52 protein-coding genes (2 of these 52 cut by a window edge) are annotated in these 57333 nt (G+C 57.8%); 13 read left to right on the top strand and 39 right to left on the bottom strand.

Translation table 11 applies throughout. The features are described 5' to 3' along the window. The 10 genes from bioB to rplU form a co-directional block, all read right to left on the bottom strand. Positions 1-710, bottom strand: partial view of a biotin synthase BioB gene (gene bioB / locus J5W70_RS02680; RefSeq protein WP_022396452.1) — the 5' portion only. The gene continues 256 nt to the left of window position 1, outside the view; only the first 710 of its 966 coding nucleotides appear in the window; it begins with the start codon at positions 708-710; its stop codon lies beyond the left edge, outside the window. Positions 711-794: 84 nt separating this feature from the next. Beyond that, positions 795-1061 (bottom strand): hypothetical protein, encoded by a 267-nt coding sequence (locus J5W70_RS02675; RefSeq protein WP_022396453.1) that lies wholly within the window; start codon positions 1059-1061, stop codon positions 795-797. A 58-nt stretch (positions 1062-1119) separates the two neighbouring features. Beyond that, entirely contained in the window at positions 1120-3375 is a 2256-nt protein-coding gene (locus tag J5W70_RS02670; protein ID WP_022396454.1) for a glycosyltransferase family protein, read from the bottom strand. Further along, positions 3362-4324, bottom strand: a complete 963-nt coding sequence (locus tag J5W70_RS02665; protein WP_022396455.1) for a glycosyltransferase family 2 protein — start codon at positions 4322-4324, stop codon at positions 3362-3364. Before J5W70_RS02665 ends, J5W70_RS02670 begins: the two co-directional genes overlap by 14 nt. A 435-nt stretch (positions 4325-4759) precedes the next feature. Beyond that, entirely contained in the window at positions 4760-6016 is a 1257-nt protein-coding gene (locus J5W70_RS02660; RefSeq protein WP_022396456.1) for a SufB/SufD family protein, read from the bottom strand. Between the two features lie 8 nt (positions 6017-6024). After that, positions 6025-7461 (bottom strand): Fe-S cluster assembly protein SufB, encoded by a 1437-nt coding sequence (gene sufB / locus J5W70_RS02655; RefSeq protein WP_022396457.1) that lies wholly within the window; start codon positions 7459-7461, stop codon positions 6025-6027. A 23-nt stretch (positions 7462-7484) separates the two neighbouring features. After that, complete coding sequence (gene sufC, locus J5W70_RS02650; protein ID WP_022396458.1) at positions 7485-8243, bottom strand: Fe-S cluster assembly ATPase SufC; 759 nt, start codon at positions 8241-8243, stop codon at positions 7485-7487. A gap of 15 nt (positions 8244-8258) precedes the next feature. Then, complete coding sequence (locus tag J5W70_RS02645) at positions 8259-8699, bottom strand: Fur family transcriptional regulator (RefSeq protein WP_022396459.1); 441 nt, start codon at positions 8697-8699, stop codon at positions 8259-8261. Positions 8700-8853: 154 nt separating this feature from the next. Further along, entirely contained in the window at positions 8854-9117 is a 264-nt protein-coding gene (rpmA, locus tag J5W70_RS02640; protein WP_022396460.1) for a 50S ribosomal protein L27, read from the bottom strand. Positions 9118-9145: 28 nt separating this feature from the next. Continuing rightward, the gene (rplU, locus tag J5W70_RS02635) at positions 9146-9463 is read right to left on the bottom strand and encodes a 50S ribosomal protein L21 (RefSeq protein ID WP_022396461.1); all 318 of its coding nucleotides are present in this window, start codon (positions 9461-9463) and stop codon (positions 9146-9148) included. 88 nt (positions 9464-9551) lie between these two features. Here rplU and tsaE point away from each other — a divergent pair, with 88 nt between their 5' ends. After that, positions 9552-10001, top strand: coding sequence for a tRNA (adenosine(37)-N6)-threonylcarbamoyltransferase complex ATPase subunit type 1 TsaE (gene tsaE / locus J5W70_RS02630; protein WP_022396462.1), 450 nt, complete (start codon positions 9552-9554; stop codon positions 9999-10001). Between the two features lie 6 nt (positions 10002-10007). Here the strand turns inward: tsaE and J5W70_RS02625 are convergent, their stop codons facing one another. Next, a complete protein-coding gene (locus J5W70_RS02625; protein WP_022396463.1) occupies positions 10008-10823 on the bottom strand; it encodes an alpha/beta hydrolase in 816 nt (271 codons plus the stop codon). Continuing rightward, a complete protein-coding gene (locus J5W70_RS02620) occupies positions 10820-11287 on the bottom strand; it encodes a hypothetical protein (protein WP_180972888.1) in 468 nt (155 codons plus the stop codon). The genes J5W70_RS02625 and J5W70_RS02620 overlap by 4 nt, the downstream gene beginning before the upstream one ends. A 232-nt stretch (positions 11288-11519) precedes the next feature. Here J5W70_RS02620 and J5W70_RS02615 point away from each other — a divergent pair, with 232 nt between their 5' ends. Together J5W70_RS02615 and J5W70_RS02610 are read left to right on the top strand one after the other, a co-directional pair. Further along, entirely contained in the window at positions 11520-13706 is a 2187-nt protein-coding gene (locus J5W70_RS02615; RefSeq protein WP_215832908.1) for an NPCBM/NEW2 domain-containing protein, read from the top strand. Between the two features lie 147 nt (positions 13707-13853). Continuing rightward, positions 13854-14780 (top strand): polyphosphate kinase 2 family protein, encoded by a 927-nt coding sequence (locus tag J5W70_RS02610; RefSeq protein WP_022396466.1) that lies wholly within the window; start codon positions 13854-13856, stop codon positions 14778-14780. A 139-nt stretch (positions 14781-14919) separates the two neighbouring features. Here the strand turns inward: J5W70_RS02610 and J5W70_RS02605 are convergent, their stop codons facing one another. Continuing rightward, a complete protein-coding gene (locus J5W70_RS02605) occupies positions 14920-15363 on the bottom strand; it encodes a hypothetical protein (protein WP_146017859.1) in 444 nt (147 codons plus the stop codon). A 73-nt stretch (positions 15364-15436) separates the two neighbouring features. Between J5W70_RS02605 and J5W70_RS02600 the strand changes: the two genes are divergently transcribed. Genes J5W70_RS02600 through J5W70_RS02590 form a run of 3 tightly spaced genes read left to right on the top strand, consistent with a single transcriptional unit; the run spans position 15437 to position 18097 of the window. Beyond that, positions 15437-16198 (top strand): hypothetical protein, encoded by a 762-nt coding sequence (locus tag J5W70_RS02600; protein ID WP_146017860.1) that lies wholly within the window; start codon positions 15437-15439, stop codon positions 16196-16198. A 35-nt stretch (positions 16199-16233) separates the two neighbouring features. After that, positions 16234-16809, top strand: a complete 576-nt coding sequence (gene rsmD, locus J5W70_RS02595; protein WP_022396469.1) for a 16S rRNA (guanine(966)-N(2))-methyltransferase RsmD — start codon at positions 16234-16236, stop codon at positions 16807-16809. Position 16810: 1 nt separating this feature from the next. Next, entirely contained in the window at positions 16811-18097 is a 1287-nt protein-coding gene (locus tag J5W70_RS02590) for a 3-deoxy-D-manno-octulosonic acid transferase (RefSeq protein ID WP_022396470.1), read from the top strand. Here J5W70_RS02590 and J5W70_RS02585 read toward each other — a convergent pair. The 3 genes from J5W70_RS02585 to J5W70_RS02575 all read right to left on the bottom strand — a co-directional run bounded on the left by J5W70_RS02585 (position 18081) and on the right by J5W70_RS02575 (position 20982). After that, positions 18081-19052, bottom strand: coding sequence for a retropepsin-like aspartic protease (locus J5W70_RS02585; RefSeq protein ID WP_022396471.1), 972 nt, complete (start codon positions 19050-19052; stop codon positions 18081-18083). The genes J5W70_RS02590 and J5W70_RS02585 overlap by 17 nt on opposite strands. Before the next feature lie 52 nt (positions 19053-19104). Then, positions 19105-20226 (bottom strand): ribosome small subunit-dependent GTPase A, encoded by a 1122-nt coding sequence (rsgA, locus tag J5W70_RS02580; RefSeq protein ID WP_022396472.1) that lies wholly within the window; start codon positions 20224-20226, stop codon positions 19105-19107. 81 nt (positions 20227-20307) lie between these two features. Beyond that, positions 20308-20982, bottom strand: a complete 675-nt coding sequence (locus J5W70_RS02575; RefSeq protein WP_022396473.1) for a phosphopantothenoylcysteine decarboxylase domain-containing protein — start codon at positions 20980-20982, stop codon at positions 20308-20310. A gap of 106 nt (positions 20983-21088) precedes the next feature. On the opposite strand from J5W70_RS02575, the gene J5W70_RS02570 reads away from it, so the two are divergent. Then, positions 21089-22255 carry a cysteine desulfurase family protein gene (locus J5W70_RS02570; RefSeq protein WP_022396474.1) on the top strand — a complete coding sequence of 389 codons (1167 nt, stop codon included), beginning with the start codon at positions 21089-21091 and terminating at the stop codon, positions 22253-22255. A 157-nt stretch (positions 22256-22412) separates the two neighbouring features. Here the strand turns inward: J5W70_RS02570 and J5W70_RS02565 are convergent, their stop codons facing one another. Next, on the bottom strand, positions 22413-25904 hold the full coding sequence (locus tag J5W70_RS02565) for an autotransporter family protein (protein ID WP_215841934.1): 3492 nt from the start codon (positions 25902-25904) through the stop codon (positions 22413-22415). A 212-nt stretch (positions 25905-26116) separates the two neighbouring features. Here J5W70_RS02565 and J5W70_RS02560 point away from each other — a divergent pair, with 212 nt between their 5' ends. Then, positions 26117-26404 (top strand): GNAT family N-acetyltransferase, encoded by a 288-nt coding sequence (locus J5W70_RS02560; RefSeq protein ID WP_022396476.1) that lies wholly within the window; start codon positions 26117-26119, stop codon positions 26402-26404. Between the two features lie 59 nt (positions 26405-26463). Here the strand turns inward: J5W70_RS02560 and J5W70_RS02555 are convergent, their stop codons facing one another. The 16 genes from J5W70_RS02555 to J5W70_RS02480 all read right to left on the bottom strand — a co-directional run bounded on the left by J5W70_RS02555 (position 26464) and on the right by J5W70_RS02480 (position 43490). After that, the gene (locus J5W70_RS02555) at positions 26464-27213 is read right to left on the bottom strand and encodes a DeoR/GlpR family DNA-binding transcription regulator (RefSeq protein ID WP_022396477.1); all 750 of its coding nucleotides are present in this window, start codon (positions 27211-27213) and stop codon (positions 26464-26466) included. 215 nt (positions 27214-27428) lie between these two features. Continuing rightward, the gene (locus J5W70_RS02550) at positions 27429-28772 is read right to left on the bottom strand and encodes a PPK2 family polyphosphate kinase (protein WP_180971043.1); all 1344 of its coding nucleotides are present in this window, start codon (positions 28770-28772) and stop codon (positions 27429-27431) included. A 16-nt stretch (positions 28773-28788) separates the two neighbouring features. Then, positions 28789-31452 (bottom strand): tetratricopeptide repeat protein, encoded by a 2664-nt coding sequence (locus tag J5W70_RS02545; protein WP_146018209.1) that lies wholly within the window; start codon positions 31450-31452, stop codon positions 28789-28791. Positions 31453-31459: 7 nt separating this feature from the next. Further along, positions 31460-32503 (bottom strand): M23 family metallopeptidase, encoded by a 1044-nt coding sequence (locus J5W70_RS02540; RefSeq protein ID WP_180976218.1) that lies wholly within the window; start codon positions 32501-32503, stop codon positions 31460-31462. Positions 32504-32524: 21 nt separating this feature from the next. Further along, positions 32525-33109, bottom strand: coding sequence for a hypothetical protein (locus J5W70_RS02535; RefSeq protein WP_022396481.1), 585 nt, complete (start codon positions 33107-33109; stop codon positions 32525-32527). Positions 33110-33173: 64 nt separating this feature from the next. Further along, positions 33174-33713, bottom strand: coding sequence for a flavoprotein (locus J5W70_RS02530; protein WP_022396482.1), 540 nt, complete (start codon positions 33711-33713; stop codon positions 33174-33176). 13 nt (positions 33714-33726) lie between these two features. Continuing rightward, on the bottom strand, positions 33727-34095 hold the full coding sequence (locus J5W70_RS02525) for a hypothetical protein (RefSeq protein WP_022396483.1): 369 nt from the start codon (positions 34093-34095) through the stop codon (positions 33727-33729). Between the two features lie 112 nt (positions 34096-34207). Next, the gene (locus J5W70_RS02520; RefSeq protein WP_215832904.1) at positions 34208-35017 is read right to left on the bottom strand and encodes a PDZ domain-containing protein; all 810 of its coding nucleotides are present in this window, start codon (positions 35015-35017) and stop codon (positions 34208-34210) included. A gap of 72 nt (positions 35018-35089) precedes the next feature. Next, positions 35090-35611: a hypothetical protein gene (locus J5W70_RS02515; RefSeq protein ID WP_022396485.1), complete on the bottom strand. Its 522-nt coding sequence runs from the start codon at positions 35609-35611 to the stop codon at positions 35090-35092. A 106-nt stretch (positions 35612-35717) separates the two neighbouring features. Beyond that, a complete protein-coding gene (locus J5W70_RS02510) occupies positions 35718-36290 on the bottom strand; it encodes an RNA polymerase sigma factor (RefSeq protein WP_179218865.1) in 573 nt (190 codons plus the stop codon). A gap of 60 nt (positions 36291-36350) precedes the next feature. Then, complete coding sequence (locus tag J5W70_RS02505; protein ID WP_022396487.1) at positions 36351-38270, bottom strand: amidophosphoribosyltransferase; 1920 nt, start codon at positions 38268-38270, stop codon at positions 36351-36353. Positions 38271-38335: 65 nt separating this feature from the next. After that, positions 38336-39337: a phosphoribosylformylglycinamidine cyclo-ligase gene (purM, locus tag J5W70_RS02500; protein WP_022396488.1), complete on the bottom strand. Its 1002-nt coding sequence runs from the start codon at positions 39335-39337 to the stop codon at positions 38336-38338. Positions 39338-39440: 103 nt separating this feature from the next. Next, positions 39441-39902: a DoxX family protein gene (locus tag J5W70_RS02495; protein ID WP_022396489.1), complete on the bottom strand. Its 462-nt coding sequence runs from the start codon at positions 39900-39902 to the stop codon at positions 39441-39443. Between the two features lie 235 nt (positions 39903-40137). Then, a complete protein-coding gene (locus J5W70_RS02490; RefSeq protein ID WP_022396490.1) occupies positions 40138-41115 on the bottom strand; it encodes a GDSL-type esterase/lipase family protein in 978 nt (325 codons plus the stop codon). A gap of 21 nt (positions 41116-41136) precedes the next feature. Then, positions 41137-42675 (bottom strand): sialate O-acetylesterase, encoded by a 1539-nt coding sequence (locus J5W70_RS02485; protein ID WP_022396491.1) that lies wholly within the window; start codon positions 42673-42675, stop codon positions 41137-41139. An 11-nt stretch (positions 42676-42686) separates the two neighbouring features. Continuing rightward, positions 42687-43490, bottom strand: a complete 804-nt coding sequence (locus J5W70_RS02480) for a VC0807 family protein (protein ID WP_102726646.1) — start codon at positions 43488-43490, stop codon at positions 42687-42689. Between the two features lie 194 nt (positions 43491-43684). Between J5W70_RS02480 and J5W70_RS02475 the strand changes: the two genes are divergently transcribed. Beyond that, the gene (locus J5W70_RS02475) at positions 43685-45499 is read left to right on the top strand and encodes a DEAD/DEAH box helicase (RefSeq protein ID WP_022396493.1); all 1815 of its coding nucleotides are present in this window, start codon (positions 43685-43687) and stop codon (positions 45497-45499) included. A gap of 69 nt (positions 45500-45568) precedes the next feature. Here the strand turns inward: J5W70_RS02475 and J5W70_RS02470 are convergent, their stop codons facing one another. Beyond that, positions 45569-45775 (bottom strand): hypothetical protein, encoded by a 207-nt coding sequence (locus J5W70_RS02470; protein ID WP_022396494.1) that lies wholly within the window; start codon positions 45773-45775, stop codon positions 45569-45571. 385 nt (positions 45776-46160) lie between these two features. Here J5W70_RS02470 and J5W70_RS02465 point away from each other — a divergent pair, with 385 nt between their 5' ends. The 3 genes from J5W70_RS02465 to J5W70_RS02455 all read left to right on the top strand — a co-directional run bounded on the left by J5W70_RS02465 (position 46161) and on the right by J5W70_RS02455 (position 49783). Beyond that, on the top strand, positions 46161-48320 hold the full coding sequence (locus J5W70_RS02465; protein WP_022396495.1) for a sulfatase-like hydrolase/transferase: 2160 nt from the start codon (positions 46161-46163) through the stop codon (positions 48318-48320). A 9-nt stretch (positions 48321-48329) separates the two neighbouring features. Next, on the top strand, positions 48330-48959 hold the full coding sequence (locus J5W70_RS02460; RefSeq protein WP_022396496.1) for a DUF805 domain-containing protein: 630 nt from the start codon (positions 48330-48332) through the stop codon (positions 48957-48959). A gap of 92 nt (positions 48960-49051) precedes the next feature. Then, complete coding sequence (locus J5W70_RS02455; protein WP_343123154.1) at positions 49052-49783, top strand: alpha/beta hydrolase; 732 nt, start codon at positions 49052-49054, stop codon at positions 49781-49783. A 137-nt stretch (positions 49784-49920) separates the two neighbouring features. Here J5W70_RS02455 and gcvP read toward each other — a convergent pair whose 3' ends face one another. The 5 genes from gcvP to J5W70_RS02430 all read right to left on the bottom strand — a co-directional run bounded on the left by gcvP (position 49921) and on the right by J5W70_RS02430 (position 56580). Continuing rightward, positions 49921-52767, bottom strand: coding sequence for an aminomethyl-transferring glycine dehydrogenase (gene gcvP, locus J5W70_RS02450; RefSeq protein WP_022396498.1), 2847 nt, complete (start codon positions 52765-52767; stop codon positions 49921-49923). Positions 52768-52864: 97 nt separating this feature from the next. Continuing rightward, positions 52865-53245: a glycine cleavage system protein GcvH gene (gene gcvH / locus J5W70_RS02445; RefSeq protein ID WP_012419500.1), complete on the bottom strand. Its 381-nt coding sequence runs from the start codon at positions 53243-53245 to the stop codon at positions 52865-52867. Positions 53246-53315: 70 nt separating this feature from the next. After that, positions 53316-54401 (bottom strand): glycine cleavage system aminomethyltransferase GcvT, encoded by a 1086-nt coding sequence (gene gcvT, locus J5W70_RS02440; RefSeq protein ID WP_102726640.1) that lies wholly within the window; start codon positions 54399-54401, stop codon positions 53316-53318. A gap of 75 nt (positions 54402-54476) precedes the next feature. Next, complete coding sequence (ychF, locus tag J5W70_RS02435; RefSeq protein WP_022396500.1) at positions 54477-55598, bottom strand: redox-regulated ATPase YchF; 1122 nt, start codon at positions 55596-55598, stop codon at positions 54477-54479. A 58-nt stretch (positions 55599-55656) separates the two neighbouring features. Then, complete coding sequence (locus tag J5W70_RS02430; protein WP_022396501.1) at positions 55657-56580, bottom strand: D-alanyl-D-alanine carboxypeptidase family protein; 924 nt, start codon at positions 56578-56580, stop codon at positions 55657-55659. Between the two features lie 567 nt (positions 56581-57147). Between J5W70_RS02430 and J5W70_RS02425 the strand changes: the two genes are divergently transcribed. Beyond that, positions 57148-57333, top strand: the 5' portion of a protein-coding gene (locus J5W70_RS02425) for a hypothetical protein (RefSeq protein ID WP_022396502.1). Its footprint extends 429 nt past the window's final position; the window shows 186 of its 615 coding nt (coding positions 1-186); it begins with the start codon at positions 57148-57150; its stop codon lies off the right edge, out of view.

Here is a 57333-nt window from a genome sequence, read left to right as displayed (position 1 = left end):
CCGGGGATGGGCGTCAGGAAGTTGATGGGCGCGGACTTGATGCCCAGTGCGGCGATGTCCATGTACATATCTATCCGGTCCTCCAGGGTTTCCCCCAGCCCCATGATGCCGCCGCTGCACACTTCCAGCCCGGCTTCCATGGCCCACTTGATGGTTTGCAGCTTGTCGTCGTACGTGTGCGTGGTGCAGACGTTCGGGAAGTTGCGGCGGGAGGTTTCCAGGTTGTTGTGGTAACGGGAGACGCCCGCGGCCTTCAATTGTTCGCAGTGCTTTTTGGAGATGAGGCCGTGGGAGGCGCAGAGGGAGATGCTGCAGCGTTCGGCGATGTGCCTGTAGCTGGCGCAGAGCCGGTCCACGTCCGCATCCGTCAGCCTCTTGCCGGAGGTGACGATGGAATAGCGCAGGATGCCCCGTTCGTCATTGTACCTGGCGCCCGCCAGCAGGGCTTCATCACTTAAGAGGGGGTATTCCTCCACCGCGGTGGAGTAATGGGCGGACTGGGCGCAGTACTTGCAGTTTTCCGAACATTTGCCGCTGCGCCCGTTGATGATGGTGCAGAGGTCGAAGACGTTTCCGCAGAAGTGCTCCCGGATGGCGTTGGCCGCCTGGCACAGCTCCTCCAGCGGTTCCCGGCTGAGGGCTATCAGTTCTTCTCTGGTGCAGGAACCGCCCTGGAGCACCCTGGAGAGGAGGGAAGAGGTCAGACTCATGCGTCAAAGACTACCCCCGGCGCGGTTCACGTCAAGGGCAGAATGCCGGGGGTTACGTATCGTGGGGAATCCTTCCCTTTTTCCTTATTTGGTCGGCTGTTCCGGGGCCTTGTAGCGCAGGGCCTGGAATCCGGGCGCGGGCTTGTATTCCTTGTCCAGGATGGCGATGGCCCTGTCAATAAGGTCACGGTTTTCCGCGGCGATGTCGTTTTTCTCCGCGGGGTCTTTTACGATATCGTACACTTCCCGGTTGCCGGGTTTTTTGCCAGGGAACAGGTTGCGGCGGATGACTTTCTTTGCGTCAAAGCGCACGGCCACCTGGCCTCCGTAGCCGCCTCCCGCCCAAACCACGGCTTTCCTGTCTTTCAGGGCGGATTTTTTACCCAGCAGGATGGGAGAGAGGTCTATCTTAATGGGGGGAGGAAGGCCGTTTTTTTACATGCCGCCAGAGACAGGCGGCAAAAATCAGGAGAAGGGTGGCGAGGATGATGCAGTAATAGGTGTTCTGGCGGTGGTCCCTGTATTGGAGGAGGACATGCGCGGGCGTGTCGGAAACGGGAAGGGGAACGATGATGCCGTAGTTTTCCGAGCATTCCACGGGAACGGGCTTCCCTCCGTTGATGCGTGCCGTCCAGCCTTCGGAATAGCTTTCCAGAATATCCAGTGAGGAGGCCCCCGGCGGGACGGTGAAGTCCATTTTATTGTACGTGAGCCAGTTGGGGTGCACGACGGCGCTTTCTTCCGTGGCAGGGCCATTTGCAAAGTATCTGCCCCTGTAATGCGGGTTGGCAAAGAGGACGTACCGGGAAGTGTTTTCCACCAGGTTCCAGCCTTTGGTTTCCGGGAGCTGCTGGCGCGGGTTGACGAGAAGGTGGGAAATGCCTGCCTTGGCGGCGGCTTCCGGATGGGTCAGGATGTCCTGAAGGGCATGGAGACGTTTGGGCCTGACGGTTTCATAGCCTTCCGCCTGTTTGATGCCGAAGCTGGAAAGGTGGTTGTCGTGGAAATAGTCCTTGTCCCTGTGTGAAGTGTAGCACAGGACGGAACCGTCCCCCACCTGCTGTTTCAGGCGCGGCAGCCATTCGGGTTCCCTGTACAGGCCTGCGGATTCGGGCTTGTCCGCATAGTGGACCCAGGTGGCCTGAACGAGAAGCTGTTCCCCCAGGGAGCACAGAATGACCGCGGAGGCCAGCAGCAGCTTGTGCCGTGCGCGGACATGGATGCGGGAGGCGGCCCACAGGCCTCCCCACAGCAGTGCAAGCAGGGCCAGCGTGCGGGGATACCAGATGCACGTTTGTTCCAGCAGGCGTTCCGTCCTCAGCATGTACCAGGCTTCCCTGCCCGTTTCAGCGGGTGAGAGGCGGGAAACAAGGTTTCTCTGGAGGGTGGAGAGAATGTCCTGGTGGAAGATTTGAATCAGGATGGAGCACAGAAGCCATCCCAGCGTCAGGATGCCCAGCGCGATGAAGATTTTCTTCCAGACCGTTCTTGCGGGTTCCTGAGTAAAGGCATGGAGCTGCCACGCGGCCAGCCAGGAGGCGCCCAGGGCATAGACCGTGGTGGAACGGGAATAAAAATAGGTGATGAGGGGGGTGAAGGCCAGAATCAGGCTGATGACCATCAGGAATTTTGCCGTCAGGGGGGCTTTTCTGTTAAAGAGGCCCAGCACGGCAAGGACGAAGATGACGCCTCCGGTGAATTTCAGGTCAAACAGGTCCTGGCCCATGAGTTTGAACAGGTCAATCGTTTCCGGAACGCCCAGGAGCGTGGGGAACAGGACGGTGACCAGGGAGGGAAGATGAGTGATTCCGGTCAGGAAGGGAATGGGCCTGCAACCTTCCATCAGGGGTGGAATGGTCTGGGCCAGCACGTCTATGGAGAGAAGGCCCCCGGCGATGCCGGACACCAGGTAGGGCAGGGAGACGCGCCAGAGGGTTTTAAACTTCCAGCGTGAGGGGGACGTCCACCAGTCCGCCAGCCAAACGCACCCCGTGAGCAGTACGATGAACAGGCACGCCTGAAGGTGGCCGCCCCGGAACCCGAGGGCGATGAAGAGGATGGAAGGAAGGTCGATGATTCTTTTTTCCCTGTTGCGCATCAGCGCCCATAATATCCACGGGGCCCAGCACATGGTTCCCAGCACCCACCGGTGGTAAATCCACAGGACGAATTGGGAGTAGAAGCCGTAGCCTATCGCCCCCAGCAGGCAGTAGGGAGCCGGAACCTGGCGGCTCCGCAGGAAGACGATCATGCCCAGCCCCGCAAGGAAGAATTGCAGGATGATGCCCGTGTCCCAGGCCGTCCAGAAGGGCAGGAAGAAGTAGAGGACGTGGTGCCAGTCACCGGGGCACAGCATCGTGTTTTCCGCAATGGCCGTTCCGTTGTGGGTGTACGGATTCCAGCCCATGTAACCGTCCTGCCGGAAGCTTTGCGCTACGGAGTAGTTGTAGGGCAGGTATTGGGAGATGGCGTCCACGGTAAAGTGGTTGTGGACGTTTTCCATGGGCTGCGTGGCATACGGGGAGATGAGGCAGTCCATGATGTCCATGGGCGCCAGCACTTTGCCCCCGAAGATGGCCGGGGCAAAGCAGGCCCCAACGAGGACGGCCCAGAGGAGGCAGCAGAGCCAGAAAGAGCGCCGGGAGAGGGAGTCAGTGTTTTTCATGCTTAAGATTGCGTTCCTCCCAATGCATGAGGGAGAGGACATGGTCGTACCGCTGGGCGGACCGGAGGCCGTGAAGTATGAAGGCGATGGTCAGCGCGAGGGCCGATACGGTGAAAAGGCCCATGGACAGGACGGCCAGCGGAAGGTGGAAGACATAGTCGTACCGGAAGTAGTCCAGAACGGCAGGGATGCCGGCCAGAATGGCGAGGATGAGCAGAACCGCGCTGATGATGGAGAAGAAGAACAGGGGGCGGTGGTTCATCAGGACGGCGAAGATGGTTTTGATGACCTTCACCCCGTCAGATACGGTAGAGAGCTTGGATACGGAGCCTTCCGGGCGGTCCATGTAATTAGTGGGGATTTCCACGACGGAATAGCCGTTGTCCAGGGCGTGGATGCTGATTTCCGTTTCCAGTTCAAAGCCCGTGGAGAGAATGGGGAAGTTTTTGACGAACCGCTTGGAAAAGACGCGGTAGCCCGTCAGGATGTCATGCAGGTTGCCCTGGAACAGTTTGTTGATGAGCATGCGGACGGCCTTGTTTCCCGTATTATGCATGGGGCGCTTGTTTTCCCGGCTGTAAATGCCGGCGTCATGGCGGTCTCCGCATACCATGTCCGCATCTCCCTGGAGAACCGGTTCCAGCAGGCGGGGGAGGTCGGCGGCGGGATAGGTCAGGTCTGCATCCACCATTACGTAAACGTCCGCATCTATTTCCCGGAACGCCTTTTTAATGGCCATGGCCTTACCCTTCCGTTTTTCTTGAAGCAGCGTGCCGGAACAGCCTAATTCTTCATAAGTTTTCCTGGCTATTTCCGCAGTTTTATCGGAAGAATTATTATCAACTACATAAATGGCCGCTTCCGGGCAGTGGGAATGAAAATCTTGCATCACTTCCCGAATGGTCAATTCTTCATTGTAGGCGGGGATAATGATGGCGATGGAAATCATGTGATGACCTTTTGAAAATTGAGTATCTTGCCAGAGATTACGGATTGCGAATTCGAAGTCAACATGTTTTTCTGAAACCGAATTAGTTAATAGAAAAGACCGGTTGTTGGAAAAGAAATTTTTCTTTAATTTGAAGGTGTGGATTCCTGATAAAATTCTGCCTTGCAAAAGATTTCAGGTTTGCATCAACCGCCGTTCTTTTGGCCGGATTCGCAATCCGCTGGTTTTTCCATTATGAATGAAGATGGTCCCTGTCAATCGCGGGACCGTTTCTCCGGGAGAATGCCTCTCGGCAATTAAAACCGTGCTTCATTCCGGAGGCTTTTATCAAGGAAGCGAAAGGAGGAGGAAAGGGCAAGCCGCATTTTTCTCCGTTTTCCCTCCGCAGGCGAAGGAAAAGGAAAGGGACACGGTTTCCCCCGGATGAAGAACGGTTCAGGAGAGGACGATTTCCTCTACAGCGGCGCGGAGGGTTTCATCACTGAATTGGTCCAGCGCATGTTTCAGAAAGCCCTGGGCGATCATCCTGCGCGCCGTGTGCTCCGGAATGCCGCGTGAAAGCAGGTAGAAGATTTCTTCCGGAGAGATGGAGGAGGTGGCGGAACCGTGCGAGCACTGCACCCTGTCCGCCAGGATTTCCAGGCCGGGAATGGAGTTTGCTTCCGCCCGGGGGCTGAGGATGAGGTTGCGGTTGCTCTGGTAGGCGCTGGTATCGTGAGCACCTTCCGCCACCAGGATCATGCCGCTGAAAATGCTGCTGGCCTCGTCATCCAGCACATTGACGTAAAGCAGGTTGCTGGAGGCTCCGCGATAGAGGTGCTTTTGGTAGGTTCTCTGGTCCAGCTCCTTGTTTTCCTTCAGGTGGCTGGCGGAAAGCAGGCGTACGTTGGCGCTGTCTCCGTTCAGGAGGCAGACCGTCTCCTGCCTGGCCCATGCCGCGCCGGGATGGCTGACGAGGTGCTCCATTTCCGCGGAATCGTCCGCCATAATGTGGCAGAGCTCCACGGCCCGGGAACGGCTGTTGAGCTCCTGGACCAAAGCGTATTTGACGGAGGAAGCGGAGGAAAGATGGTGCTGCTGGAGCGCTCCGCAGAATTGGCTGCCGTGGTCCGCGCTGACGTGGTGTTCCAGGATGTGCAGGCGGCTTCCGGTCTCCGCAATGACCAGCGTGGCGGGGAAGACGGCCACGTTGTCCCCGGAGATGAAGTGGAAGATTTCCAGGGGGCAGGAGATTTCCCGGTCCGCCATGATGACCAGACCGTTGTGCTGGAGAGCCGTGTTCAGGGCGGCCAGTTTTTCGGAACCGAGCGTTTCCGGCGCTGTTTCCAGGTGTTTCCGGGCCGCGTCCGGGTATTGGAGCACAAAGTCTTCCAGATCCATCACGGCGAGGCCTTCCGGCAGTTCTTCCGGGATGGAGACGGGGAGGCCGTTGGCGTAAACGATGCGGATGGCGTCTGGCATGGAGGCATGCTCCCTGATGATGGAGGCCAGGGCTTCCGGTGCCACGGGAGGGGCGGCTTCAAAGTTTTCCAGGGATTCGTTGCCGGGAGTTCCGAAACGCCAGGATTCCATGCGGCGGGAGGGTTCCGGAAGCTGGCCCGCCTGTTCCAGGGCCTGGCGGTGCCTGGCTTCAAACCATGCGGGAAGGAAGCCTGCGGGGAATTGTTCTTCGTTGAGCAAGTGGTTCATCATTTCCCTCCTTATCCGATGCTGTCTTCCATTTCCAGGTCAATGAGCCTGCGCAGTTCCACGGAATATTCCATGGGGAATTCCTGAACGAGGTCGTTAATGAATCCGTTGACGGCCAGGGACATGGCCGCCGCCTTCGGGATGCCCCGCTGCTGCATGTAAAAGAGCATTTCTTCAGAGACCTGGGAGACGGAAGCTTCATGCTGCACCGTGTTCCTGTCCCCCTTCACCGTGATGGCGGGGTAGGTGTCCGTGCGGCTGTTGGCCGCCAGCAGGAGGGCGTCGCATTCCGTGTTGTTCTTGCAGCCCTTGAGGCCTTTGCCCATGACCACCTGGCCCCGGTAGCTGGCGCGCCCTTCACCGATGCTGATGGATTTGGAAACGATGTTGGACGTGGTGTCGTCCGCCGCGTGGATCATTTTGGCACCCGTGTCCTGATGCTGGCCCGTATTCGCCAGGGCGATGGAGATGACTTCCCCGCGTGCACGCCTGCCCTTGAGCACCACAGCCGGGTATTTCATGGTGAGTCCGGAGCCTATGTTGCAGTCTATCCAGCGGATTTCCGCGTCTTCCATGGCCAGTCCGCGCTTGGTGACCATGTTGAAGACGTTGGAGGACCAGTTCTGCACAGTGACGTACTGGATTTTCGCTCCTTTGAGGGCCACCAGCTCCACGACGGCGGAGTGGAGGGTGGTGGTTTCAAACTGGGGGGCCGTGCACCCTTCCATGTACATGAGCTCCGCCCCTTCATCTGCAATGATGAGGGTGCGTTCAAACTGCCCGAAGTTTTCCGAATTGATGCGGAAGTACGCCTGGAGCGGGTGCTTGAGCTTCACGCCCTTGGGCACGTAAATGAAGGAACCGCCGGAAAATACCGCGCTGTTCAGGGCGGAGAATTTGTTGTCTCCCGTGGGGATGACTTTGCCGAACCAGGGGCGGAAGACGTCTTCATGGTATTTCAGGCCTTCCGTGGAGTTGACGAAGATGACGCCCTGGCTGCGGAGTTCCTCCTTCATGTTGGAGTAGGCGGACTCGGAGTCATACTGGGCTTCCACGCCCGCCAGGAACTGGCGTTCCTGTTCAGGGACGCCCAGGCGTTCAAAGGTGCGCTTTACGTCTTCCGGCACGTCGTCCCAGCTTCGCTTGGGCCGTTCGCCGTCGGAAAGATAGTAGCGGATCTGGGAGAAGTCTATTTTTTCAATGTCCGGGGACGCCCAGTGGGTGGGCATGGGCTTGCTTTCAAAGACGGCAAGCGCATTTTTGCGGAACTGGCGCACCCATTCCGGATCGTCCTTGACGTCGCAGATGTAGTCGATGGTGGCCTCCGTCAGGCCGTAGCCGGCGTTGAATTTATGGCGTTCCGGGAAGGAGAAGTTCCCCTTGCTCCGGTCGAAGTCAAACAGGTTCTGTTTGTTCCCGTCCTCTGACATGTCAGGTGTGTCGCTCATGATTGACTGCCGGATTGGCGGCGTTACGCCTTTTCCGCTCCTTCCGCCTCTTTCAGGAATTCATATCCCCTGCTTTCCAGTTCGTCCACCAGCTCTCCGCCGCCGGTACGGACAATCCGTCCGTCGGCCAGCACGTGAACCACGTCCGGCTTGATGTAATCCAGCAGGCGCTTGTAGTGGGTGATGACGAGGAAGCTGCGGAAGGGGGAGCGCATGGAGTTGACTCCTTCCGAAACGATGCGGAGGGCGTCTATGTCCAGGCCGGAGTCCGTTTCGTCCAGAATGGCGTAAAGGGGATCCAGAAGAAGCATCTGCAGCACTTCATTGCGCTTCTTTTCACCGCCGGAAAAGCCTTCGTTGACGGCGCGGGCGGTGAATTTGCGGGACATGCCGAGCTGGTCCATTTTTGCATACAGCGTCTTGTAGAAGGTAACCGCATCCAGTTCCTCCCCCTGGGGCATGCGGGCCTGCATGGCGGCGCGCAGGAAGTTGGCGTTGGACACGCCGGGAACTTCCATGGGATACTGGAACGCCAGGAAGAGGCCCGCGCGGCTGCGCTCGTCAATGCTCATGTCCAGCAGGTTCTGTCCGTCCAGCCAGACTTCCCCTTCCGTCACCTCATAGTCCGGGTGGCCGCAGAGGACTTTGGAGAGGGTGCTTTTTCCGGAACCGTTGGGTCCCATGATCGCGTGCACTTCTCCCTTGGGAATTTCAAGATTGATGCCTTTAAGTATTTCCGTGCCTTGCACTTTGGCGTGCAAATTTTTAATGACCAGACTCATGATGATGAAAGGGATTTAGCCCTGCGGCGTGATGATGGAGCCCCTGAGGGTGATCTGGGCTTCTTCTATGCACACGTCGTCGGGCAGGTTGATGAATTCCTTCAGATCCACGCCCTCCTTGATGGTGATGTCGTAAATGCAGCCGGTCCGGGTGTCCTGGAAGTGCCCATGATCAACGAGATTGGGACAGAAGCGGGAAGAGCTGCGTTCAAAGTTGACCTGATTGACCAGGCCGTGATTCACCAGGGCTTCCAGGCAGTTGTAAACGGTGGCCAGGGAGATGCTGGGGAGCTTTTTGCGCACCCGCTGGTAAACTTCATTCGCGGTGGGATGGTCTCTCTGTTCCAGGAGAACCTGGTAGACTTCCTGTCGCTGCTTGGTGAGTCTCAAACCGGAAATAACCGGGAGGGTAGAGGCGGTGCGGGCGGCTTGTTTGGAATCTGTTTTGGGATTCATATCTTATTTTTCATGCTCTGCGTGGATAGTGGGGGAGGGTCAATTGTTTTGCAAGAACAATTCCTGTTATTTATTCGGGCGCGGGGAGGGGTAAAAAAGGGGCGGTCATCCCTGTGGATGGCCGCCCCTGCAGGGAGATAGAGTTATCTGTAATTTAGTTGGCAGCCTCGGAGCTTTCCGGGGCCACATTGACGCGGCGGCCTTCGCGGTCAAAGAACACGCGGCCGTCCACGAGGGAGAAAATGGTGTAGTCACGGCCCATGCCCACGCCCTTGCCGGGGTGCCACTTGGTGCCGCGCTGGCGGATGATGATGTTGCCCGCGATCACTTCCTGCCCGCCGAATTTTTTAACGCCGAGGCGCTTGCTGCGGGAGTCGCGACCGTTCTTGACAGAACCTTGACCTTTCTTGTGAGCCATAAGATTAGGATAAAATTAAGGGTTGAAATTAGGCGTTGATACCGGTGATTTCCAGCTTCGTCATGGCGCGGCGGGAACCTTTTTTCTTGTGGAAGCCCTTGCGGCGCTTGAATTTGAAGGCGATGATCTTCTTGTCGCGGAACTGGCTGACGACCTTGGCGGAGACCGTAGCTCCTGCCACCGTCGGGGTGCCGAGGGTCACGTTTCCGTCATTTTCCACCATAAGCACCTGATCGAAGCTTGCTTCAGCACCCTCTTCAAGGGTATTGATGCACTCAACGTCGATCACGTCGCCCGCCTGAACGCGGTACTGCTTGCCACCTGTTTTGAAAATTGCGTATGCCATTGCTATCACTGTTAAGGTTCACCCGCGGATGCGGGAGCCGCAATAAACCATATCACCTTCTTTTAGACAAGCAAAATTTCATGAAAAAATGAACGAATGGTATAAAATTTTTAAAAACGGCCCCGTTTTAACTCATTCTCCGGAGGAAATGAGGGAGCTGGGATGGCAAATAGGTAAAATTTTAATGCCCGGTGAAGTGTTGGGCGTGGTGGGGGAGCTGGGCGCCGGAAAGACGCACCTGACTCAAGGGATTATGGAAGGGCTGGGGAGTTCCGATGCGGCGGCCAGCCCGACGTTTTCCCTGGTGCACGAGCATGCGGACGGGCGCCTGCGGGCGTGCCATTTTGATTTTTACCGGCTGAAGGATGAGTCCGAATTGCTCGGCATAGGCTGGGACGAGTATCTGGACGGGGACGCGGTGCTCATTGTGGAATGGGCCAACCTGTTTCCGGACGCGCTGCCGGAGGGAACTTCCTGGCTGCTGCTGGAGCACGAGGGGGAATGCCTGCGCCGGGTGTCTCTGGCCCCTGTGGAATGAAGCGGTTCAGTAGCTGATGCTCCTGGAGAACGCCTTGTCAAAGCCGGGGCTGAGCCAGATGGTGTTATGCATGGCGCCGGGGAATTCCTGGTAGTTGACCGGCGTGGAGAAGCAGTCCCGGAGCCGTTTGGCGTGGTCAGGCGGGATGACTTCGTCCGATCCCGCCGCCAGGATGCTGACGGGGCAGGCTACTTTGGGCGCTGCCAGGTCCGACCGGAAGTGGTCCGGCAGGAGAAGCTTGACGGGAAGGTAGGGGAAGAGGCCGCGGGCGGTTTCCAGAAGACTGTCAAAGGGAACCAGCAGGACCAGCTTTTTCACGTTCCTGACGGAGGCTATCTGCGTGGCGACTCCGGAGCCGAGGCTTTGCCCGACCAGGATGACGTCGTCCGGCGTTCTTCCGGTTTCCTTCAGCACGGAGTCGAGAATCGCCAGGGAATCCCCCATGATGTTCTGCTCCGTGGGCGTGCCGGTGCTGAGACCGTATCCCCGGTAGTTGACCAGGAGCTTGGCATGGGGGAACCGATCCAGGTAGGGAAGCATCATGGAGATGTCCATGGCATTCCCTCCATAATACACCAGCAGGGGCTGTCCCTTCTTTTCAATAAGCCAGCCGCTGAGCTGGGCCCCGTTATGGTGGAAAGTGCGCCGGTGGGGCTCCCAGGCGGCGCGTTTTTCCAGATACACGGTTTTGTCCTTGGGCTGGGGCGGCAGGTACACCAGGGAACGGACGGAACACTGGACGCACGCCAGGGCCAGCGCTCCGGCCAGCAGGGCGCTCAGGATTTTCCATTTTCCCGGTTTCAGCATCCGCATGAGGTTCATTGTCCAGAATTTTCCGTGGTCATGGTCCCGGCCGTGCCGGTGCGGGGTAGGGCTGTCCCCCGTTCCTGGCAGCTCCAGCCGGTCAGGGAGGACGTTTTGCCTTCCGCGTCCAGGCGGCACACCCCGCTGAGGAGTATTTCCCGGGAGGAGGTCTTAAAGTGCAGGACGGCGGGTGATGTTCCCTGCCGGTACGTAACCGTTGCCGTTTCCGGAAGAGCCCCGTTGATTCCCAGGGTGCCTCTGCCGTCACCCAGGGAGTTGTATAAGAGAGTCATGCCGGAGTTTGCGCGCTGGATTTCCCGTGCTGGGGCAGGTTCCGTTTCACCATCCAGGACAATGGCCGTGCGGCTCCCGTTGGGGAACCATTCCGCCTGGACGTTATCCGTTTCAAGCGTGGCGCCGCCGCGCCCGCAGGCGCAAAGCGTCAGCAGCATGCCGGGCAGGAGGAGGAAAGCTGGTCGCATGGAAAGAGTGTCCCCGAATTTGAGGAGGAAGGCAATCTCTCTTTTCTCTCCATGGGCGGCTTTTGCAGGAATTGGAATTTTTCTGATAGAAGAAAACCGGGGAAAAGGTATAATAAAGGATATGTTTAACCGGATGTTTTCATGGAGTTTTGTGGCCGCAGCGTGCGTTGCGGGATCATTCCCGGCACTATCCCGGGGGCAGGAAGGCGCGGCGCAATCCGGGTCCGCAGCCGTGAAAGTGCCTGCCGCCAGTCTGCTGATGGCCCGCCAGGAGGTGGGGGAAACGCGGTTGGACCGGTCTTTCAAGAATGGTGAATTGAGCATCGGGGGTAAAAAATACGCTGCGGGCATCGGCACTCACGCTACATCCATGATTCCGCTCCCTGTGCCGGAGGGCAGCGGCTCAAGAGTGTGGAAGCTGGAAGGGGCCTGCGGCATTGACGACGGTACGGACGGAGACGGCAGCGTGGAATTCCGTGTAATGAGCGGTTCCGAAGTTTTATGGAGTTCCGGCGTGATGAAGAGGGGAATGCCTGCGAAAAAGTTTTCCGTTCCGGTAGCGGAAAACGGCATACGGCATCTTTACCTGGTGGCTGACCGGGTGGAAAATAATTCCTATGACCACGCAGACTGGGTGGACCTAGTCTGGAAAACGGGCGGTGAGCCGCAGAGCATGAAGGGAGCCGTGGTGAATGCCGCCAAATTCGGCATGGTTCCCGGCGTCAGGAAAGATCAGGGTCCGGCCCTGCGGGCCGCGATTTCCGCCCTGCGGAAGCAGGGAGGGGGCGTGCTGAACATCCCCAGGGGAGTCTATCATTTTTATCCGGAGGGAGCCTTGAACATGAGCTTCAATATCTCCAACCATGACCAGCCCCTGGTTCATCCGGTGTGCGTGACCCTGACTGATTTGCGGAATGTCCGCGTAGAGGGCAACGGCTCCCTGTTCCTGTTTCACGGCAAGGTGGTTCCCCTGCTGGTCATGGACAGCGAAAACATCAGCATCAACCGTCTGTCCGTGGATTATGAACGGTCCTATTGTACGGAAGCGCGTGTCTTGAATGCGGACGACAGGTCCACGGAGGTGGAAATAGACAAAAAAGACTACCCCTATGAAATCAGGAACAACAGGTTCGTTTTCCTGGGCGAAGGCTGGGAGGAAGGAATGGGGAGCTGCATGGCCTTTGAGAAGGGGACCGGGCACATCATTGCCAATACGTCGGACATGGGCTGGAACGGCCGGGTGGAACCCCTCGGAGGGAACCGCCTCCGGCTGGACTGGAACCTCAAGCAGAAGGGAATCAAGCCGGGGGATACGCTGGTGCTGCGGAATTATAACCGCCCCCATCCGGGATGCGTGGTTTACCGGGCGCGGAAGACGGTCCTGAATGATGTGGCTCTGCACCAGAGCACGGGCATGGCTTTGCTGGTCCAGCGGTCGGAGGATTTCCACATGAAGGGTGGCGGCGTCATGGTCAGGAAAGGGACGGGGCGCGTGCACACCGCCGGGGCGGACGCCACCCATTTTTCCAACACCCGGGGCGAGATCGTGGTGGAGAAAGCCTTGTTCGAGGGAATGATGGATGACGCCATCAACGTTCATTCCACCTGCCTGGGCGTGACGGAGGTAGTGGACGGCCATACGCTGAAATGCAAGTACATGCACCGCCAGGCGGTGGGGTTTGAAGTGTTCCTGCCCGGTGAAAAAATCCGTTTTATCAACGGGCCTACGCTTGAACCGGGAAGCACCGCTACCGTAAAAACCGCCGTGAAGAAGAGTTCTACGGAACTGGTGATCACGCTGGAAGAACCGCTGCCTCCGTCCGTCAAGGCCGGGGACGCCGTGGAAAATGCGGATTTTTACCCTTCCGTAGTATTCCGCAACAACATCGTCCGCAACAACCGCGCCCGCGGTTCTCTTTTCACGACGCCTGAGAAGGTTCTGGTGGAGGGCAATTTGTTTGACCATTCCTCCGGCGCGGCCATTCTGCTGGCCGGGGACGCCCAGGGCTGGTATGAAAGCGGCGCCTGCCATGAAGTGGTGATCCGCAGGAATACCTTCATCAACAACCTGACCTCCCGCTACCAGTTCACGAACGCCATCATTTCCATTTACCCGGAAGTCAAGCAGTTGAACAAGCAGAAGGATTATTATCACCGCAATGTCCTGATAGAAAACAATGTGTTCAAGACGTTCGACGTGCCGCTGCTGTTTGCCATTTCCACGGATAACCTTAAATTCGTCAACAACAAAATCATTTACAACAATGATTTCAGGGGCTGGGGGCAGAAGCCCTTCCAGTTCAGGAGGTGCGCCAACATCCTGATTAAAAATAACAAGGTTCAGCCTCCCCGCACATGGTCCATTGAGGACTGCAAGCTGGAAAATACTCCCGCGGACCAGGTGCGCATAGAGAATTGACGTTTCCCTGCGCCATTCCGCCTTTGCTGCGGAAAGCCGGCTTTTGCGGATTTTTCATGCTGCAGGGGCCGGACGGCCGTCCGGGAGGAAGGCGGAGTTTTTTACGGTTATTTCAACGTCTTGACGCAGAACGGTGTCATTACCGGAATGATAGATATTCCTTCCCGTCTGGTCAAACGCTGCAAAAAGTTCATTGAGCCGTACCGGGTGACGGACGGCAAGGGGTTCAAGTTATCCCACTATGATCCGGGCGATCTGGGCAAGCTGGACAAGGACAGCAAGAAGGAAGCCGTGGACAAGCTGGAGAAGGGCATTGAGCTGCTGGAACAGCTTCAGGAGGTGCTTTATGCCAGCGAATCCTATGCGCTGCTGGTGGTGCTGCAGGCGATGGATAGCGCGGGCAAGGACGGCATTGTGAAGCATGTGATGGGCGGAGTCAATCCGCAGGGGTGCGTGGTCAGCAGCTTCAAGCCGCCCTCCACGCTGGAACGGAGCCATGATTTCCTGTGGCGGTGCGTGGCCCGTCTTCCCCGGCGGGGAATGATCGGCATTTTCAACCGTTCCTACTATGAAGAAGTGCTGAGCGTACGCGTGCATCCGGAATTTCTGGCGGGGGAGGGGTTTGATCCCGCCCATGCCAAGGGAGCCTTCTGGAAGGAGAGGTACAGATCCATCAATAATCTGGAACGCCATCTGCTCTCCAACAAGACGCGCATCGTGAAGATATTCCTTAACCTTTCCAGTGAGGAACAGAGAAAGCGCCTTCTGGCGCGGCTGGACACCCCGCACAAGAACTGGAAGTTTTCAGAGGGGGACATCCACGAACGCGAGTTCTGGGACCAGTACCAGAAGGCGTATGAGGAAATGATACGTCATACTTCTTCCCGGGACGCGCCGTGGTATGTGGTGCCGGCGGACAACAAGTGGTATTCCAGGCTTGTCTGCATGTGCGCCATTGTGGAGGCACTGGCGGAAATGAAACTGGAATACCCTAAGGTGTCCGGGGAATTGAAGGCGTTCTTCCCTGAATTCCGGGAGGAACTGGAACGCCCCCTGTCCGGGGACAGGGATTGAACGAAGAGTCCGGGAACGGAAGGGAAAGAAAAAAGGCCGCGGAAGAATGGCAAAAAGAAAAACGGCGCATCATGCGGAAGCTTCCCTCCGTCTGCTGCGCCGCCGCATTCCATCCCGTGCGGGCCTGCCGGTTCTTTAATCAGCGCCTGCGTTCCCAGGATTTCACCTTGCCGTTGATGAACAGCACGTAGCCGGTATCCACCGGGACGTAGGTGACGTCATTGTAATACGGGTAATAGGGACGGTAGAACCCCGGTCCCCAATAGGGGCCTCCCCAGTAGGGCCCGGCCCAGAAGGAGGGCGGCGGGGTGTAAACCGGCTGGAGGGAAGAGTAAATCCAGCGGGTGGCGGATTTTCCGTTAAGGTTGCCTTCCGCGACGGCGGAGGGGTCTCCCCAGGCCAGGAAGACGGCGGGCGGCGACATGCCTTCCGCAATCTGTCCGGCTTCCACCAGCGTTTTCTGGCTGGGCGGAAGGGAATTGAAAAGGGCTGGGTTTTTCTGGATGCGGGATGCCGGGGTGGACACGCAGGAAGCAAGGCTCAGAGCGGCGGCCAGGGTAGTGAAAAGTAACTTCCAGTTCATGATGTACATACGGATAACACTCACTTTGACTCTTGCCAAGGGTGTTTTGTTGAGTAAAATGTACGAACACGTTATGAAAGCGCTCCGCAATCTGGCTTTAACACTGATGGTCCCCGTTCTGGTTTCTTCCCTGTCCGCAGCAGAAAAGCCGGAAATAATCGATGAATATCTCCCGGTCGGCAAAATGGCGGAAGCTTCCGCCGTCAGCGTTGTGCTTGATGAAAGCCTTCAGCCATTCATGGAAAAGATTGACGGCGTTTTTGCCTCCCTGCCCGACAAGGACAAGAAGGAACTCGTCAGCCAGATCGTTCCCGGTCAGCCCGTTCCGTATGACGAACGTCTGGGCTGGACCAAGGATGAGTATGCCAAGTATCTGGAATGCTGGAAGCTGAAGCAGGTGCAGGAAGTGGCCCCCGTAGCTGTGGGCATTTTCGCCTCCGGGGAACGCGGCATCTGGACTCTGGCCGCGGTGGCCCAGCAGGGACCGCTGCCGATGAGCACCCTGAAGTATGACTCCAATACCAAATCCTGGATTTCCCCCAACGGCGCCCTGGCCCTGAAAGGGGACGTTTCCTATGACGATCTGAACGTGTACGGCGCATGGAGCGGCAAGGAATGGACCATGGAAAAGAAGACCATTCTTTCCACCCTGACGGAGACCATTATCGCGGGCAAGACCAAGGACGGCAAATATACCTATTTCGTTTACAACATGTCCGAGAAGAATCCGGATAATATTGCCATTGCCAACCAGTCCATCGTGCTGCGCATCCCCATCACCCGCATTACGGGAGACCCCCTGCTGGAAAAGGCCAAGGCCAAGGCGCGCCAGTAGGGACAACAAGACGTTCCTTTCATTCCGGTAAAAACATGCGTATCATCAGCGGAAAGGCCGGCGGCATAGCACTGTCTGTTCCCAAAGGGGAAGTGCGGCCCACGACCGACCGGGTCAGGGAGGCCCTTTTTTCCATCCTGAACCCGCTGATTGACCATGCCGACGTGCTGGATTTGTTCACCGGCTCCGGAGCCTTCGGCCTGGAAGCCCTCAGCCGCGGGGCAGGGAGCTCCCGCATGGTGGATTTTTCCCGGCTTTCCTGCGCGACGGCCAAGGCCAATCTTGCCAAAACCGGCCTGGAGGGCGGCGCCGTCATCCAGGGAGACGCCGTGCAGTTTGTGAAAAGGGAGCTGCTGGCCGGCAGGAAGTACGACATTGTTTTTGCAGATCCCCCCTACTGCAAGGGCCCGGCGGACCGGGATTTTATTGTGGAACTGGCGGAGGCCGGAATTGCCGGACTGCTGAAGGACGGCGGCGTGTTTATTGCGGAAGTGCAGGAAGGCTGGGGAACCGGCATGGAAGGCGCCGCGGAGTTTGACGGCCTGGACCTGGTGGATACCCGCCGGTACGGGAAAAATATGCTGTTGTTCTATCGATTGCCTGAGAAGTAAGATGAAAGCCTTCCTGTTCTCTTTCTGTTACAATGTCCTGTACACCCTCGGGTGGCTGGTGACGCTGCCTTCCTACCTGCTCAAGCAGAAGAGGCGCGGCGGCTTCGGCACGGGGTTGATGGAGCGCTTCGGCCTGTACCGGGTTTCCTACAACCGGGAGCCGAAGGGGGTGCTGTACGTGCATGCCGTGAGTGTGGGTGAAGTGGTGCTGGCCCTCAAATTTCTCCGAGCGTGGCTCCGGGAGCGCGGCGGTTCCGCGGTGCTGGCCACCAGCACGGCTACGGGGCATGATACGGCGGTGAATGCCCAGGTGTCCGGCGTGCGCGTAATTTATGCCCCCTTTGACCTGCTGGGCCTGCCGGGGAGGTGCTTTGACCGTTTTGAACCGGAAGCCATTGTGCTGGTAGAGGCGGAATTATGGCCGAACTTTGCCCGCGCCGCCAAGGTGCGGGGCATTCCCATGGCGATGATCAATGCCCGCATGTCCGCCAGGTCCGAGAGCCGCTACCGCGCTTTTAAATGGGTGTCACGATATTATTTTTCCACGCTGGACGCCATGGGCGTGCAGGACAAGGGAGACGTCCGGAGGTTTGAATCCGTGGGGGTGCGCCCCTCCATCATTCATGTGACGGGCAGCATCAAGTTTGACCAGCAGATGGCGGAGCGCAAGGAAACCAATGCGGAGTTTGCCGCCATTCTGGACAAGCTGAAGCGCGGCAAGCCCGTGGTGCTGGCCGCCAGCACGCATGACGGGGAGGAAGTGCTGATTGCGGAGGCCGTGCGCAAGGCGGGAGGCTTCCCCTTGATAGTTCCCCGGCATGCGGAACGCCGCCATACGGTGGTGCGTGAGTTGGAGGCCCGCGGCTGGCAGTGCGTGCTGCGGACGGATGGCGAGCTTCCGGAAACCCTGAAGGACAATGTCTGCTACATTGCGGATACGACCGGAGAATTGAGGGATTGGACCGCGCTGGCGGATGTGGCCGTGATCGGCAAGAGCTTTCTGGCGGACGGCGGCCAGAATCCGGCGGAGGCCGTTGCCTGCGGCGTGCCCGTGCTGACGGGGCCGCACATGGAGAATTTCGATGCGCTGGTCCAGCTGCTTGAGGGCGTGGACGGCATTACCCGGTGCGATGAGGAGCGTCTGGCGGACGTGCTCAAGGAGATGCTGGACAATCCGCTGCTGGCCCATGCCCAGTCCTCCCGCGCGCAGGTGGCGTTGAAAGCCCATTTCGGCGCTACGGCCCGCACCATCCGCATGATCTGCATCATGCTCAAGATTCCCGTTTAACGGCGGGAGCCTTTTGTCCGCGGGCCTCCGGCTTGGAATGGAGCGGCAGGGCGAAGACTTCCCCCTGCGGCGCGTCAATGATGATGTCAAAGTGCTGGAGGGTGTCCACGCCTATCTGGCATCTGCCGCCTGTTCCCGTCACGGCGAAGGAAAGGCCGTCCATCTGGAAGTCCGGCCCCATGCGGAGGGTGGAGGGTATGCCCAGCTTCATGACGTTGCGGTCCCCGCTGTGTCCGTTGATGTCGGAGGCCTTGGCCGTGAGCTGGTTTCCATTTGGGTCCGCGGGCCACTGTTCCAGCGGGGCCAGGGAAAGGGAAGAACCGGAATCAAGGGCCAGCAGGAAGGCGTCTCCTCCCCGGGAGCAGCGGACATAGAAAATTCCGGATGGGTGGCGTTCCACTTCCAGCGGCTTCATGTTCTGGGAGGGAAAGCGGGAGCGTTCCAGAAATTGGAGGGAAGCATCCCTGACGGACAGCAGGAACGGGGAGAAGCCCAGGTAGTTGATTCCCAGAATGCCGTCCACCCTGACCTGCATATCTTTTTGAAGGGGGGTGAGGTCCATGGCGAGGCCGAAGAAGTTTTTAATGTGAAGCCCTCCGATGGAGAAGGTCTTCATGGCGAAAAGCTGGGGAACGGTGTTGACGTTGGAGCCGGGGGCGATCTGCGCGTTTTCAAGCGGCAGGCCGGGGAAATTCTTCTTGATGAATTTGATGTCAAACGTGGTGTGGGAGGCCGCCGTGTCCACAATGAGATTGCATGGAACGCCGTTAATGGTGCATTGCGCCACAAGAAGTTTGCTGTGGGCGTCTCTCGTCAGCCGGACGGGGTTCAGGTCCGTGATGGAAACGACGGGCCTGGCCTGGGCGGGGTCCGGCTGTTCCGCTGCGGAGAGAGGAAGCGCGCCCAATGCCAGAAGGGCCGCGGAAGCGCGGAAAAGGCTGCATGGGAAGAGCATCCCTTACTGGTAAGCGCGCCTCTGCGGTTTGACAAGCCAATTTGACGGAGAATCAGTCATGGCTGCGGTGGTTGGGCTTGTGGCGGCGTTCCAGTTCCACGCGGTCCTCATAATTCCGGGCCTGTACCTTCCGGTCTCTCTTCCCGGCCCGTTCCACGTTCATTTGCCTTTTTTTCTGACGTTTGGCAAGCCGGGCGATTTCATTTTCCAAATTCAGGAAATTCAAGTACCGCTCCCTGTCCAACGTTCCTTCCTCCACGGCTTTCCTGATGGCGCAGCCGGAATCCGTGCCGTGGCTGCAATCCGCAAATTTGCATTCCTGGGCCAGCTCCGTCAAATCCGCAAAGCTTTCCCGCAGGGTATGTTCATCCGTCCACATCTGGATTTCACGGATTCCGGGATTGTCAATCAGCAGGCCGCCGTGTTTGAGGAGCACCAGTTCGCGCGCCACGGTCGTATGGCGTCCCTTGCCGGTCACCTCATTCACTTCCCCCGTCCAGAGCCATTCGTCCCCCAGCAGGGTATTGACCAGCGTGGATTTTCCCACTCCGGAGGAACCGACGATGCAGATGGTTTTTCCCCTGGAAAGGCATTTGCGGAATTCCTTGATTCCCTTGTTGTGCAGGGCGCTGATGCCGATGATGGAGCATTCCGGGGAGAGTTCCCGCAGGGCCTGCACGGCTTCGTCCACTTCCTCCCTGGAGAAAAGGTCCGTTTTATTGAGCAGGATGAGAGGTGCGGCGCCGCTGCGGCGGATGAGCGTAAAGTAGCGCTCCATGCGCCTGGGGTTGAAGTCCGTTCCCGGCTCCGTCACCACGGCTACGGTGTCCACATTGGTTCCCAGAACCTGTTCCGCGCTGCTTTTTCCCGGAGCTTTGCGGGAAAAACAGGTCTGGCGGGGGAGAATGGCGCGTATGACGGCTTCGTCTCCCGCTTCCCCCGGGTCAATCGCCACCCAGTCTCCTACGGCGGGCAGTTCCGCATCCGTGGCGGCGTCATGCCAGAGCTTGCCGCTGACGACCGCGTCCACGTCTTCCCCGCCGTCCAGCAGGGCGGTGAAGTTGATTTTCGTTTCCCGGATGAGGCGTCCCGGAACCCAGCCGGGTTTGGCGACGGCGTTGAAAGCGCGTTGAAAGTGGTCGTTCCAGCCTAAATCCTGAAGAGTGACGGGCATGAAAATGGAAAATGTAGTTTTGGGAAAGGCCGCCGGCATTTACATGCCGACATCGGATCGTGGGGCAAACCTTCTTCCGGTTCAAGCGTGGAACGGGTCTGCCGTGCGCCATGACGGAGCTTTTCCCTGTGCGAGACGGCATGCGCGCTCAATGATTTGAAAGGCAATTTGCGTTTTAGGCGCTTTTTCCAAAAGCTCCGTCCGGTCCGGGTAAACGAGCAGCACTTCATTTTCAGAGGAGTTAAAACCAATGTCACTGCGGGAAACGTCGTTGGCCACAATCATGTCGCACCGCTTGCGTTCCAGTTTGCCGCGCGCGTAATTTTCCACGTCATGGGTTTCCGCCGCGAAGCCTACCAGAATGCCTCTGAAGCCGAATTCCGCGCGCATGGAGCCAAGAATATCCGCAGTACGTTCCAGTTCCAAAATCATGCGCTCCCCCGTTTTCTTGATTTTGCGGTCCGGAACGGAAACGGGGCGATAATCCGCTACGGCGGCGCTGAGGATGGCGGCGTCGGCGTAGGGAGCCTGGTTTTTGACAGCATCATACATTTCCCGTGCACATTCAACCGGCAGGAAGTCCACGCCGTGCGGGATGTCCAGGGAAGTGGGGCCGGAGATGAGAAGGACGCTGTGGCCTTCGTGAACAGCCGCTTCCGCCAGGCAATACCCCATTTTTCCGGAGGAGTGGTTGGTGAGGTATCTGACGGGGTCAATAGCTTCTCTGGTGGGGCCTGCCGTGATAAGAAAACGCATGAGAGGCATTATGCGGAATCACGGGTAAAAGTGAAGAGTGATCTTGTGCAGCTGCGCATTATGTTCCGGCTTGACTCCTTCCCGCGATTGGGGGAGTTATGAAGGCGTGATTTATTGGGATAATAACGCTACCACACCGCTGGCCCCGGAGGTTTACGAGGCCATGGAGCCGTTTTTAAAAGAACGGTTTTTCAACCCGTCCGCCGGTTACGGCTGCGCCAGGAGCGTGCGCGAGGCGGTGGAGGAAGCCCGTGCGGCCGTTGCCGCCCTGTTGGGCGCATTTCCTTCGGAAATTGTATTTACTTCCGGCGGAACGGAGGCGTCTAATATGGCTTTCCGCCAGATGGCCGGGGAGCGGGAGGGAGGGATAGGCGTTTTGTCCACGGACCATGACGCCTCCTTGAAGACGGCCCTGGCCCTGGGCAGCGGCTGTGTCTGCCCCGTGGACAGGGAAGGGCGAGCGGTTCCGGAAAAATGGGAGTCCATGTGCGCAGGGGGCGTGTCCGGCGTTTCTTTTGCCTGGGCCAATAATGAGACAGGCGCATTGCAGGATGCGGCGGTTTTGTGTTCCTCCGCCGGGAAACATGGAGTTCCCGTGCATTTGGATATAGTGCAGTGCGCCGGAAAAATTCCCGTGGATTTGCATGGAATGGAAGTGGATTATGCTTCCGTATCCGCACACAAATTCCATGGCCCCAAAGGGATTGGATGTCTGTACAGGAGAGCGGGGGCTCCTTTTTCCCCTTTGCTGTTCGGGGGGGGGCAGGAGTACGGTTTGAGGTCCGGCACGGAGAATGTTCCGGGAATCATTGGTTTTGGTGCGGCGGCGCGGGCGGCATTGAGGCACTTGGAGGAGGACGCCGGACGGCTGTCCCGGATGCGGGATTCTTTTGAGTCTCTCCTGCGGGCACAGGTGGGCGGCGTGACGGTGCATTCCGGCGGAACGGAACGTATTCCCAATACTTCCAATCTGGCGTTTGACGGATGTACGGCGGAAGCGCTGATGCTGTTGCTGGAACCTGCCGGCCTGCTGTGTTCGGCTGGGTCTGCCTGCCATACGCTGCAGCCGATGCCTTCCCACGTGCTGACGGCCATGGGATTGTCTGATGAGGCGGTACGTTCCTCCCTGCGTTTTTCCCTGTCTTTCATGACGACGCAGGAGGAGGTGGAACAGGCTGCCGCCCTGGTGGGCTCCGCCGTTCGGAAGGTGCGCGGCGTTCAGTCTTCGCGTACCGGCCCGGTGCTCGTGTACAGGCCAGAATGGAAGGGCTGAGAGGCTGGGGCGCTTTTACAGAAAGCCGTTTGTGTTCCATGACACCGGAGCTCAGTAACAGCGGCTCCCTCCCTATCAATGCTTTTACAGATGTTTATGAGGCGATTCTATTGCGGCAGAAATATATTGCAGATTTTTTGCTCATTCGCGAATCGACTTAAAATTTAAACGTGACGCCCATATTGACGTTGTGGCGCACTTTGTCCGAAACGTCCGCGGCATAGTCGGCATAGACGCTCCACTGTTCCGTGATGCTGTATCCGATGCCTGCGCCGAATACGCCAGCGTCCCTGTCCATTTTCCAGCCCCTTACCCTTATGAAGGAAGAGCCGAGCATGGCATTTACTTCGTAGCGGTCGTCGCAAAATTCGTGCGTGTAGAACATTCTGCCCGTAAAGTAGAAGCCGTTTGAAAACGCGTAAGTGCCCTCAATTCCCACAAGCGACTTCACGCTTGTATAGTTTTCTGATTCCGCGCTCATGCGTTCTTCCCCGCTTTTTTCCGTGAACGACGGGTTCATCAGGAAGTCCGCGTTTACGCCGATTGTGGGTTTCAGGTAAAATCCGGTGTCGGCAAAAGGCTTCCACGCGTATCGAACGCCCGTGAAGACACCGATGAGGTTTGAATTCCAATCGGCTTTGCTTTTGTTCAGGATGTTCATCCTTTCGGCTTTGTTCATGCCGAAAGCATAGGTTGCACCGAAGTACCAGTCAAAGTTGCCGAAGAACCGCCAGTCGGTGTAGGCGTTGACCGCAAGGCTTTGGGTTTCCGCCTTGCCGCAGTTGCCCTTGCCTGACGATTTTGCCTGAAAACCGCCGAAGCCGAAGCCCGCAAGAAACGTGTTACCCGCCGTGTATTCAAAATTCACCAAGCCGCCCGAAATATAGTCGCTCGACCCATCCATGTTTTCATCGCCGCCGTAGGTGGCAAACCTGTTTATGTTGCGGACGGTAATGCCTGAAAAACGCCCCCCCGAAACTTCCGTGCCGCTGCTTTTTGCGCCGAGGCCGTCGATTGCCGCGCTCGTGCGGTTGAGCGTGTCGAGGTGGATTATGTCGGCAAGATCCATGTTCATGCGCACGCTGTGCACTACCGACTGCGGAAGTATCGCACCCAGTGTGCCGCTTTTTACCATTGCGGCGAAATTACGTTTTTTGGTAACTGCCGCCTCGTTCGCCGCGTCGTCGCCGTCGATGTATTCAAGATCGTCGTAGGTTTTTGCCAACGCCTTTTCGAATTCGTTTGTCGCAACTGCTTCGGCAAGATAGGTGTTCTTCTTGATTTCGTAGCCGACATTGCTGCCGACGTTGACGTACTTCACGGTGATGTAGGTGTTTTCAAAAGGATCCAAGTCGCCGTCGATCATGCCCGAAATGTTGTTCGAGACGACGTCGTGCGTGCCTTTCAAGGCGGTTGCGGCGGTGAGGCTTCCCGAAGAGTCGTCGGTTGCGGAGAAACCGAAGATGTTGTCGTAGTGGTTGTTGATGGTGCCGCGCAAGCCCGCGCCCCCGAGTGTCCCCGCGCTGATTACGGTCGCGGCTGAAGAGTTTATGCCGAAGACACTGTTTATCGTAAGTCTGTTCCCGCCCGCCGAAACTGAACCCGTGAGTGTTGCCGAACCTTCGTTTGACAGTATGAGGTCTATCGTCGAAACGATGTCGCCGCTCACAGTTTTGCCGTCAAGCACATTGACATTCGTACCGCTTACGCGGATGTTGCCGACATCGCCGACGTTCAGTCCGTTAGTGACATTTGTTGCTGAGATGTCGCCAACGGCGTTGTTTACCGTCGCCGAATTAACCGAGTTGAACGAGACGTTGCCGTTTGCGTTTTCGATTGTCACCAAAACGGCGTTTGAAATGTTTGCTGATGTCTCGACTGTGTTGACTTTAATATACCCCGAATCCTCGCCCGACGTACCGATTTCGAGCGAACCCACTGATGCGGTAATGTTCAGGCCGGCAACCGAGTCGAATTTCATTTTGCCTGAAACCGTGCCGATTGTTGATTCTGCGGCAAGATGTTTACCCTCGATATTGCCGTTGACGACTACATTGCCTCCGTTGTTTAGCTCCATGCCGGCGTCCGCCATGAGGTCGCCATTTATCGTCGCGCTGCCGTCGAATGTCAGATAGAGGTTTTTCGAGCGGATTGCCTGGGCGCTGGAGTTTTCGTTTGCAGCGATTGCCGAGATTTCCGAACCATCGAGCATTTTTAAGAAAAGGTCGTTTTCCGTCCAAATTCCGTAGGCGTTGGAGTTTTCGCTTGAGGATAGGATTTTGCCGCCGAGGGTGATGTCAGCGTTGTCGGCGAAAATACCGTTTGCCAATCCGTTTTCAGACGAAACCGTAATGTTGCCTATGATGTTTTCATTTTGGCCCGATTTTGTAATGGAGTTTGCAAAGATACCCGTGGCATCTGCGCCGCCTGAAACCTCCAAATTATCTATCCTGATGTTTTCGAGGTTTCCGGCTGTGGAAACAGGGTTATCTCTGCCTGGCGCGGCGATTATGCCTGCTGCGTTGCCGCTGATTCCCGCGCTTACTTGCATATCGGATATGGTGAGGTTGCGGCCGCCTTCCGTCAGATGGATACCGGTTGCATTGGTGTACCCCTTTACTGTGATTGCATTTGCTGTCAAATCGCGCTTGACGCTTTTTGCGTATATACCCGTTGCTTCACCCTGCGTGCTGCCCGAAGTGATTGTGCTTTCGATGTCGAGTTCGCCCACGGAAAGCGAGTAGATGTCGCCCGCAGCAGAGGGGTCCTTGGCCGCGTTTTTACCAACTTTTACACCGAAGGCGTCTTTTGCTGTCACGTAAATTTGGCCCGAATAGTTATTTTTGAGCGAAACGTCGTCGCTGCCGAGCTGGTTGGCCAGTATACCTATCCCCGTGCCTTGTTTTGCATTGATTGTAAGTGAACCCGAAATCGTCATCGCCTGCCCGTCAGAACTGCTCGACGTGTTCACACCCACGATGTAGGAGTCGTCGTCGATTGTTTTTGCGGAATTCCCGTCCACAGTGTAAATTCCCGAAATTTCGAGGTCTGTAATTTGACCGCTGGTCTTGATGAGTCCGAAATCTTTATTAGTCTCGATAGAGGAAACGTTCCCGAAGCTATAATATCCACTTCCGCCCAGAACGCCTGAAGAACCTGTGGTTGTCTTGTTGTCCCACAAATACGAGCTTGCACTTACAGTGCCGTTTGTGCATCTTATGTTGCCTTGGTTTTCGATTCTGATTGTGTTGGTGAGCCGGTTCCCGTATAGTTCAAGACTGGATTGGGAATCCAAAATAAGGATTAACCCCGTGCCGCCTTTATCAAAGTCCCCCGATGCGCCCAAACGCGAATTTTCTAATTTCAGCGTCGTGTTGTTTCCCTCAGAAGTCGGCTCCACATATTTAATGCGGATCGAATCGGGAGATGTCCAAACGTCTTTTAAGATAATTTCTTTTGTGTCTCCGAATATTTCCGAAGTCCCAGGGACTGTGCTCCCGGGGGTTATTGGTCCTTCCAGAGTAATGCGGTCGGCAACCGTATTGCCCTTGCCTGTTATCACAAGCGTTTCAGAGGAGGAATCGTAGTTGTATGTTTGGGCGCAGGCAATACCAGCTGTCGCCAACAGGGAAGCAGCAATCTTTTCCATGTTTATTGCAGAAAATCTATGGTGTTTTTCGTTTATTTATACAATTCTGAAACAAGCCTACCTTTACTCATTTCCAAATACTAAATAAGCGATTTTTCTTTTCAGATAAATTCAGGGGATGGTCAAGTATAAACTGTTATCAGCTCAAAAATGGTGTGACCGGCCATAAATCACGGTAAGGGTGCATCCCTAAGTAATCGTAAGGGTCATGGATGTGCAGGGACGGCGGCCGTGTTGTCGGGTTTGCCTGCCTGGTGGGGGAAGGGGAAGAAGCCGCTCTGTTTGTGGCGCCGGAGCGTCAGTGCGAGGGAATAGGCACGGCTCTGCTGGACTGGGTGAAGGAGCACAGCAAGGGGATGCTGACGGTGGGCGTTTACGAGGAGAACGCCCGTGCCCGCGCGTTCTACAGGCGTGGAGGATTTGAGGAGATCGGCTCCAGGGATGACGAGCTGACAGGAAGCCGGGAGTACTGGACGGAATGGAAAGGAGAGAGTATATGATCATCATAAAAAAGGCGGAAGTTCCGAAGAACTTCCGCCCCCTGTAAAGCAGGCCGGCGTCAGGCGAGCTCCACCTTGACGCCGCTCTTTTCAATCTGGTCAGCCATTTCAGGAGAAAGGGCTTCATCAGTGATGAGCATGGAGATCTGTGAGGGCGCAACGGTATAGAATGCCGGGTTGTTCGCTACGCTGGTGGAAGGCATGGCGATGATCACCTTGGCATCCGGGGGAATGACGCTCTTGATGAATTCGGATTGAAGCATGTTCTTGTATCCGGCGCCATGCTTGGGGGAGTAGCAGTCCGGCGTCAGTACAACCATGTCAATGCTCAGGGAACCTGCGGCCTTGGCGGCTTCCTGTCCCACATAGACCAGGGCTTCGCGGTCGAAGCGTCCGCCCGTGCAGTAGAAGCTCAGGTTCGGAATGCCTTCAAGCCGGGTCAGCAGCGTGGGGTTGTTGGAAACCACGTGCGTATCCCTGGAATTAATGTGGTTGCAGATCTGGTAGCCCATGGTGCTGCTGTCAATGAACATGACCACGGAAGCGGGGATGTTCTGGACGGCTTTTTTTGCAATCCTTATGGAAACATCGTCTTGAGTGACAATGTCTTCATGGAGGGATTTATGGGTAAGGGCCAGAGCGCCGCCGTGGACGCGCTTGAGAAAGCCGCGTTTCTCAAGGTTAATCAAATCATTACGGACCGTTTCATCCGTGACCTTCATCTGTTTGGCCAGAGCAATGGTTCTTGCGGCTCCATGTTCGGCCAGCGTTTTCAGAATGAACTCTTTACGTTGGGATGCTAAATACATTGGGTTCTGTTTTTCTATATAGAATGTTTACACGTTCTAGGTGTTAAGTTGTTTTCTAACAATTTTTCACTGTCCCAGTCAAGCGTTAGAAATTCTAAGTTTTGATTGTTATTGTGAATAATGCAGATTTTGTAATAATGGGACAATTGAATACCGAGAAATGTACAAAAATAATTTTATGATGCACAAACTAGTTATCGGTATGACAGAGTTTATCAATCTGGAATGATAATGGACGCCGGATCGAAGTTGGGAGTGGGGAACGTGAGCTGGAGATGGCGCAGTTTTTCCACCATCAGGCGGGCGACGACGAGGTTCCTGTACCATTTCCGGTCTGCCGGAATGATGTACCAGGGAGCATCCGGAGTGGACGTTTTTTCAATGAGATCCTGATAGGCCGTCTGGAATTCGTCCCAGCGGTTCCGGTCATCCAGGTCGTCCATGCAGAACTTCCAAAGTTTGTCCGGATCCTGGAGCCTGGATTCCAGCCGTCTTTTCTGTTCCGCCTTGGAAATATTCAGGAACAGCTTGATGATGACGGTGCCTTCTTCCGCAAGCATGGATTCAAAATCCAGAACGTGCTTGTAACGTCGCTTCCAGACGGGGTCCGGGAAGATTTTTTTCACGCGGACGGCGATGATGTCCTCGTAATGGGAACGGTTGAAGATGGCGATCTGCCCCTTGGCGGGCACTTCCTTGTGTACGCGCCACAGGAAGTCGTGGTCCAGTTCTTCAATAGTAGGTTTTTTAAAGGGAACCACGTGCAGCCCCTGCGGGTCCACCCGGGAAAAGACGTGCTTGACGCATCCGTCCTTGCCGCCTGCGTCCATGGCCTGCAGAATGACGAGAACCCTGTGCTTGTGCTGGGCGAAGAGTTTTTTCTGCAGTTCCTGCAGTTCTTCCCTCAGCTTGTCGAATTCAACCAGGGATTCTTCCTTGGTTCCGGAGAAGAGAGATTTGTCATCCGGAGAGTAATCCTTTAAACGCAGTTTTTTGCCCGGAGGCACCAGGTAACGGTTCATTGTATGCGAAGTTAACGTTGAAGAAGCGGGAGAGGAGGTGGAAGAGGTTTTCATGGCGGCGGGTTTGGCCGGAAAATCCGGCCCGAAGAATTGCTGAAGGGCGTCCTTGATGACTTTCCTTTTGAATTTGGGGAACATCTCCAGCTTGAGGTCCTGGAGGGGTATCCATTTCGTTTTTGAGAATTCAGGGCTGCGGTGCAGGTCCGTCTTGGGGCGCCTGGCCTTGCAGCGCACCAGGAAGTAGGTTTGCTCCTGGCCTATCCAGCGCGTGACTTTGCGGTTGCCGGAGGGGTATTTGTACCGCAGGCCGGGGAGGCGGCTGACAATGGTGTATTCCGTGGGACGCAGGCCCACTTCCTCCCATACCTCCCGCGCGAGCGCCCGTTCAATGCTTTCATTTTTAATGACGCCCCCCTGCGGGAAGTGCCAGTACGGGTTGCGGCCGTTGTCCTTGCCCAGCAGCACGTAGCCGTCGGCGTCCATGATGACGGCTGCTGCGTTGAGTCTCCAGTTTTTGGCTGTAGATGGAGTGTCCATGACGGGAGGGGGCGGCTTAACTGGCGGTTTGAGCCGGCGTTTCCGGCTTTCCGGTTTCCGGAGCGGCATTTTCCGGTTCATCCTGCCAGATGAAGTGTTCCAGCTGGATGCGGCGCGCGTAGGCCGCCGCTTCCCTGGCTCTGGGACCGGAGGTCTGCGCCAGTTTTTTAGCCAGAGCCAGGGCGCCGTCCCAGTCCTGGAGCTGGCCCAGCAGGCGGATGGAGGCGAAACCGGCATTGTAGAACCAGTGCCAGTCCCGGCGCTTGTTGGCGGAACTGCCGCTGGGCGTATGGGCCAGGATGGAGGCGTAGTCATCCAGCGCCTTTTTCTGGTCGTTCATCCGTTCGTAGAATTGGGCCCGCTGGGTGAGGGCCTTGAATTTCCAGGCCAGGCCCAGGTTGGGGGTGTCCAGAATTTCCGTGCACAGGTTGATGGCCTTGCGGAGGGTGTCCGAATGGGTGTCTTCCTTCGTCACCCAGGCGTCCGCCTGGATGGAGAGGGCCAGCAGGCGCATGTAGCGCGGAAGGGGGGAGGAAAGCAGGTTTTCCAGAGCGGCGATGCATTGGTCCGCTTCTCCCATGCGCAGCAGGACGGAGGCTTCTTCTATCCTGGCGGGCTGCGCAAAGGGGGTGTCCCCCGCGCCCAGGGTTTTGAAGATGTTCAGGGCGGCTTTCAGCGTATTGCCGGTGTTGCTTTGCTGGGCGGCTTTTCCGGCCAGGAAGAGGGCCGCCGCCTGGAGGGGGCTGCCAGGGTATTTGGAGGGGAAGGGCTGGAGGACAAGCTGCGCTTCATGGAAATCCCCGTTCTTGTACAGGAGTTCCCCCAGCTTGAGATAGAGCATGTCCGCCTGTTTGCCTTCCGAATCCAGGGCGATGGCCTGGCGGCAGGCTTGGATGGCGCTGGGCCATTCCTGCCGGCTTTCCGCCTCCAGGATGTTCAGCCGCGCAAGCTGCATGGTCTGTTCCGGAGTCAGCTGTTCTTTTTCCAGCGGCGGAAGAATGGCCTGCACGGTTTCAAGGTCCGGCGGGTTGAGGTTCAGGGCCACTTCCGCCTGGTCCAGCCGGGCCTGGGTTTTCAGGGCCGGGTCTGTCGCCAGTGCCACGAAGGACGCCAGCAGTTCGGGAGCCTGGGGGTTCATTCTTTTGGCGGCGTAATGGGCCTGTTCAAAGAGGATGTGTTCCCGGAGCTGGGCAGAGCCGGCGGCTTCCTTGACCAGGGCGGCGGCTCCAGCGGCGTCATTGGCGTTCAGCGCAGCCAGATTTTCATTGAACAGGGCGCTTTCCGCCGTTTTTTCAGAGGCGCGCCGGGCTGCTTCCCGGAAGAGGCTCTGCGCCAGAGGGTAGTCTCCCTTGCGGAAGGCCAGGGCTCCCTGCTGGAAGACGAGGCCGGGGGACGTTCCGGGATATTTGGAGATAAGGCGTTCCGCGTCTTCCACGCGGTTTTTGTCCAGCAGAGTGGTGATGGTATTCAGGGAAAGGGTCTGGACGGGAAGGCTCTGAGGATATTTGGAGAGGCCGTCCTCCGCCATTTTGACAGCTCCCGCCAGGTCGTCCTTTGCCAGAAGCAGGCTTCCCATGGCATACATGGCTGCCGGCTGGCGGCCCGCATCCCTGGCATTCACCCAGCCGGTGAGTTTTTCCAGCGCCTGGGGATTGGTGCGGAAGATGTCCTCCTCCAGCAGGATGTTGAAGGCGTCCATCAGCAGGGAGGATTCCGATTTGCCGCCAATGAACGCCAGCAGGCGTTCTTCCGCCGTTCCGGCAGTGTGTGGGGCTTCCTCTTCCTGAGGCTGGGCGCGCGTTTCCTCTTCCGCCTGTTCCGGGTTGTTTTTCTCCCGGACGATTTCCGCCCTGGCGAGGGCCAGACGGCCCAGATCCCGGATTTTCCCCGGATAGGCCTTGTTGTCCATGACGGCGGCGAAGATTTTTATGGCCTGGTCCAGGTTCCCCTGTTTGTCGGCCAGTTTGCCTTCCACGAGTTCGGCATAAGAGCGCATGGGCAGGTCCCTGGCCGTGCCGTCGTCCATTCCCGTCTTGAATTGTTCAAGAATGGCGGCGGCCTCCGCATAGCGCCCCAGGTTCACCAGAACGTCCGCCAGAAGGACGTGCGCGGTCCGGGAGATGGCGGGGGATTCCGCCTGCCCCAGCCTGGTGAGGGCGTCCAGTAAAAGCTGCCGGTCCTGAAGCTGGCGCGCGAGCTGGGCTTTCAGCTGGAAGCCGTAGAGGGAGAGCGGGTCCGTTTCAGGAATGGAGGAGAGTTTTTCCAGGGCCCTGGTAAAGGAGCCTTTGTTAAAGAGACCAGCCGCCATCCAGTATGATTTCATGGAGGAGTCCGGAAGTTGTTCCCAGGCAGTCAGTCCTTCTTCCGTTTTTCTGGCGCGGATCAGGGCTTCCGCCAGGAAGGGGCGGATGATGGCTTTCTGGGATTCCGGAAGATTTTTGGAGTTCAGGCATTCCTGAAAATGCTTGCTGGCTTCCAGGGGCAGGCGGTCTTCCAGGGCTTTCAGACCCTGCTGGTATTTTTTATTTTTCAGGAGGGCCTGCCTGTCCTGCGAGAGGGGAGCCTCCGGAGGAGGTGTTGCCGCGGCTGCAGGGGGAGTGCCCCCCATGGTGAGCAGGAAAGCCGCGCAGGACGTAAGAACGGCAAGGGAAAAACGGGGACTGAAGAAGGTGTGCATCATCGTAGGATTATGATTCAGGCCCCATGAAGATGAGCCGGATGTAGCGTTTGCCGGAGGCGGTCAGCTTCGGATCCTTGCTGGAGCCGGAAACGCGGTTGCAGGTCCTGTACAGTTGGGAGAAGGGATGGGGAACAGCCCGGATGACGGAGGGTTCCGTGCAGGGCTGGTCGGAGGGAGTCACGGAAACGGGAACTCCCGTTCCCGTAAAGCTGATTTCCCAGGACTTGGGATTGGCCGGTCCCGGTTTCAGCAGGAAGGGGTAGCGTTTGACAAGATTGGGCAGGCTTCCGGTAGATGGAGCGCGTACGACGTACTGAACGGGCAGGGAGGAGATATGGCGGGAGAGGGAGAATTCCGCGCCGTCCTTGCACTGCATGAGGGCGGGGGCCGGGTCAAAACCGGCCAGGTTCAGGCCGTTGTAGGCGCCATGGCGGTTGGGGGTACCCAGTTTCAGGCTGGAATACCAGTTTTCAAAGTCGTCCTGGAGCTTGAGGCAAAGTTCCAGATGCACATGGGCGCGTGTTTTGTTCAGGCCCACTCCGGAGTAGCCCAGTTTTCCGATGACGTTTCCGGTGCCTACCCGGTCCCCCTCCTTGCAGGAGACGGAAGCCAGATGGGCGTACAGGCTGTAAAGCGGGCCGTCCGCCAATTGGTGTTCGATCACCACATAGCGGCCGTAGTTGCTGTGGGTGGGGTTGGCGGAAGCGTGGACCACGGTGCCTCCGGCTACGGGATGCACGTCGTCCAGCGGAATGCCGGAGGCGTCGCGCCTGAGGGGCTTGATATCGATGCCTTCATGGAATTTGACGGCTACGGGGCCTGCCTGGGTTCTGACGAGGGTCCGGGTAAAGCCGTAGGCTCCCGCCTCCCAGGGCTGGGATTTCTTCCCTTCAAAGTTCCGGTCCACGTACATGTAGAAGTCCTGCGGACGGTTGTCCAGCAGGGCCGTGTTTTCCGTGGGGAAGCGCACGACAATATCCGCCATCAGGAATGGCATGCTCCAGAAGAACAAGAGGATGCCGATCAGGGAAGGGAAGAACTTGCCGTGCATGCTCATACAAGGGGTGCTGGATCAGATCCGCCCCCGGCGGGTGCTGACCACGGTGCGGTCCTTATGTTCTTCGGGCTCCTTGGCTTCCTTCTTTTCCTGGGTGGGGTCCTTGATGGGAAGAAGGGGCTTGGTGACGGCGGCCAGCTTGTTGATGGGCTCTTCCCTCTTGGGGTCCGCCGGAGGAATGAATTCCGCCATGGCGGCAAGGTCCGCCGGGGAGAAGCCGCCCATGACGGCCAGTTTGCCGGAGGTAACGGGTTTGTTGTAAAGGCGCAGAGGCTGCATGGCATGACCGTTGACGACCGGCAGTATCTGCTTGCCGAGGTTGGCGGCGGTTACTCCTTCCACCCGGCTGTCCAGGCCTTTTCTGACATTGACTACAATGCCGTAGGTATTGTCCTCTGCCGGGAAGGAGTAGTAGGATTCAATGTCCTTCTGGGAAATGAAGGGAGCCTTGCTGTAGTAATGCCCGTCCCGCTCAAAGGCGAATTTTTTGCTGTCCGTCGCTCCTGTCTCCATGTGGAAGCTGACGGGATACTTGTCCGGGCCGCAGGAGCAGAGCATGAGGGAGCCAAGGAAGAACAGGAGCATTTTCATAATGTCCATGATAAAAGATTTAGTTCTCCCTGGGCAAACCAATAAACAGGCATGGAGTAATTTTATGCCGCCGTTACGGCAGGAGGGAGAGCGTTTTTTGAACAATCAGGTCCACTGGCATCAGTTTTCCCGCTCCTTCCGCTCCGCAGGCCAGCACGCCGGATTCACAGGGCCCCAGAATGCAGTGGCCCTTTCTTTGTTTCAGGACGGCCGCATTTTGCTGCGTGGCCGTGTGTTCCCACATGTGGACGTTCATGGCCGGACAGATGAGCACCGGGGCCTGGCAGGCCAGATAGAGGGAGCTGAGCATGTCCGGGGCGAAGCCGTGGGCGAAGTTGGCCATGGTGTTGGCCGTGGCGGGGGCCACGAGCAGAAGATCCGCCCGCTGGGCCAGTTGGATGTGCGGGGGAACCCAGTCCGCCTTTTCATCCTCAAAGGAGGAGAAGACGGGATTGCGGGAGATCGTGTGCAGGGTGAGGGCTGTAACGAATTCCAGGGCCTTGGCCGTGCAGACGCAGTGCACCTCATGCCCGCTTTTGACGAGGGCGGAAGCGATGTCCGCCGCCTTGTACGCGGCAATGGAGCCGGTGATGCCCAGAATGATGCAGGCCATGGGTGGGGAGGGGTCAGGCTTTGGAGGCTTTTTTGCCTTCGTCAATGAGTTTCCAGAAGTGTTTGGACTGGCTCAGGATTTCATCTTCCCCTGCGGTCGGGGAGATGTTGGTGCGGAACAGAAAGTCGTTCAGGCTGTTGGCGTGCAGAACGCGGTGGACGACCACTTTGCCTTCAATGACTTCAAAGTAGATGCGGTAGTCCCTGGCTACGTAGCGGTAAAGAATTTTGCCATCCTTTTCCATCTTGCCGAAGCGGGCGTCATCAAGGGTTTGGAGGGTGGATTCAGAGACCTGGAAGTCCCCGAGCAGGTCCAGTTGTTCCAGGGTGGGGATGCTGGATACTTCCGCAGCGCTGATTTTATTGAAGACGATTTGAAGCACGCCCTTTTTTAAGTGCGCCGGCGGGTTAGTTCAAGCCTGAAACAAGGCACGGGCCGATTTTGAGAAGGACCGTTCCGAACCCCGGCATTCCCTTGGGAGCCGGGGTTCCGGATTAACGGGAGTCCTGCGTGGGGATGATGCCCCTGCTTTTTACCACCTGGGTGCCGCGAATGACTTCAACGGTCAGAGGCTTTTCCCCCGTGAGGTAATAGGTGGCATCCAGCATGTCCCCGTAGTTGTTAATGGTCGTGCCGTTGATGCTGATGAGGATGTCTCCTGTCTGGATGCCTCCCCGCGCGAGAGGGCCTCCGTTAATGAGGCCTTCAATGACGGGAGTGGAGGCGTTGATATCCAGCAGGCATCCCAGGCGCACCCTCTTGGCTTCCGGATGGGTTGCCAGGAAGGAGATGGCCTGGGCGGGGAGCAGGTGGCAGGTTCCCTTGCGGGAAACTCCCAGCACGATGCCGACCAGACGGTTTTCAGCGTCATAGCACGGCTGGCCGATGGGCGGCGCAGCCAGTTTGGGGAATTGGGCGCGGACAAGACGCAGCGGGAAGCTGGTGTCTCCTATGGAGTGCTCCATGCCCACGTAAATTCCCAGGGTGGTTTCATTCCGGCTGCTGGCAAAGGCCAGCTTGTCGCCGCGCTTGAGAAGGCCGGAGGGCGTCACAACCGCCTGCCCGTCGTGTATGCGGGCAGCATCCACCTTGAAAATCGTCAGGCCCGTGAGCTTTTCCTGGGCCCATACCTGAAGGGGAGGGGTGTCCTTGTCCCCAAGGTAGTAGGTCACACCGCCGTTTTTAAAGACCCGGTAGGGAATCAGGGAGGCGAGCATGTCTTTTCCGACCTGCGCCGCCATGGCCGTGTACGGCTCTCCTTCCGCCTGGTGGGGAATGGCTTCTACCTTAAAAGGGGCAGGCACGGCCGCCGCTTGATAAATCAAGCCTGCAACGGCTATGCCCGCCAATATCGGAGCCAGGTTCATCATGGATTGTTACATCTCGATGAGAACTCGGGATACCGGTTTTTTATCGGTATTGGAATCAGTTTTCAGCTGATTGTCGTTGGCCGATGTTTCATATGAAGGCGCTCCCGTGGTGAATTCGGGTTTTTCCGCAGGGGCGACTTCGGTTAAGGGTTGTTCAATAGTTTCCTTACTTACGGGAACCGCTTTTTCCTTCAGGAGAATCTCTTCCTTATCCTTGGTGGAGGATGCGTAAGAGTCGGAAGGATCATCCATGTTCCCGGATGCGATAATAACGCCTACCGCAGCCAATGTCACGATGGACATGGAAGCATAGACCCACTGCCAGCCACGAAAGTTCTGCAGATAGTTGTCCAGGCGTTCGAGTAACAATTTCCAAGCAGAGTGGGTAGCCGGATCGGTTTCCTTTCTAAGATGAAAATTGCGGAGGAAATCTTCTTCAAAGTTGTCATGGTAACAAGCTTCCTTACGGAAAGATGCCAGCATGGCAACCAGAGTTTCCTCGTTATGTTCTGTGGATTGTTTATCCATCGTCGTTGATGTTAAGTGTAATAAAGGTTAGGGTGTTTTAGTCCCGAATCTGGGACTATGCGTTTGACAGGGCGGAGGGAACCGATGTTCAATATTTTTTCCACCGTTAACTCAGATATTCCGCCAGCAGGCCTTGCAGCTCCTTGTGGGCATAATGCAGACGTGATCTGAGCGTTCCTTCAGAGATGCCCAGAAGGGCGGATATTTCCGTGTGGTTGAGTCCTTTTACATCATGAAGCACAACGACTTCCCTGTGCTTGGTGGATAGTTTTTTCAATGCTTCATTAATCTTGAGCTGAAGTTCGTTCAGATGGGTGCGTCGTTCCGGGTCCGCTCCGTCCGTTTCGTCAGCCATGTTCATGTCCTTTTCCGTATGGTCGCCGTACTCGTCGTCGTCCAGGCTGTAGGTCATCCTGCGGTTGCGTTTTTTCAGGAAGTTTCTGGCATGGTTGACGGCAATGGAGTGCAGCCATGTATAAAAGGCGCTTTGTCCGTTGAAGTAGCGCAAGGCCCGGTAGGCTTTGGAGAACGCTTCCTGGGCGATGTCATAGGCATCGTCGTAGTTGTCCGTCATCTGGTACAGGGTGGCATGGAGCTTGCGGCTGTGGCGAATGACAAGTTCGTCAAAAGCTCGCGAATCTCCCTCCCGCGCCCTGGCGACCAGTTCAGTGTCTTCCAAGGTCGTATATGCAATGGGTCCCGACATATTAGCAGCAGAATACCCAAAAATAGGGACCCGCTACAAGGGCAAATCGTATGCACGCCCCCCTTTACCCTCAAACCAGCGCATGTATGCCACATTAACTGTGGTATATCCGCCCGGAGTCGGGTAGTCTCCGGTGAAATACCAGTCGCCGCAGGGGCCTTCTATGGATTCATGCAGGTTTTCGATGGTCTGGAAGATGACTTCCACGGGGCACGGGGCGTCGTGCGGAGTGACCAGGCGGGTGATTTCACGGGAGATTTCAGCGTCCGTCAAGCCTTCGTAAATGGCCTTGACGCAGTTGCGCCGTTCTTCTCTGGGCTTGGTCAGTTCCTCCTTGCATGCCTTGTATACTTCTTCCAGCAACCGGGCCTGCCCGTGCTGCTTGATCAGGGAGACTGCCGCCTGGAAGGCGATGAAGTTCCCCAGTTCGGACATGTCAATGCCGTAGCAGTCCGGATACCGGATTTGCGGAGCGGTGGAGGCGACGACGATTTTCCGCGGATTGGTGCGGCCCAGGATGCGGAGGATGGACCTTCTCAGCGTGGTGCCGCGGACGATGGAGTCGTCAATGGCGACGAGCACGTCTTCCGGTCCCACGGCCCCGTAGGTGAGGTCATATACATGGGAGACAAGCTGCGCGCGGCTCTTTTCCTGCGTGATGAAGGTGCGCATCTTGATGTCCTTGTGGGCGATTTTTTCACCGCGCGGCCATCGTTTCAGGATGGCGCTGTCCAGCATGTTTTCATCCAGGGTCCCGTTTCTCAGGGCTTCCAGTAGCTGGGCGTGCACGCGCTTGCGGCGGTAGACGCGCAGGCCTTCCAGCAGGCCGTAGTAGGCGGTTTCCGCCGTGTTGGGAATGTAGGTGATGGCGGATTTGTCAAAGCGGTCTTCCAGGGAGTCCACGATCTGCGGGGTCAGCGCCGCGCCCAGGGCCTTGCGTTCCCGGTACACGATGGGGTCGTTCCCGCGGGAGAAGTATATCTTTTCAAAGGAACACGGCGTGGGTTTCAGGGGCGTGGTGAATTCCGTGATGACGTGCGTGCCGTCCGCCTTGATGGAAAGCATGTTGGCCGGCGGCAGTTCCTGCACCTGTTCGCTTTCCACTTCAAAGACGGTCATCAGCGGGACGCGTTCAGAGGCCACGGCAATGAATTCATCCGTAATCAGGTAGTGGCAGGGGCGGATGCCGTGCGGGTCCCGCAGGCAGAAGTAGTCCCCGTTGCCGATGGCGCCCATGATGGCGTAGCCGCCGTCCCACTGCCTGGCGGAGTTGTGAATGATTTCCTGGATGTTGAGCCGGGAGGAGATGGCATGGGGGATTTCCGGGCCGGGCATGCCGCTGTCCCGCAGGGCGCGGTAAAGGTCCGTATGGGCTTCATCCAGATGGTAGCCGATTTCTTCAAGGACGGTCTGCGTGTCCGTGCCGAAGACGGGATGCTGGCCGCGCTCAATCATGCGCTGGTTCAGTTCCGGCGTGTTGGTCATGTTGAAGTTGCCCAGCACCATCAGGGTGCGCGTCGGCCAGTTGGTGCGGCGCAGGTAGGGATGGCAGGAGCCTTCGTCAAAGAGGCCGGAGGTGCCGTAGCGGAGGTGCCCCATCAGGATTTCCCCGCCGTAGTCAAAGTTGTTTTTAATGTCTTCAGCGTCTTTCAGGTTGACCTGGCCGCGGCGGACTTTTTTGTTAAGCTTCTTGATTTGCCCGTTGAAGATGGTGGTGAGGGCGTCCTTGCTGGCGTCCCGGGTGCGGAACAGGTAGGGCTGGCCGAGGGGCATGTTCAGTTTCACGCAGCCGATGCCCGCGCCATCCTGGCCGCGGTTGTACTGCTTTTCCATCAGGATGAGCAGCTTGTTGAACGCCCAGAGGGTGGAGCCGTATTTATCCTGAAAATAAGAGAGAGGCTTAAGCAGACGAATGGCGGCTACGCCGCACTCGTGTTTAAGAAAATCGCTCATGGGATTGTGATGAAAAGATTGTCCTGTAAGTGTGGTGTATCCGCTGCAAGGAGATGGTGCCTTCTCTATTCGCCCTGTACCTTGACATGAATGCCGCGGCCTTCTCTCAACGTGCCGATGACGGTGCCGCCGGGGCCTGCCTTCAGCGCGGCTTCCACGTCCTCCGGCTTCACGATGGCTACCCAGCCGATGCCCATGTTAAAGGTGTTGAAGCGGTCCTGCGGGTCCACATGCTTCAGGATTTTCTGGGCTGCGGTGTTGTCCCAGCAGGGAATGGTGAGGTCCGCGCCGTAGTCGCCCAGGAAGCGTTCCAGGTTTTCCGGAAGGCCGCCCCCCGTGATGTGGGCGTATGCCTTCGGGATGACATTGAAGCGGCGCATGTCCGCCACCACGTCATGGTACAGGCGGGTGGGCTGCAGCAGGGAACGGAGTTCCTCTTCATCAACCACGTCCGGGTTTTCCTCCAGAATGCGGCGGATAAGGCTCCAGCCGTTGGCATGGAAGCTGTCGGATTTGTAGCCGATGAATACGTCTCCGGGGCGAACGGTCTTGGGGTCGATCAGCTTGCTTTTTTCACAGCATCCGATGCAGAAGCCGGAGAGTTCCACGATGGATTCCGGAACCACGCCGGGCATTTCCGCCGTTTCTCCGCCGGCCAGGATGCAGTTGCAGGATTCCAGATAGTCGCACATGCCGGCCACCAGGCGGGTGATGCGGGTACGTTCCTGTTCCAGATTGGAGATGCCCAGGTAGTCCAGGAAAAGAAGAGGGTCTCCGCCCGTGGTAAGGATGTCGTTGACGTTCATGGCCACCAAGTCCTTGCCGGCGGTTTCCACCATGTCCAGTTCGAAAAGGATTTCCGTCTTGGTGCCTACGCCGTCGCATCCGGTGACGATGACCGGTTCCTTGTAGGAGCTCAGGTCATAAGCGGCGGCAAAAAGACCGAAGGCCTGGTGCAGGGATCTCTGCTTTTGCGTTCTTTTAACGTGAGAGCTGATGTCGGATACGAAAGCGGCTGCTTCTTTGGTATCGACCCCCGATTGCTTGTAGGTTAGTTTGCCGGACATTGAACGGATGGACTGGGTGTGCCAGCATCCTAAAGGAAGGCTCCTGCCGCGGCGAGTGAAAAAAGAAGTATTTTTGCCATAGGCCGCGCAGGAGGAAGCCTTTTTATTCCACTTCTATCTTGCAGTCGCGCCAGAGCCACCAGGCATCCAGCGAAAATTTGCCCGGTCCCGTGTAGAAGAGGGTCAGGTAAATCAGCAGATAGATGGCGGCGAGCTCCTGTGCGCCCCAGCCGGAGAGGCCCAGGACGAGGAAGAGAGCCACGCACATGTTGATGATCAGGAGAAGGGAGGCCAGGCGGGTGAAGAGCCCCAGGAAGATGAGGATGGAACATCCGAATTCCGCGCCTACGCACAGCAGCAGGGACAGGAAGTTGCCGATTCCCAGCGGGTCCTGGAAAGCCGCCCAGTTTCCGCTGATGAGCATTCCCAGCTTGGGGATGCCGTGCACAAGCATCATCGCGCCTACGCCCAGGCGCAGCAATAGGACGCCGAAGTCCATGCTGGTGTTGGTGGAGAAAGAGCCCAGCAGGCAGCACGCGGATGATTTGCATTTATTCTGTTCCATGCACTGTAGACCGTTCGTGCGGCAGAAATGCTCAAATAAAATAGGATGAAATGAAATATCCGGAACCAGGAGGAAGCGGCCTGCTGCGCGGACGTTCCGTTTGAGGAGAAGCCGGGCACTTTCCACAGTTTCCGGCCTGCCGGCAGATACTGCCGCGCGCGGGTGGAGAAGGAGATAATGTTTCTTATTGAAGAGGCTGGCAGACAGCCTCTTCAATAGGTTTTTCAAGGGGTGTTCAATGCTTTTTTGCGGGAATCAGGCGGAAGGCGGAGGGGGATTTGGCGGATTTGATTTCCAGGGGCTTGGTCGGGTCCTTTTGAGTTTCCGCGCCTATGGTGATGATAAGCCTGTCTTTGGGGTGGATGACGGTGGCGTTTTCAAAGACGAGCGTATTGGAGCCGTCCGTCAGCTTCCAGCCGTCCAGCAGGATGCCGGAGTCTCCGGGATTGTTGATAATCACGTTGCCGGTGCCAGGTTCCAGCTTGGGGGCGGGCTGCTTGAGCTTCATGCTTTTTGCCAGCTTGGCGAAGGTGATTTCAGCAATGCGCCGCGCGCCCGGCTCCGTGGGGTGCAGGCCGTCCACATACCATTCCGGATGATCGGAAAGGGGGTGCAGCGCGTCAAAGAGGCCGACCTTGTGCTTGCGCGCCACGGTGGCGATCAGTTTTTCCGCTTCCGGACGGTTGGCCGCGGAGCCGTTGTCCGAGCCTGCGTATTTGCGCACATCCGGGTAGCAGTTGCCGGGGAACGCCTTTTTGTTGAGCGGGCCGCGGTAGTCCGGACCCAGCAGGCCCCAGGCGAAGAATCTGGCCTTGGGATTGGCGGATTTCCAGGCATTGAACAGGTCGTCATAACCCTTGGCGAACAGCTTGGGGTCCCACCAGCGGCCCGTATCGTTGATGCCCAGGTTGCAGATGTAAACGTCCGCCTTGAATTCCAGGGATTGCTTGTGTTCCTTGGTGCTGCCGTACCAGCGGCCCACTTGGCCCGGATAGTCGCCCGCCGTTTTTCCGGGGTTGCCGAATCCCCGGACGTCAAAGTCCGGGCCCATCAGCGTGCCAAGCACCTGCGGATACCGGGCATCTCCGGGTTTGAGGCCGGAGCCGAAGGTGATGCTGTCCCCCACGCAGGCTACTTTAGTGGGGACGGCCTGTGCCGCGGTGCCCAGGGAAAGGGCCGCGGCCAGGGAAGCGAAGAGAAGATGAAGGTTCATGGTATGGTGGAGTGAGAAGGGTTATTTTTTAGGAGTGGGCGCATCCGTGCGGAAGGGGCGGGCGGGGAGCTGGTCGCCGTTGACCAGGTTGGGGGTCACGAAGCGGTTCCAGCAGTACCGTGCGTGTTTGGGGGATTTAACCTCCGGGGAGGTGAGGCGGATGACAGCGGTGCTGCCTTTCCTGTTCGTGATTTCCGCCGTGGCGGGATGGTAAGCGCCGTCCGCCCCGGCAATTTCAAACTGGGCCGGTTCCTTGCCGTCCGTCGTGGTCAGGTCTTTGGCGTGTTCCAGTTGGATCAGAAGGGCGCTGCCGGAGGGTTTGAAGGCTTTGAAGGAGGGGCCTTCACAGGGAACCTTTTTGCCGTAAACCTTGTTGAGTGCCGTGTTCCCCGCGCGTTCTCCCACGGGACGCTTGAAGGGGGGGTGGACATCGGCGTTGGTGGAACCCAGGTCAATGGTGTTGACGCTGTAGACCTGCGGGACGGTTTTGGCTACCGTGTCCTGCATTTCCCGGAATTCCGGCCAGCCGGCACGGATTTTTGACGGATCGTTGATGCGGGGGAGCTGAATCATGACGAAGGGCATTTCCGGATTGCGGAAGGCTTTTCTCCAGGAGGAGATCATGGTTTTCAGCAGCATGCCGTTCTGTTCGTTGTCAATGATTTCAGCGTCGGATTCGCCCTGGTACCAGATGACGCCCGTGATGGGAAGGGCTGTCATCCACGCGATGCCGGATTCATAAAGGAACGCCGGTTTGTAAGGATGGTCCGGAGACCCCTGGTCCAGACGCGGGGAGATGTTTTTTCTGGCGCGTCCCCTTACCCAGTCGGAGATGAGGGGGGAGTCCAGCCAGTGGTTGCCGCGCAGGGTGCGGAAGCTGCTGTTGGCATTGATGACCTGCCGGGGAATCCACGCCGCTATTTCCGAGCCGCCCAGGGAGGAATGGATGATGCCTACCGGAATGCCGAGCCCTTCACGGAGTTTTTTGCCGAAGTAGTAGCCGACGGCCGCCATCGGGCCCGAGGCGGCGGGGGAACTGACGGCCCACTGCCCCTTATAGAATTTGTCCGTAGTGACGGCATCAAAATCCTTGTCGGAATAGGGGGCGTTGTTCGTGTGGGCCTGTGGGACGTTGTTGAACAGGCGGAGCTGCTCGTCCGCGGAGGCGGCTATGTCTTCCTTGGCCGTGGAGGTCTGGTTCAGGCGGAACAGCATGTTGGACTGCCCGGAGGCCAGCCACACTTCTCCCACCAGCACGTCGTCCAGCTTGGAAGAGTCTCCGTTCTGGGTGGCCGTCAGCGTTTGTCCCTCTGCGCTGGGTTTCATGGGGGGCAGGGTGACGCTCCATTTTCCCTTGGAATCCGCCTTTGTTTTCAGGGAGGAGCTTCCGAAGGTGACGGTCACTTCCTTGTTGGGATCAGCCGTGCCGGAGACGGGCACGTTTTTCCCGTGGGGAAGGACCATGTGGGAACCGAATACCCGGTCGAATTGGGGAGCGGCCGCCCAAGCCGCATTCAGGGCGATGGCGGCAGCCAGGATGCATGGAGTATGGAGATGCATGATTTAACAGGTTATTTGAGAAGGAGTTCGTCCCGTGTGAGGCCGGTCAGCCGTCCGAGCCGTTTGATCAGGCGCGTCATGATGAAGACGAGGGCGACCAGGATGGGCACCCCGATGATCAGGAAGCCCCACCAGGTGATGCTGCCGATGGCCACGTTGTAGGCCACCTGCTGTTCCGCCTCAGGCTGGCGCATGACGGAGGACATGAAGGAGAGGCTCAGGAAGAAGTTGCCGATGGAGGAGGCAACCAGCGTGCCCGCCAGAATCCAGGACGAGTTTGCCAGCAGGCGCTGGTAGGTCTGTTCCTCGCCGTTGGCGGCCACCGCCTGTTCTATCCTGCGCACGTCAAACAGCTCCGGCGTGTAAATGAACATGTTGAGAAGGGGGGAGCCGGTGGAGCGGGAGACGACGACCGCCGCCGCCAGGATGAGGGGAATCAGGGCCTCCTTTCCGGCAAACAGCCAGGGAGTGGCGCTGTGGATGCGCCCCTCCGGCCCGATGACGAAGATGCTGATGACGCCCGTCAGCAGCACGCCGGCCATGCCTACGCCGGACATCAGGTCAAATTTCCTGGTGACGACCAGGGAACGGATTCCGTAGACCAGGGGAAGGGAAAGGGCGAAAACGAGCGCCCATACCGGGCCGATGTGCCAGAAGCTTTCCCCTGCCGGACGTTCCAGGGGATTGGCAGGGCCCGCGCTGCAGTAGTCCAGAATCAATACCGGGAGCAGGATGTTGATGAAAATTCCCAGCAGGGAGGAACGTGAGTTGTTTTGCGTTTTATCCATGAATTCGGAGGCAGGTACTTGTATCATACGCAGATGCGTCCCCGCAAGTTGCAACCCCGTGTGTGAATGTAAAGACCAGAAGCGGGGGGAGGCGGTTTTTTCCTCCGCAGGCGGCCCCGCGGAAATCGTGGCATCTGACGGCATCTTCCGTTCTTTTGGCTGGACACAGGTGTGAATAATGTTCAGCTTCTCCCGTGACTCTGACAGATCATTTTTCCCCCATGACTCAAACATCTTCTTTTTCGACGCTTGGCATTTCGCCGGAGATTCTGGAAGCCATTGAAGTGCTCGGCTTCGATACTCCTTCCGCCATTCAGGAGCAGGCGATTCCCGCTGCGATCGGAGGGTCCGATATCGTGGGGCTGTCCCATACGGGTTCCGGAAAGACGCTTGCCTTTGCCATTCCGGCCCTGGAGTGTATTGATCCCGAGGAGCGGAATGTCCAGGTGCTGGCCCTTTGCCCCACGCGGGAACTGGCCGTCCAGATTTGCCGGGAGGTGGACAAGCTGGCCCTGTTCATGGACGGCGTTTCCGCCGTTCCCATTTATGGCGGTTCCTCCTTCCGCCCGCAATTGGACGCCCTGCGGCGCGGGGTCCAGTTCGTGGTGGGAACGCCCGGCCGTGTCATGGACCTGATGGAGTCCGGTGCGCTGAAGCTGGACAATCTCCGCATGCTGATTCTGGATGAAGCGGACGAGATGCTGGACATGGGCTTTCTGGAAGATATTGAACGTATTGCGGAGTTCATGCCGGAAACGAAGCAGACCCTGTTTTTCTCCGCCACCATGTCTCCGGAAATCAACCGGCTGGTGAACCGGTTCATGAAGGACCCCGTCCAGATCACCATTGAGCGGCCCACGCTGACGGTGCCCACCATTGAACAGTCTTATTATGAGGTGGTATTTTCTTCCCGGATTGAGGTGCTCAGCCGCCTGCTGGACACAGGGAAGATCAAGATGGGGCTGGTTTTTGCCAATACCAAGAAAGTGGTGGACGACATCGTGGACGGCCTGACGGCCCGGGGTTATCCCGTGGACCGCCTCCACGGGGACATGCCCCAGATCATGCGGGAGCGCGTGATGGATTCCTTCCGCAAGGGGAGCCTGCGTCTGCTGGTGGCTACGGATATTGCCGCCCGCGGCCTGGATGTGGACGATGTGGATGCCGTGGTGAATTTTGAACTGCCGCGTGATCCGGAGGATTACGTGCACCGCATCGGCCGCACGGCGCGCGCCGGGCGCAAGGGGAAGGCCATCACTTTTATGGGGCGCCGTGATTTTTCCCTGATGAGCCGCATTGAACGCTTCATCGGCGTCAAGCTGACTCCGGAACCCGTGCTGACCGCCGTTCAGGTGGACCAGCTCCGGACGGAATCCCTGGTGGATGATATTCTGGAACGCCTCAAGCCGGATGCCGTTCTGCCGGAGGAATTGAAGGAAGTGGAAGCCGCTCCGGAAGCCATGGCCGCCGCCCTGTTTGATTTGCTCCGGGAGCGCACGCACCGGGAAGTACAGCCCATTCCGGAGGACAAGCCCGCCCGCAGGACGCGCCATGTATCCCAGCCCGGAGAAGAGGCGGAGAGCCCGCAAAAGGGAGATTCCTGGCAGCACAAGGGGGATACGGTCACACTGTTCATGAACGGCGGCAAGATGATCGGCCTGCGGCCCAAGGACATCGCCGGATTGTTTTACAATACGGTGGAAATGGAGAAGGGCGCCGTGGGCGATATCCGGATTTTCTCCAAGCATTCACTGATTGAGGTGGACGCTTCCGTAGCTCCCCAGCTCCTGGACGCCCTGGCTACGGCCACCGTCTGCGGGTATGAGGTCAACGTCCGCGAGGACAAGGGCACGCCGGAATATTCCGACGGGCCGCGTCCGCCCCGCCGCAGCGGAGGTTTCCGCGGCGGCTACCGCGGAGACCGGGACCGGAGCGACCGCGGCGGATTCAGGGGAAACCGCGGAGGCTTCCGCAGTGACCGCGGTGAACGCTGGGGCGACCGCCCCCGCAGGGACGACAGGAAGAAGCGGTTCTGACGCTTCCGCGGTTCCGGACACGTTACTTGCGTCGTTCCGGAAACGGTTTTTTCCACGGGAGCGGCTGCTTTACTGGAGTTTCAGTTCCATGGGCACGGGGTCCGGATTCAGGAGGATGCCTTTCCGGTAGGCGGTCCCCGCCTCCTCGGCGCCGTTTTTGTACTGCTTCCACAGCCTATTCAGCGTATCCCGGTTGCCTGGGATGCGCAGGAAATCGGTGTGGGCCTTGTTGGCGTGTTTGCCCCATGGAGCCATGCCCCTGGCGGATTTCAGCATTTCCAGTCCGGCAGACAGTTCTTTTTTTTAAATGGCGCCCTGCCATGCAGATTTGGAAGATCTGCCGTTCCGGCACGCCGTATGCCTCCGGATTCCAGGCGCCCCCCCTGTAAACGATGAACAGATCCTTATTCTCTTTTTCGGCTTGTGCGGCGGCTTTTTCCAGGTCAGCCATTCACACGTCCAGCCCGCAGAGCGTACCGGAGGGAAGCAGAAGGGCGGATGCAATCAATAGAGTATGGGGCAGTTTCATAGTTTTTTCACTATAGGTCTGATACAGCAATCATCAATTCCCTTTCCGTTTAATTATCTTGAGAGATGGGAGAATTCATGTAAGATCGCGCTCTGTTTTAACGTTTCCCTACAGTCTATTTTCATCTGAATCATGAAGCTGGTATCTTTCCTATCCGTTCTTCTGACTGCCCTGGTTCCGTGCATGAGCGCTTCCGGGCAGGCTGCGAAGCCCGCCGCCCGGGCCGTCAAGAATTCAAAACCCAATGTTATTTTTATTCTGGTAGACGATATGGGCTGGGGCGATCTGGATTCCAACTGGAGCCAGCAGAAGCTGAACGGGCGGACGGTGGACAGGAAGAACGAGTTCAAGACCCCGGCTTTGTCCGCGCTGGCCCGGGAGGGGATTCAACTGCGCCGGCATTATTCCGCCGCTCCGGTCTGCGCTCCGGCGCGCGCCTCCCTGCTGCTGGGGGTGCACCAGGGGAATTCCCGCGTGGTGAGGAACAACCGCTTTGACCATCCCATTGAAGATTCCCATACGCTGGGCACCGTGATGCGTGACGCCGGTTATGATACCGCCGCCATCGGCAAATGGGGCGTGGGCGGCGGCGGTGAAAGCCATGGTCCGGTGACGGGCGGCCCCCACCAGCGCGGCTTCAATTATTTTTACGGCATCCTGGACCATCTGGCCGGGCATTTCCATTATCCTTCCGAATCCCGCGACATTTTCGAGTACAACGGTTACGCCTCCAATCCCGAATGGAAGAATATCAAGGACAAGGTTCCCCAGACCGCCTATTCCACGGATTTGTTTGCCGCCCGCGCCAAGCAATGGATTGTGGACCAGCGCAAGTCCGCCCGCAAGACCGGCAAGCCGTTTTTCCTGTACCTGGCTTTTCCGGCCCCTCACGGCAACCTGGTGGTTCCCGGAACGCCCTATCCTTCCGGCGGCGGTTTGAAGGGCGGCCTGCAGTGGGTGAAGAAGAACGGCACGGAATCCGTAAATACGGCTTTTGACGCCAAGGCGGAAAAAGACAAGGACACGTACATTTATCCGGACAATGCCCGCTTCCCGAATGAGGTGGCCAAACGGCATTCCACGATGATCCGCCGCGTGGATGATGCCGTGGCGGATTTGATTCATCTGCTGAAGGATTTGAAGATCGACAACGATACGATGATTGTCTTTACCTCCGACAATGGCCCCCACAATGAAGGCGGCGCCGACCCCAAGCACAGGCATGGGGCGCAGAATCCGCAGTTTTTCAAGAGTTACGGCATGATGGACGGCATCAAGCGCGACTGCTGGGAAGGCGGAATGCGCGTTCCCACGCTGGTACGCTGGCCCGCCCGCATTCCCAAGGGCCAGATCAGCCTCCAGCCCGGACAGTTCCATGACTGGCTGGCTACGCTGGCGGATGCCGCCGGAGTGCCGGTTCCCGCCCGCAGCGACGGCGTTTCCCTGCTGCCGACGCTGACAGGCCATGCGGACCAGCAGAAGCCCGGCATTATTTATTCCGAATATAACGTCGGCGGCAAGACGCCCGGCTACAAGGATTTCCTGGGCGAACACAAGGGAGCGGAACGGGGCCAGCAGCAGATCGTCTTTGTGGACGGCCTGAAAGGCCTGCGCATGGGGGTGAAGGACGCGGACAAGGATTTCATGATTTTCGATACCCTGAATGATCCGCAGGAAAGCAAGGACCTTGCTTCCTCCAAGCCGGAGCTTCAGGCCCGCATGAAGGCCGCTGCCCTGTCCAACCGGCGTGCCTCCCTTCCTTCCAAGACGGTGTTTGATACGGCGCTGGTCCCGGCAGTGGAGACAAAAGGGGCTGCCTCCCCCGGCTTGAAGTGGTCCCTCTATGAAGGGGAGTTCCCCTGGGTTCCGGATTTCCGTCAGCTCAAGAAGCAGGCTGCCGCGCACGGCGTGGCTCCGTCGCCGTCCGTCAAGATGAACGGTCCCCGGAAGCGCGGGGTGGAATTGACGGGGTTTGTGAAGGTGCCCGCTGACGGGGAGTATACGTTTTACCTGTCCACGGACGCGAACAAGGGGAGCAAGGCCTTTGTCCGCCTGCACGGCATGGAGTTGATTGACGCGGATAAGACTTACGAACCGGGAGCCGAAGTTTCCTCCGATTTGGGCGACCGGAAGAATCCTGTTTATTTAAAGGCCGGGTTGCATCCCATCCGCATCGGCTATGTGGGCAATGCCGGTCCCGCCTCCAAGCTGGTCTTGAAGTGGGAAGGCCCCGGCTTGTCCAAGCAGGAGATTCCCGCGTTTGCGTTCAGCCATGATGGCGGGGCCGAATAAGAACCTCCGATGAGCGACCTTTACGAGTACCAGGCGATTGACGGTTCCTCCAAGGGACCCGTCTCCCTGGTGCTTCTGATTCAGGCTCGCAACCATGGGCGGCTGTCCAACCGTACCCTGGTGAGGAAGCTTCCCGACGGGGGCTGGCAGCCGCTGTCTTCCTTCATTCCCTCCATGACCGTCATGGATGCCGATATGGAGGAATCAGCCATGCCGGAGCCCGAAACCGGGGGAGAGCCCGCCATTCCCGCCTGGACGCGGAAGAAGTATTGGACGCGCATCATTAAGGGATGGTGCAGTTTTGAAGGACGTGCCAGAAAACAGGAGATGCGCGAGGTTTATTCCACCATGGGCATCGCGTGGCTGGTCGTGGCAGGGGTTCCGTCCATCATGAAAAGCGGTTTTTTTTCCGTGTCCCCCCTGTTGGAGCTGCTTTTTCCCCTGGCTTATGTGGTGCTTCCCGTGTTGTTTCTCCCCCTGGCGGCTACGATGGTGCGGCGCCTGCATGATGTGGGGAAAAGCGGCCTTTTCCTGATATGGCTGGCCGTGCCCGTAGTGGGCTGGCTGCTGTTGCTGTATTTGTGTTATGGGGAGAGCCTGCCGGGAGAGAACAAGTACGGTGATCCGCCCTGGAGTTGAAGAATGAAGCCGGAAGCTGGACGCATTGAAGGAGAACAGGCCGGGATGGAACGTCCGGTTAAGGGAATTTCTGCATGATTGCGGCATTGAAAATGAACAGGTTTTTTGTTATACTGGTTGTTCTGGTTCAAAGCGCTGCCCATGGCTTCTCCCAGATGGAATTCACCATTGGCCTTTTTGATGGCGGCAGGAACAGAGTGGTTCCGGTAACCGTTTATCAGCCGGAGAGGGAAAGCTCCGAGACAAAGGTAATCATTTTCAATCATGGCTATGACGGAAACAGGAACGTCAAATCCAGCCAGACATATTCCTATTTGAACCGTTTTCTTGCAGGAAAGGGGTATTATGTGATCAGCGTACAGCATGAATTGCCTCAGGATCCGCTTCTGGCAATGGAAGGGAATTTGATGGAGGCCCGCATGCCGAATTGGGAAAGGGGAGTGGAAAATATCCTGTTTGCCATTCAGGAGTTCAGGAAGCTGAAACCGGGATTGGATTGGGGAAAGCTTATTCTCATAGGGCACTCAAACGGAGGGGACATGGTCATGCTTTTTGCGGCCAGGCATCCCCTTTTGGTCGATAAGGCCATTTCCCTGGATCACCGCAGGATGAAGATGCCGAGAATCCGGAAACCGCGGCTGTATACCTTGAGGGGATGTGATTATGAGGCGGACGAGAGAGTGCTGCCCGGTATAAAGGAGCAGGAGGAGTTTCATATGAGGGTGGTGAAGCTGGAGGGAGTTACGCATAGCGGCATGGGAGGGGGCGGAACGGAGAAACAGCACGAGCTGGTCAATCGGTTTGTACTTGAGTTTATCAAGTGAGGTCCGGGTTGCCCGTTGGTGGCGCGATGCGCAGGGAAGAGATTTTCCTCGAAGGAGCGGTCTTGTTCTGCGGAAATAGAAAGGGCTGTCCCCAATGAATGGAACAGCCCCTTCCAGGTTGAAAGTTATATTTGGCGTTACGCTTCCACGGCTTTGGAGAATTCCTCCACCGTGTCACAGGTGCAGACCAGGTTCCGGTCCCCGTAGACGTTGTCCACCCGGCCCACGTACGGCCAGAATTTATGGATGCGCAGGCCAGCTACCGGATAGGCCGCCTCACTGCGGGAGTAGGGGTGCCGCCATTCGTCGGCGGAGACCATTTCCGCGGTATGGGGGGAGTTTTTCAGGACGTTGTCTTCCTTGTCCGCCGTGCCGTTGATGACGGCCGTGATTTCCGCATGAATGCGTTCCATGGCTTCGATGAAGCGGTCCAGTTCCTCCTTGGGTTCCGATTCCGTGGGTTCCACCATCAGGGTTCCCGGAACAGGGAAGGACATGGTGGGGCCGTGGAAGCCGTAGTCCATGAGCCGCTTGGCGATGTCATCCACGGTGAGGCCGGCGTCATGGGTAAGCTGGCGCGGATCCAGGATGCATTCATGGGCCACCAGCCCCTTGTTGCCGGAGTAGAGGACCGGGAAGAGGGGGCCGAGTTTTTTAGCGATGTAGTTGGCGTTCAGGATAGCCATTTCCGTGGCTTCCTTGAGGCCTTCCGGTCCCATCATGGACAGGTACATCCAGCAGATGGCGGCAATGGAGGCGCTTCCCCATGCTGCGGAGGCCACAGCTCCTTCCTCATGGCCCAGCGTGAGGTGGCCGGGCAGGAAGGGAACGAGGTGTTCCGCCACGCCGATGGGCCCGATGCCGGGACCGCCGCCGCCGTGCGGCATCGCGAAGGTTTTATGCAGGTTCAGGTGGCAGACGTCCGCGCCGATGCAGCCGGGGCAGGTCAGCCCCACCTGGGCGTTCATGTTGGCGCCGTCCATGTACACCTGGCCGCCGTTGGCGTGGACGATGTCGCAGAGTTCCCTGATGGTCTGTTCATACACCCCGTGCGTGGAGGGGTAGGTGACCATGATGCAGGAGAGGTTGTCCCGGTGGGTTTCCGCCTGGGCTTTCAGGTCCTCCATGTCGATGTTGCCGCCTTCGTCGCATTTGACGGGCACCACCTTGAGGCCCGCCATGGCGGAGGAAGCGGGGTTCGTTCCATGGGCGGAGGTCGGGATGAGGCAGACGTCGCGGTGGCCTTCCCCGGCGTGCTTCTGGTAGCGGCGGATGGCCAGCAGGCCGGCGTATTCCCCCGCCGCGCCCGCGTTGGGCTGGAGGGAGACGGCGGCAAAGCCCGTGATTTTCGCCAGGCGGTCGGACAGGACGGAGAGCATTTCCCGGATGCCTTCCGACTGGTCCGCCGGAACAAAGGGATGCAGGGAGCTGGTTTCCGGCCACGTGATGGGGATCATCTCGGAAGCGGCGTTCAGCTTCATCGTGCAGGAGCCCAGAGGGATCATGGCTTCGTTCAGGGCCAGGTCCCGTGATTCCAGACGGCGGATGTAGCGCATCATTTCCGTTTCGGAATGGTAGGAGTTGAAGGCCGTTTCCGTGCAGAAGGGCGTCTGGCGCGTATGGACTGGGGCCCAGGCGGGAGTCTCGCAGCAGCAGGGGGCGGAGGTTTCCGCGCCCGCAAGGGCGGAGGCCAGCGCCTCTACGTCTGCGCAGGTAGCGGTTTCATCCAGGGAAATGGTGACGTGGCCGGCATCCACCTTGCGGATGTTGTAACCCGCTTCCAGGGCTTTCCGGACCATGGCGTCCGCCTGGCCGGGAACGGTCAGCAGCAGGGTATCAAAGAAGTCCTTGTTTTCAATGGTGATGCCGGCGTTCGTGAGCGCCTTGTACAGGCTTTTGGTTTTCCGGTGGATTTCCGTGCCGATGCGCTTGAGGCCTTCCTGCCCGTGGTATACGGCGTAGAAAGCGGCCAGCACGGCCAGCAGCACCTGGGCGGTGCAGATGTTGGAGGTGGCCTTGTCGCGGCGGATGTGCTGTTCCCGCGTTTGCAGGGCCAGGCGGTAGGCCGGGCGGCCCTGGGTGTCTATGGACATGCCGATGAGGCGGCCGGGCATGCGGCGCTTCAGGGCGTCCGTGCAGGACATGTAGGCGGCGTGGGGGCCGCCGAAGCCCATCGGAACGCCGAAACGCTGCGTGTTGCCAATGCAGATGTCAGCCCCGAAGGCGCCGGGTTCCCGGATGACGGTGAGGGCCATCAGGTCCGCCGCCACGACGCAGAGCGCGCCCGTGGCATGCACGCGGGAGAAGAAGTCCATGTAGTCGCAGATGCGGCCGAGCGTGTCCGGATACTGGACGAGTGCCCCGGCCAGGTCCGCGCCAACGGAGGCGGGGTCAAAGGAGGTCCAGTCCCCCACCAGGATGTTAACGCCCTGGAAGGCGGCGCGGGTGCGGATGACGCTGATGGTCTGGGGGTGGCAGGTGTCCGCCACAAAGAAGGTGTTTGCCTTGGGGCGCGCGTTCCGGCACATGGTGACGGCTTCCGCGGCAGCGGTGCCTTCATCCAGCAGGGAGGCGTTCGCCACCGGCAGGCCCGTCAGGGAGGAGACCATGGTCTGGAAGTTCATGAGCATTTCCAGGCGTCCCTGGGCGATTTCCGGCTGATAGGGCGTGTAGGCCGTATACCAGCCGGGATTTTCCAGTACGTTGCGCAGGATGACGGAGGGCGTGATGGTGCCGTAGTAGCCCTGGCCGATGAAGGTTTTCAGAAGCTTGTTTTTCCGGAGGATGGAACGGAGTTCCTCCAGGGCTTCCGTTTCCGATTTGGCTGCGGGCAGGTCCAGGGGATCCTGCATCCGGATGTCTGCGGGAACGATGTCCGCAATGAGTTCATCAAGAGTTTGGTAGCCGAGGCTGTCAAGCATCTCCCGGCGTTCTTCCCCCTGGGGGCCGATGTGCCGTCTGGCAAAGTCTGAGTGGGTATTCATGTGGTATCTGGCAGGTAATGGAACCCGGCCGCGGGGGCCGGGTTAAATTCAAAATGCCCCGGGATGGAATCACCGGGGCGGGGGAGGGAGGAACGGGTCAGGAACAGTATTCCTCGTAGTCCGTGGCGTTCATCATGTCTTCCGTTTCCGTGGGAACGTCCAGGCGGATTTTGTACAGCCAGCCTGCTCCGTAAGGATCGGAGTTGATGAGGGAGGGATCATTGGAAAGTTCTTCATTCACTTCCAGGATTTCACCGGAAACCGGGGTGTACACGTCACTGGCGGCCTTGACGGATTCCACGACGGCGACGGGGTCGCCGGCGGCAACGGTGGCGCCTACTTCGGGAAGGTCTACAAAGACTACATCGGAGAGTTCGGCCTGTGCATGGTCTGAGATGCCGATGGTGCCGATGTCCCCGTCAATTTCAATCCATTCGTGATCCTTGGAATACAGCAGATTTTCTGGTACGTCGTGCATAAGATGTAATTGTTTGAGGTGAGAGTGTAGTAAAATGCAGTGTTTGTCAGTTTATTTTTGCGCCGTAGTGTCAACCTTTCTTATAAAAGGGTTTTTTAACTACCACGGCAGGGAATTTCCTTCCCCTTACGTCAATTTCCAGCTCGGTGCCGACCTTGGCATGGGCGACAGGCAGGTAGGCCAGGGCAATGCCCTTCATCAGTGAAGGAGAGAGCACGCCGCTGGTAAGTTCTCCGATGGCTTCTCCTCCGGGAACGTGAACGGCATAGTGGGCGCGGGGAGGAGCTCCCTTGCCGGTGTATTCAATAGCCACCAGGCGCTGGGTGAGGCCGTTGGCTTTCTGTTCACGAAGAATGTCGGCGCCGGTGAAGTCCGTATCCAGCGCGCAGAAGAAGCCGAGCCCGGCTTCCAGAGGCGTTTTGTCCGGAGCGAGGTCGGAACCGTTCAGAGGATAGCACATTTCCAGGCGCAGGCTGTCGCGCGCGCCCAGGCCGCAGGGCTTGGCGCCTGCGTCAAGGAAGGCTTCAAACCATTTGACGCCTTCCCGGGCCGGACAGAAGAATTCAAAGCCGTCTTCCCCGGTATAGCCGGTGCGGCAGACGAGGAGGTCCGTTCCGTCCACCGTGATGCGGGAGATGCCGTTGCGGGGGGGGAGCTCCACGCCGGGAATGACGCGGGCGAAGATTTCTCCGCATTTGGGGCCCTGGACGGCCAGCCCCACATATTCGTCGGAATGGTTTTCCAGGACTACGTCCGCGGGCTTGTGGGCGGAGAGCCACGCGAAGTCTTCGTCAATCTTGGAGGCGTTCACCACCACGAAGAAGGTTTCCGGCTCCATCCGGTACAGGATGAGGTCATCAATGACTCCGGCCCGGTCATTGAGCATGATGGAGTATTGCCCCTGGCCGATGTCCAGTTTATTGATGTCATTGGTCAGCATGGAGTTCAGCCATGCAGCCGCTGCGGCGCCGGCCACCGTGAACTGGCCCATGTGGGAGATGTCAAAGATGCCGCAGGCTTCGCGCACGGCTTTGTGTTCGTCCAGGATGCCGGTGTACTGCACCGGCATGTTCCAGCCGGCGAAGGGAACCATTCTGGCTCCCAGTTCAACGTGCTTGGCTGCCAAAGGGGTGGATTTGACGTCGGGATCAGTCATGAGGCGATGTGAAGGTTATGAGCAATCTGCTCTCTGCATCAGGAAAAGTCAATGGAATTCCGGTAAAGCTTTGGGCTAAACATTGAAGCGGAATTCGACCACGTCTCCGTCCTTGACGACATATTCCTTTCCTTCAATGCGCAGCTTGCCGTGCTCCCGCGCTCCGGCCTTGCCGCCGCAGGATACCAGGTCGTCGTAATGCACCACTTCCGCAGCGATGAAGCCGCGTTCAAAATCCGTGTGGATGACGCCCGCCGCCTGGGGGGCCTTGGCCCCGGCCGGGATGGTCCAGGCCCGCGTTTCCTTGACTCCGGTGGTGAGGTAGGTGCGCAGGCCCAGAAGGTGGTACACGGCGCGGATGAGGTCGGAAACGCCGGAATCCTGCACGCCCAGGGATTCCAGGAATTCGCGGGCTTCTTCATCCGAAACGTCGATGAGTTCTTCTTCAATCCGGGCGGAGATGACAATTGCCTCCGCGTTGTGGTGTTCCGCCACGTATTTTTTCACCTGGGAGACGTAGGGGTGCGCGTCCGGATTGTTGATGGCGTCCGCCAGTTCGTCTTCATTGACGTTGCAGGCAAAGATGCTTTTTTTGTCCGAAAGGAGCTGGAAGGAATGGAGCAGCTTGCGTTCGTCGTCATCCAGTTGCGATTCAAAGGTGAGGGCCGGATTGCCCTCATTCAGGTGGGGCAGCAGCTTGGTGATGAGGGCCACCTCCGCCTTGGCTTCCTTGTCTCCGCTGCGGGCCTTGCGCTCCCGGGAGGAAAGCCTTTTGTCCATGGTGGCGATGTCCGCCAGAATGAGCTCCGAATTGATGATTTCAATGTCGCGCAGGGGGTCCACGGAACCAAGCTCGTGGATGATGTCGTCATTGTCAAAGCAGCGCACCACCTGCACGATGGCGTCCACTTCACGGATATTCGCCAGGAACTGGTTGCCCAGTCCGGCTCCTTCCGAGGCGCCCTTGACCAGGCCGGCAATGTCCACGAATTCAATGAGCGTGGGGATGATTTTTTCAGAGCCGGACATGTCGGAAAGCACTTGCAGGCGGGAGTCCGGCACCGTGACCATGCCCACGTTCGGATCAATGGTGCAGAAGGGATAATTGGCCGCCTGGGCCTTGCGGGTTCTGGTGACCGCGTTGAAGAGGGTGGACTTGCCGACGTTGGGGAGACCTACAATACCTGCCTGTAACATAGGCAGGACTGATAGCGGCTCACGCCGTGAAAGTCAAATACCAATTGCCGCCGTGCATTTATGCGGCGTCACCCAGGGCCCATTTGAGCAGGTTTTCAGATTCCGCCCAGATGCGGGACGGATGGCAGCCGAGAACGACGACGATGACATGGCGGCCGTTGAAGCCGGCGGAGGAAACCAGGCAGCGGCCGGCGGCGTTCGTGTAGCCGGTTTTCATGCCGGTGACCCACGGGTGCTGGGTGAGCAGCTTGTTGGTGTTTCTCAGCAGAAGCGTCTTGCCGTTGGCGCGGGTGAAGGCGTACTGGCGTTTGCAGATGATGTTGCGCAGTTCCGGATTGCGGTAGACGTAATAGGCGCAGCGGGCCATGTCAATGGCGGTGGAGTACTGGTCCGCGGGGAGACCGTTGGGGTTGACGAAGCGGGAGTTGTACATGCCCATCTGGCGCGCCTTGGCGTTCATCAACTGGGCGAAACGGGGAACGGACCCCGCCGTGTCGCGGGCCAGGGCCACGGCTACGTCATTGAAGCTGCGGATCATCAGGGCATTGAGCAGTTCCCGGCGGGAATAGACTTCTCCGGCGCGGAAGCCCAGCTTGGTGGGATCCGCCTTGGTGTCGGAAGGCTGGATAACCACCTTCCTGTCCAGGCTGCCGTGTTCAAGGACGACCATGGCCGTCACGAGTTTCTGCGTGCTGGCTACCTGGCGGTGCTGGAGTCCGTTGTGGGAGAAAAGCACTTTTCCGGTGAGGGCGTCCATGACGCAGGCGCTGGCACATCGGGGCGTGCGGGGGGCGCTCGGCGGAATGGCTACCGGACGCGTGGGAAAGTTGGCGGGGCGGGGAAGGGCGTTGGCTACCGGCTGGGAAAGCTGCGGGGGAACAGGCGTTGCCAGGGGGATGTAATCACTTGAATCCCCATACGATTGGCAGCTCGTGGAGCTCAGGCAAAGGGTGAATCCTGCGAGAAGGGCGAACAAACGCATGTCTTGTTGCTACAGTAAGAAGTTTCATTCATCAAGCCCAAACTCCGCATTTGAAAGGGAGTTGGACAAAAAAAGGCCGCGGGTTGTTTGATCCGCGGCCTTTTCTCTCTATTAACTACCTATGGAACCAAAAACCACCCTGGACGGATTTTGAGTTACTTTTCCCACCCGTCGGATAGATCTTGTGAAGGGTGAGACTTTATCCCGCAAAAAGATGTTCAAAATATGTCCGTAAACGGTTATTTTTTAAGAAATATTTCTGCATGTTTTTATGTTTGCATTAATATAAACACGTTATGGGGTTTTGGCCCTGCATGTACTGTCTGTTGCAGGCATGAGAGTTCTTCCGCAGGCCTTGAAGCGCGAGGGATCTTCCCTTGTTGACATATTTAATTTCTGGAATAATAACTGTTAGGAGGTAGCTTGACGGCTGTTTTAGATGTTTGAGGGTATTTGTTTTGCATCATGAGAAGAAAGTTTTTTTTGCCGGAAGCAGCCCGGAAGCAAAGAAAAAAGTCATTGCGGAGCATAGACGATTATGGTTCCTTACCATAAATTTGAATCATCATGAAAGTTTCCGTCCTGTTTTTGTCACTGGTAGCCTCCTGCATGGCCTGCGCCGAAGTTCTTCCGTTCAAGACGCCCTCTTTTGATACCAAGAGATGCGCTGACAGCGCCAAGTCCTCCGTGTCCATGGAGCAGAAGGAAACGTGCGTTGAAGTGAAGCTGCTGGACGGGGAGAACAGCATGGAG

Source organism: Akkermansia massiliensis (assembly GCF_018847375.1).
Lineage (GTDB): Bacteria > Verrucomicrobiota > Verrucomicrobiia > Verrucomicrobiales > Akkermansiaceae > Akkermansia > Akkermansia massiliensis.
This window is presented reverse-complemented; position numbering and strand designations above follow the sequence as displayed.

Coding starts and splice junctions, on each gene's coding strand:
- sufB (WP_022396457.1), bottom strand. CDS start 7,461: ATGAGCGACACACCTGACATGTCAGAGGACGGGAACAAACAGAACCTG.
- J5W70_RS02470 (WP_022396494.1), bottom strand. CDS start 45,775: ATGCTGAAATCCGCCAGGGGCATGGCTCCATGGGGCAAACACGCCAAC.
- purM (WP_022396488.1), bottom strand. CDS start 39,337: ATGTCCGGCAAACTAACCTACAAGCAATCGGGGGTCGATACCAAAGAA.
- J5W70_RS02465 (WP_022396495.1), top strand. CDS start 46,161: ATGAAGCTGGTATCTTTCCTATCCGTTCTTCTGACTGCCCTGGTTCCG.
- J5W70_RS02545 (WP_146018209.1), bottom strand. CDS start 31,452: ATGATGCACACCTTCTTCAGTCCCCGTTTTTCCCTTGCCGTTCTTACG.
- J5W70_RS02625 (WP_022396463.1), bottom strand. CDS start 10,823: ATGAACCTCATGCGGATGCTGAAACCGGGAAAATGGAAAATCCTGAGC.
- gcvH (WP_012419500.1), bottom strand. CDS start 53,245: ATGCACGACGTACCAGAAAATCTGCTGTATTCCAAGGATCACGAATGG.
- J5W70_RS02485 (WP_022396491.1), bottom strand. CDS start 42,675: ATGCATCTCCATACTCCATGCATCCTGGCTGCCGCCATCGCCCTGAAT.
- J5W70_RS02460 (WP_022396496.1), top strand. CDS start 48,330: ATGAGCGACCTTTACGAGTACCAGGCGATTGACGGTTCCTCCAAGGGA.
- rsgA (WP_022396472.1), bottom strand. CDS start 20,226: ATGCCCGTCACTCTTCAGGATTTAGGCTGGAACGACCACTTTCAACGC.
- J5W70_RS02645 (WP_022396459.1), bottom strand. CDS start 8,699: ATGAATCCCAAAACAGATTCCAAACAAGCCGCCCGCACCGCCTCTACC.
- J5W70_RS02670 (WP_022396454.1), bottom strand. CDS start 3,375: ATGAAAAACACTGACTCCCTCTCCCGGCGCTCTTTCTGGCTCTGCTGC.
- gcvT (WP_102726640.1), bottom strand. CDS start 54,401: ATGACTGATCCCGACGTCAAATCCACCCCTTTGGCAGCCAAGCACGTT.
- J5W70_RS02605 (WP_146017859.1), bottom strand. CDS start 15,363: ATGAACTGGAAGTTACTTTTCACTACCCTGGCCGCCGCTCTGAGCCTT.
- J5W70_RS02515 (WP_022396485.1), bottom strand. CDS start 35,611: ATGGATAAACAATCCACAGAACATAACGAGGAAACTCTGGTTGCCATG.
- rplU (WP_022396461.1), bottom strand. CDS start 9,463: ATGGCATACGCAATTTTCAAAACAGGTGGCAAGCAGTACCGCGTTCAG.
- J5W70_RS02565 (WP_215841934.1), bottom strand. CDS start 25,904: ATGGAAAAGATTGCTGCTTCCCTGTTGGCGACAGCTGGTATTGCCTGC.
- J5W70_RS02665 (WP_022396455.1), bottom strand. CDS start 4,324: ATGATTTCCATCGCCATCATTATCCCCGCCTACAATGAAGAATTGACC.
- gcvP (WP_022396498.1), bottom strand. CDS start 52,767: ATGAATACCCACTCAGACTTTGCCAGACGGCACATCGGCCCCCAGGGG.
- J5W70_RS02430 (WP_022396501.1), bottom strand. CDS start 56,580: ATGCGTTTGTTCGCCCTTCTCGCAGGATTCACCCTTTGCCTGAGCTCC.
- J5W70_RS02600 (WP_146017860.1), top strand. CDS start 15,437: ATGAAAGCGCTCCGCAATCTGGCTTTAACACTGATGGTCCCCGTTCTG.
- J5W70_RS02530 (WP_022396482.1), bottom strand. CDS start 33,713: ATGGCCTGCATCATTCTGGGCATCACCGGCTCCATTGCCGCGTACAAG.
- J5W70_RS02455 (WP_343123154.1), top strand. CDS start 49,052: ATGAACAGGTTTTTTGTTATACTGGTTGTTCTGGTTCAAAGCGCTGCC.
- sufC (WP_022396458.1), bottom strand. CDS start 8,243: ATGAGTCTGGTCATTAAAAATTTGCACGCCAAAGTGCAAGGCACGGAA.
- J5W70_RS02555 (WP_022396477.1), bottom strand. CDS start 27,213: ATGTATTTAGCATCCCAACGTAAAGAGTTCATTCTGAAAACGCTGGCC.
- tsaE (WP_022396462.1), top strand. CDS start 9,552: ATGAACGAATGGTATAAAATTTTTAAAAACGGCCCCGTTTTAACTCAT.
- J5W70_RS02480 (WP_102726646.1), bottom strand. CDS start 43,490: ATGATACAAGTACCTGCCTCCGAATTCATGGATAAAACGCAAAACAAC.
- J5W70_RS02540 (WP_180976218.1), bottom strand. CDS start 32,503: ATGCACGGCAAGTTCTTCCCTTCCCTGATCGGCATCCTCTTGTTCTTC.
- J5W70_RS02660 (WP_022396456.1), bottom strand. CDS start 6,016: ATGATGAACCACTTGCTCAACGAAGAACAATTCCCCGCAGGCTTCCTT.
- J5W70_RS02610 (WP_022396466.1), top strand. CDS start 13,854: ATGATAGATATTCCTTCCCGTCTGGTCAAACGCTGCAAAAAGTTCATT.
- J5W70_RS02620 (WP_180972888.1), bottom strand. CDS start 11,287: ATGCGACCAGCTTTCCTCCTCCTGCCCGGCATGCTGCTGACGCTTTGC.
- rsmD (WP_022396469.1), top strand. CDS start 16,234: ATGCGTATCATCAGCGGAAAGGCCGGCGGCATAGCACTGTCTGTTCCC.
- J5W70_RS02495 (WP_022396489.1), bottom strand. CDS start 39,902: ATGGAACAGAATAAATGCAAATCATCCGCGTGCTGCCTGCTGGGCTCT.
- ychF (WP_022396500.1), bottom strand. CDS start 55,598: ATGTTACAGGCAGGTATTGTAGGTCTCCCCAACGTCGGCAAGTCCACC.
- J5W70_RS02585 (WP_022396471.1), bottom strand. CDS start 19,052: ATGCTCTTCCCATGCAGCCTTTTCCGCGCTTCCGCGGCCCTTCTGGCA.
- J5W70_RS02475 (WP_022396493.1), top strand. CDS start 43,685: ATGACTCAAACATCTTCTTTTTCGACGCTTGGCATTTCGCCGGAGATT.
- J5W70_RS02505 (WP_022396487.1), bottom strand. CDS start 38,270: ATGAGCGATTTTCTTAAACACGAGTGCGGCGTAGCCGCCATTCGTCTG.
- J5W70_RS02560 (WP_022396476.1), top strand. CDS start 26,117: ATGTGCAGGGACGGCGGCCGTGTTGTCGGGTTTGCCTGCCTGGTGGGG.
- rpmA (WP_022396460.1), bottom strand. CDS start 9,117: ATGGCTCACAAGAAAGGTCAAGGTTCTGTCAAGAACGGTCGCGACTCC.
- J5W70_RS02535 (WP_022396481.1), bottom strand. CDS start 33,109: ATGGACATTATGAAAATGCTCCTGTTCTTCCTTGGCTCCCTCATGCTC.
- J5W70_RS02590 (WP_022396470.1), top strand. CDS start 16,811: ATGAAAGCCTTCCTGTTCTCTTTCTGTTACAATGTCCTGTACACCCTC.
- J5W70_RS02490 (WP_022396490.1), bottom strand. CDS start 41,115: ATGAACCTTCATCTTCTCTTCGCTTCCCTGGCCGCGGCCCTTTCCCTG.
- J5W70_RS02550 (WP_180971043.1), bottom strand. CDS start 28,772: ATGGACACTCCATCTACAGCCAAAAACTGGAGACTCAACGCAGCAGCC.
- J5W70_RS02575 (WP_022396473.1), bottom strand. CDS start 20,982: ATGCGTTTTCTTATCACGGCAGGCCCCACCAGAGAAGCTATTGACCCC.